48 protein-coding genes are annotated in these 57671 nt (G+C 64.8%); 29 read left to right on the top strand and 19 right to left on the bottom strand.

From position 1 onward, the window contains the following. Positions 1-3: 3 nt before the first annotated feature. Genes RFM68_RS22070 through RFM68_RS22060 form a run of 3 tightly spaced genes read left to right on the top strand, consistent with a single transcriptional unit; the run spans position 4 to position 2926 of the window. On the top strand, positions 4-756 hold the full coding sequence (locus RFM68_RS22070) for a glycosyltransferase family 2 protein (RefSeq protein ID WP_320235120.1): 753 nt from the start codon (positions 4-6) through the stop codon (positions 754-756). Next, positions 756-1433 carry a glycosyltransferase family 2 protein gene (locus RFM68_RS22065; RefSeq protein WP_320235119.1) on the top strand — a complete coding sequence of 226 codons (678 nt, stop codon included), beginning with the start codon at positions 756-758 and terminating at the stop codon, positions 1431-1433. Before RFM68_RS22070 ends, RFM68_RS22065 begins: the two co-directional genes overlap by 1 nt. Continuing rightward, positions 1433-2926: a nucleotidyltransferase family protein gene (locus tag RFM68_RS22060; RefSeq protein WP_320235118.1), complete on the top strand. Its 1494-nt coding sequence runs from the start codon at positions 1433-1435 to the stop codon at positions 2924-2926. The genes RFM68_RS22065 and RFM68_RS22060 overlap by 1 nt, the downstream gene beginning before the upstream one ends. 95 nt (positions 2927-3021) lie before the next feature. Here the strand turns inward: RFM68_RS22060 and RFM68_RS22055 are convergent, their stop codons facing one another. From RFM68_RS22055 to RFM68_RS22020, 8 genes are all read right to left on the bottom strand, one after another. Next, positions 3022-3426 (bottom strand): type II toxin-antitoxin system VapC family toxin, encoded by a 405-nt coding sequence (locus tag RFM68_RS22055; protein WP_320235117.1) that lies wholly within the window; start codon positions 3424-3426, stop codon positions 3022-3024. Beyond that, positions 3423-3656, bottom strand: a complete 234-nt coding sequence (locus RFM68_RS22050) for an AbrB/MazE/SpoVT family DNA-binding domain-containing protein (protein ID WP_320235116.1) — start codon at positions 3654-3656, stop codon at positions 3423-3425. The genes RFM68_RS22055 and RFM68_RS22050 overlap by 4 nt, the downstream gene beginning before the upstream one ends. A 188-nt stretch (positions 3657-3844) precedes the next feature. Then, on the bottom strand, positions 3845-4591 hold the full coding sequence (locus RFM68_RS22045; RefSeq protein WP_320235115.1) for a ferredoxin reductase: 747 nt from the start codon (positions 4589-4591) through the stop codon (positions 3845-3847). A gap of 24 nt (positions 4592-4615) precedes the next feature. After that, positions 4616-5227, bottom strand: coding sequence for a sulfite oxidase-like oxidoreductase (locus RFM68_RS22040; protein ID WP_320235114.1), 612 nt, complete (start codon positions 5225-5227; stop codon positions 4616-4618). Between the two features lie 123 nt (positions 5228-5350). Continuing rightward, complete coding sequence (locus tag RFM68_RS22035; RefSeq protein WP_320235113.1) at positions 5351-6895, bottom strand: DegQ family serine endoprotease; 1545 nt, start codon at positions 6893-6895, stop codon at positions 5351-5353. 188 nt (positions 6896-7083) lie between these two features. Beyond that, the gene (locus RFM68_RS22030) at positions 7084-7830 is read right to left on the bottom strand and encodes an MBL fold metallo-hydrolase (RefSeq protein WP_320235112.1); all 747 of its coding nucleotides are present in this window, start codon (positions 7828-7830) and stop codon (positions 7084-7086) included. A gap of 14 nt (positions 7831-7844) precedes the next feature. After that, positions 7845-9011 carry a diphosphate--fructose-6-phosphate 1-phosphotransferase gene (locus tag RFM68_RS22025; RefSeq protein WP_320235111.1) on the bottom strand — a complete coding sequence of 389 codons (1167 nt, stop codon included), beginning with the start codon at positions 9009-9011 and terminating at the stop codon, positions 7845-7847. Between the two features lie 88 nt (positions 9012-9099). After that, entirely contained in the window at positions 9100-9768 is a 669-nt protein-coding gene (locus tag RFM68_RS22020; protein ID WP_320235136.1) for a L,D-transpeptidase, read from the bottom strand. A gap of 329 nt (positions 9769-10097) precedes the next feature. Between RFM68_RS22020 and RFM68_RS22015 the strand changes: the two genes are divergently transcribed. The 3 genes from RFM68_RS22015 to xylB all read left to right on the top strand — a co-directional run bounded on the left by RFM68_RS22015 (position 10098) and on the right by xylB (position 13692). Next, entirely contained in the window at positions 10098-10721 is a 624-nt protein-coding gene (locus tag RFM68_RS22015) for a LysE family translocator (protein WP_320235110.1), read from the top strand. A gap of 108 nt (positions 10722-10829) precedes the next feature. Continuing rightward, positions 10830-12155, top strand: coding sequence for a tetratricopeptide repeat protein (locus RFM68_RS22010; RefSeq protein ID WP_320235135.1), 1326 nt, complete (start codon positions 10830-10832; stop codon positions 12153-12155). 82 nt (positions 12156-12237) lie between these two features. Continuing rightward, positions 12238-13692 carry a xylulokinase gene (gene xylB / locus RFM68_RS22005; RefSeq protein WP_320235109.1) on the top strand — a complete coding sequence of 485 codons (1455 nt, stop codon included), beginning with the start codon at positions 12238-12240 and terminating at the stop codon, positions 13690-13692. A gap of 32 nt (positions 13693-13724) precedes the next feature. Here the strand turns inward: xylB and RFM68_RS22000 are convergent, their stop codons facing one another. Further along, entirely contained in the window at positions 13725-14087 is a 363-nt protein-coding gene (locus tag RFM68_RS22000) for a nuclear transport factor 2 family protein (protein ID WP_320235108.1), read from the bottom strand. A 112-nt stretch (positions 14088-14199) separates the two neighbouring features. Here RFM68_RS22000 and xylA point away from each other — a divergent pair, with 112 nt between their 5' ends. The 3 genes from xylA to RFM68_RS21985 all read left to right on the top strand — a co-directional run bounded on the left by xylA (position 14200) and on the right by RFM68_RS21985 (position 16761). Next, complete coding sequence (xylA, locus tag RFM68_RS21995; protein ID WP_320235107.1) at positions 14200-15525, top strand: xylose isomerase; 1326 nt, start codon at positions 14200-14202, stop codon at positions 15523-15525. A gap of 186 nt (positions 15526-15711) precedes the next feature. Then, positions 15712-15915, top strand: a complete 204-nt coding sequence (locus RFM68_RS21990; RefSeq protein ID WP_320235106.1) for a hypothetical protein — start codon at positions 15712-15714, stop codon at positions 15913-15915. 60 nt (positions 15916-15975) lie between these two features. After that, on the top strand, positions 15976-16761 hold the full coding sequence (locus RFM68_RS21985; RefSeq protein ID WP_430694906.1) for a TIGR01458 family HAD-type hydrolase: 786 nt from the start codon (positions 15976-15978) through the stop codon (positions 16759-16761). A gap of 60 nt (positions 16762-16821) precedes the next feature. Here RFM68_RS21985 and RFM68_RS21980 read toward each other — a convergent pair whose 3' ends face one another. Further along, positions 16822-17802 carry a GlxA family transcriptional regulator gene (locus RFM68_RS21980; RefSeq protein WP_320235104.1) on the bottom strand — a complete coding sequence of 327 codons (981 nt, stop codon included), beginning with the start codon at positions 17800-17802 and terminating at the stop codon, positions 16822-16824. Positions 17803-17934: 132 nt separating this feature from the next. Between RFM68_RS21980 and bcoG the strand changes: the two genes are divergently transcribed. The 12 genes from bcoG (at position 17935) to RFM68_RS21920 (ending at position 35777) form a co-directional block, all read left to right on the top strand. Next, the gene (gene bcoG, locus RFM68_RS21975; RefSeq protein ID WP_320235103.1) at positions 17935-18852 is read left to right on the top strand and encodes a 3-dehydrocarnitine:acetyl-CoA trimethylamine transferase BcoG; all 918 of its coding nucleotides are present in this window, start codon (positions 17935-17937) and stop codon (positions 18850-18852) included. 15 nt (positions 18853-18867) lie between these two features. Then, positions 18868-19491 carry an HD domain-containing protein gene (locus RFM68_RS21970; protein WP_320235102.1) on the top strand — a complete coding sequence of 208 codons (624 nt, stop codon included), beginning with the start codon at positions 18868-18870 and terminating at the stop codon, positions 19489-19491. A 2-nt stretch (positions 19492-19493) separates the two neighbouring features. Then, entirely contained in the window at positions 19494-20621 is a 1128-nt protein-coding gene (locus RFM68_RS21965; protein ID WP_320235101.1) for a carnitine 3-dehydrogenase, read from the top strand. Positions 20622-20625: 4 nt separating this feature from the next. Then, a complete protein-coding gene (locus RFM68_RS21960) occupies positions 20626-21789 on the top strand; it encodes an acyl-CoA dehydrogenase family protein (protein WP_320235100.1) in 1164 nt (387 codons plus the stop codon). 64 nt (positions 21790-21853) lie between these two features. Then, a complete protein-coding gene (locus RFM68_RS21955) occupies positions 21854-23932 on the top strand; it encodes an acetate--CoA ligase family protein (protein WP_320235099.1) in 2079 nt (692 codons plus the stop codon). Further along, positions 23925-24707: a carnitinyl-CoA dehydratase gene (locus tag RFM68_RS21950; RefSeq protein WP_320235098.1), complete on the top strand. Its 783-nt coding sequence runs from the start codon at positions 23925-23927 to the stop codon at positions 24705-24707. The genes RFM68_RS21955 and RFM68_RS21950 overlap by 8 nt, the downstream gene beginning before the upstream one ends. A 214-nt stretch (positions 24708-24921) precedes the next feature. After that, positions 24922-25863, top strand: a complete 942-nt coding sequence (locus RFM68_RS21945; RefSeq protein ID WP_320235097.1) for an alpha/beta hydrolase — start codon at positions 24922-24924, stop codon at positions 25861-25863. A 572-nt stretch (positions 25864-26435) separates the two neighbouring features. Continuing rightward, positions 26436-28397 (top strand): NHL repeat-containing protein, encoded by a 1962-nt coding sequence (locus tag RFM68_RS21940; protein WP_430694904.1) that lies wholly within the window; start codon positions 26436-26438, stop codon positions 28395-28397. Positions 28398-28408: 11 nt separating this feature from the next. Then, positions 28409-32287 (top strand): DUF7929 domain-containing protein, encoded by a 3879-nt coding sequence (locus RFM68_RS21935; protein ID WP_320235095.1) that lies wholly within the window; start codon positions 28409-28411, stop codon positions 32285-32287. A 187-nt stretch (positions 32288-32474) separates the two neighbouring features. Then, entirely contained in the window at positions 32475-33152 is a 678-nt protein-coding gene (rpe, locus tag RFM68_RS21930) for a ribulose-phosphate 3-epimerase (RefSeq protein ID WP_320235094.1), read from the top strand. 262 nt (positions 33153-33414) lie between these two features. Beyond that, positions 33415-34170: a GntR family transcriptional regulator gene (locus RFM68_RS21925; RefSeq protein ID WP_320235093.1), complete on the top strand. Its 756-nt coding sequence runs from the start codon at positions 33415-33417 to the stop codon at positions 34168-34170. An 83-nt stretch (positions 34171-34253) separates the two neighbouring features. Next, the gene (locus RFM68_RS21920) at positions 34254-35777 is read left to right on the top strand and encodes a malonate--CoA ligase (protein WP_320235092.1); all 1524 of its coding nucleotides are present in this window, start codon (positions 34254-34256) and stop codon (positions 35775-35777) included. 175 nt (positions 35778-35952) lie between these two features. On the opposite strand, the gene nagA is transcribed toward RFM68_RS21920, so the two are convergent. The 4 genes from nagA to RFM68_RS21900 are packed head-to-tail and all read right to left on the bottom strand — an operon-like array spanning position 35953 to position 39795. After that, positions 35953-37113 carry an N-acetylglucosamine-6-phosphate deacetylase gene (gene nagA / locus RFM68_RS21915; RefSeq protein ID WP_320235090.1) on the bottom strand — a complete coding sequence of 387 codons (1161 nt, stop codon included), beginning with the start codon at positions 37111-37113 and terminating at the stop codon, positions 35953-35955. Continuing rightward, a complete protein-coding gene (locus RFM68_RS21910) occupies positions 37110-38141 on the bottom strand; it encodes an SIS domain-containing protein (protein ID WP_320235089.1) in 1032 nt (343 codons plus the stop codon). The genes nagA and RFM68_RS21910 overlap by 4 nt, the downstream gene beginning before the upstream one ends. Beyond that, a complete protein-coding gene (locus RFM68_RS21905) occupies positions 38138-38917 on the bottom strand; it encodes a GntR family transcriptional regulator (RefSeq protein ID WP_320235088.1) in 780 nt (259 codons plus the stop codon). Before RFM68_RS21905 ends, RFM68_RS21910 begins: the two co-directional genes overlap by 4 nt. Beyond that, positions 38914-39795, bottom strand: a complete 882-nt coding sequence (locus RFM68_RS21900) for a glucosamine kinase nucleotide-binding domain-containing protein (RefSeq protein ID WP_320235087.1) — start codon at positions 39793-39795, stop codon at positions 38914-38916. The genes RFM68_RS21905 and RFM68_RS21900 overlap by 4 nt, the downstream gene beginning before the upstream one ends. Positions 39796-39995: 200 nt before the next feature. Between RFM68_RS21900 and RFM68_RS21895 the strand changes: the two genes are divergently transcribed. The 6 genes from RFM68_RS21895 (at position 39996) to RFM68_RS21870 (ending at position 46772) form a co-directional block, all read left to right on the top strand. Continuing rightward, positions 39996-40904 (top strand): N-acetylmuramic acid 6-phosphate etherase, encoded by a 909-nt coding sequence (locus RFM68_RS21895; RefSeq protein WP_320235086.1) that lies wholly within the window; start codon positions 39996-39998, stop codon positions 40902-40904. A 53-nt stretch (positions 40905-40957) separates the two neighbouring features. Beyond that, on the top strand, positions 40958-42217 hold the full coding sequence (locus tag RFM68_RS21890) for an ABC transporter substrate-binding protein (RefSeq protein WP_320235085.1): 1260 nt from the start codon (positions 40958-40960) through the stop codon (positions 42215-42217). 240 nt (positions 42218-42457) lie between these two features. Then, positions 42458-43387 carry a carbohydrate ABC transporter permease gene (locus tag RFM68_RS21885; RefSeq protein ID WP_320235134.1) on the top strand — a complete coding sequence of 310 codons (930 nt, stop codon included), beginning with the start codon at positions 42458-42460 and terminating at the stop codon, positions 43385-43387. Between the two features lie 8 nt (positions 43388-43395). Next, entirely contained in the window at positions 43396-44235 is an 840-nt protein-coding gene (locus tag RFM68_RS21880; protein ID WP_320235084.1) for a carbohydrate ABC transporter permease, read from the top strand. A gap of 250 nt (positions 44236-44485) precedes the next feature. Further along, the gene (locus RFM68_RS21875) at positions 44486-45547 is read left to right on the top strand and encodes a Gfo/Idh/MocA family protein (RefSeq protein ID WP_320235083.1); all 1062 of its coding nucleotides are present in this window, start codon (positions 44486-44488) and stop codon (positions 45545-45547) included. A 226-nt stretch (positions 45548-45773) separates the two neighbouring features. Then, complete coding sequence (locus RFM68_RS21870) at positions 45774-46772, top strand: ABC transporter ATP-binding protein (RefSeq protein ID WP_320235082.1); 999 nt, start codon at positions 45774-45776, stop codon at positions 46770-46772. Positions 46773-46975: 203 nt separating this feature from the next. On the opposite strand, the gene RFM68_RS21865 is transcribed toward RFM68_RS21870, so the two are convergent. From RFM68_RS21865 to RFM68_RS21845, 5 genes are all read right to left on the bottom strand, one after another. Then, the gene (locus RFM68_RS21865) at positions 46976-47821 is read right to left on the bottom strand and encodes a fumarylacetoacetate hydrolase family protein (RefSeq protein WP_320235081.1); all 846 of its coding nucleotides are present in this window, start codon (positions 47819-47821) and stop codon (positions 46976-46978) included. Positions 47822-47997: 176 nt separating this feature from the next. Continuing rightward, on the bottom strand, positions 47998-48729 hold the full coding sequence (locus tag RFM68_RS21860) for an SDR family oxidoreductase (RefSeq protein WP_320235080.1): 732 nt from the start codon (positions 48727-48729) through the stop codon (positions 47998-48000). Between the two features lie 195 nt (positions 48730-48924). Further along, positions 48925-51300 carry an aldehyde dehydrogenase family protein gene (locus RFM68_RS21855; RefSeq protein ID WP_320235079.1) on the bottom strand — a complete coding sequence of 792 codons (2376 nt, stop codon included), beginning with the start codon at positions 51298-51300 and terminating at the stop codon, positions 48925-48927. Between the two features lie 225 nt (positions 51301-51525). Beyond that, entirely contained in the window at positions 51526-52578 is a 1053-nt protein-coding gene (gene deoC / locus RFM68_RS21850; protein ID WP_320235078.1) for a deoxyribose-phosphate aldolase, read from the bottom strand. 148 nt (positions 52579-52726) lie between these two features. Further along, positions 52727-53554: a ferredoxin--NADP reductase gene (locus RFM68_RS21845; protein WP_320235077.1), complete on the bottom strand. Its 828-nt coding sequence runs from the start codon at positions 53552-53554 to the stop codon at positions 52727-52729. A 221-nt stretch (positions 53555-53775) separates the two neighbouring features. Here RFM68_RS21845 and RFM68_RS21840 point away from each other — a divergent pair, with 221 nt between their 5' ends. Then, complete coding sequence (locus tag RFM68_RS21840; protein ID WP_320235076.1) at positions 53776-55848, top strand: hydantoinase/oxoprolinase family protein; 2073 nt, start codon at positions 53776-53778, stop codon at positions 55846-55848. A gap of 1 nt (position 55849) precedes the next feature. Further along, positions 55850-57550, top strand: coding sequence for a hydantoinase B/oxoprolinase family protein (locus RFM68_RS21835; protein WP_320235075.1), 1701 nt, complete (start codon positions 55850-55852; stop codon positions 57548-57550). Positions 57551-57671: the final 121 nt, after the last annotated feature.

Below are 57671 nucleotides of genomic sequence, written 5' to 3'. Positions count from 1 at the left end.
CGGATGCTGCTGAGCGTCATCATGCCCGTGTACAATCGCGAGGCCTTTGTCGGCGCGGCGCTGCGCTCGCTGCTTCGGCAACGCAGTGCCGCGGATCTCGATATCATCGTGATCGACGACGGCTCGACCGACGGTTCGGCCGAAGCCGTACGCGCGATGATGGGCGAAGCACCTTGTATCCGGTTATGTCAGCAGGAGAACATGGGTGTGACCCGGGCGCGCAACAGCGGGCTCGGGCAGCTCAAGCCGGAGACGGAACTGGTGTCCTTTCTCGACTCTGACGACATCTCGCCAGCCGGGCGCTTCGAGGCGGATCTGGACCTCTTCCGGAAGAATCCATCTCTCGATCTCACCTATTCCAGGATGATGCTTGTCGACAGGATCGACGACGAGACCCTGGAGCCAGCCCCCGGCAGCAACAGCATCACCGTCCGCGGCATTCATCTCTCGGCCGCGATCTTCTCGCGGCGTTTGGTCGACCGGGTCGGTGGTTTCGATGAGGACTTCATCCAGGCCGAGGATACGGACTTCCTGCTGCGCAGCTTCGAGGTCGACCCCCGCTACATGCTTGCGGACACGCTGGCGCTTTATTATCGGCGGCATGCCGGCAACATGACAAGGCAGGAGGATGTCCAGTCGCGCGAGTTCATGCGCGCCATCTACAAATCGATGAAGCGCCGCAGGGCCAACCCGTCGCTCAAGCCGATCGAAGGCATTTTCGAACTGAAGAAACTCGCGGACTGGCGGTTCATGTGATGAGCACATACGGGGTCGTCATTCCGGCCTACAATGCCAGCGCCACGATCGCCGAGACACTGCGATCGGTGGCGGCGCAGACGCAGCGGCCCGAACTGGTCGTGGTGGTCGATGACGGCTCGACCGACGACCTTGCCGCCGCGATCGGCGGCATCGACTTGCCGCTAAGGCTTTTGCGCCAGGACAATGCCGGGCCGGGCAGCGCGACCACCCGCGGCATCACCGCGCTGTCGACGCCCTTCATTGCCACGCTCGATGCCGACGATCTTTGGCTGCCCGGAAAGATCGCGGCGCAGCTTGCCCATCTCGACCGGCTTCCCGCAACATCCGGGGTCTTCACCCATATACGCAGTTTCCGCGACGGAGAGCCCGGCGCGATGGCTCCGACCGCAACGCCTGGCTGGTCGCGCTCGACGATGCTGATCCGCCGGGAGGCCGCTGGGAGCATCGGCCCGATGGTCGATCCGCCAGGCGGCCGCGGCGAGATGATCGACTGGATCGCGCGGGGTCGCGAAGCCGGCTTTGTCCTCGACATGATCGGCGAGGTCCTGGCGCTGCGGCGCATCAGGCCAGGAAGCCTGTCCTATGGGCGCGACATGGCACGCGACCGCGGTTACCTGGAAGTGGCACGCCTGGCCATGCTGCGACGGGCGCAAAGCAAAGCCAGCTCAAGCTGATGATGAATATCCGTCGCATCGGCAGGCGTTTTCCCGACTATGGCTGGTCCTGGCCGACCGGGTCGCTCGACCAGTTGCTCAAGGCAGCACTTCTGCCCGACGAAGAGGCGGCACGCCTTTGCGCCGCAGGCTGGCTGGACCAGAACGACATCGATCATGTCTCCTTTCGGGAACACCGGCTGCTTACCGCGATTTCCGACAGGTTCGGACGCAAGCTTACCGGCCACGCCGCCTATCCGCGCCTTGTCGGCCTGCAGAAGATGCTGTGGACCAAGTCGCGCATGGCCATGCGCGAGGCCGAGCCCGCCTTGAAGGCAATGGTCGATACCGGCTGCATGGTGATGCTGATCAAGGGCGCCAGCCGCATCGCGCTCGATGCCGCCGCGCAACGCGGGCGCGTGGCGCATGACATCGATATTCTGGTGCGGCCGCGGGATATGCAGCCGGCTTTCGACGTGTTGCGCGACCGCGACTGGCAGATCGCCACCGGCGTTTCCCCGCAATATCTGCGCACACGGCTGGCGTCGCTGCGCTCGATGAATTTCTTCAAGGGCAATTACGGCGACATCGACCTCCATCAGCTTGCCTATGACGGCTCGCAGCAGAGCGCCGAAGACGATCTGGCGATCTGGCGCCGCGCGACCGCCGCCGAATTCAGCGGCGTCGGCGTGGTGGTGCCCTCGCCGGCCGACCGCATCGCTCTAGCCATCGCGCATGGCGGCCTCGACGCACATACGCATAGCGACTGGCTGGTCGATTGCACCGTGGCCATCCAAGGCGACGGCAAGGCCGCGCCGGACGGCAATGTCGACTGGAGCATATTCCTCGATGTCATCGCCAGGCGCGGTCTCGCCGTCGCCGCGGCGGTGGCGCTTTCCTACCTTGCGCTGGAGATCGGCATCGCTGTGCCGGAAGCCGTCCTGGCCAAGGTGGTGGACATGGCCGACCGGCGCGGCGCGGCGCGCCTGTCGTCTGTTCTGCAAGCCAAGCCGCGCACCGATTTCGGCGCGCTGACCTGGCTGTCGCGGGGATTTGCCAAGCAACTGCGCCTGCAGCGCAAGAAAGGCCGGCTGAAGCAGACGGAGCCGGACATCGTGTGGCGCGGCAAGGCGGTTGCCGCAAAGGCCATTCCCGTTTCATCGCCACCTACGCTTTCGCAGGCAATAGCCGGTCCGCAAGGTGGCACCGGACAGATGATGATGGACGTCATCGTGCGCATCGCCGTGCCACCGGTGCGGCGGCGCATCGAGATGGAGATCAATTCGGGCGACAGGCATGTCGCGCGGCTGCGCTCCATGGTCTTGAGCCGCGCCGGCGGCGAGAGGATGCTGCGCTTTCGCGGCAAGGTAAGGCTCGGCAAAGCAGAGCAGGCCCTGGTGCTGGAGGCGCGGCCGTCTCGGCAGTTCCGCAACTGGGACAATGAGCGGACCGTCGCTACCTATGGCGCGCTGCCTTTCCAGCTCGTTTCGGCCACTTTTTCTCCGGCCGAATGAAATAGCGCTCGATCAAGCCCCGTAGCGCTCGGTGCGGATGATTTCCGCCGGGACGCCGGCGCCGATGACGGCTTCGACGGACAACCCGCAGCCGTTCAGGAGTCTGGAGTGATCAGCTTCAAGGAGGGGAAATAGGTTCGGTATCGACCTGCATCGCGGGTCAGAAGCGGAAGGCGGCCGACCGCGGCATGGGCACCGATGAAGAAGTCAGGCAACACGCCGGTCTTGTGCCCTCCTGACCGGCGGTACTGTGTAAATACCTTTCCGGCAAGGAAAAGAGCTGCCCTTGGCATGGGCGCCATCTCAAGGCCGGCCGCGTCAAGAAATGCGTCAAGATCCTCGATGCGAGCGTAGCGGACGGCAAGCTCGGCGTAGACCGCGTCATTGATTAACAATTGCCCATTGAGACTCGCTGCCTCAAGCTGGCCAACCGACCAATCTGCCCAGTTCGGGTCGTCCGTAACAAGGTCGAGCAGAACGTTGGTGTCGACGAGCGTCACGCTTCGCCACGCGTCAGCGCCATGATCGCGTCGGTGGTGAGCCCCTCGCCGGCATGGCCGCGCAACTTGGCGAAGCGGCTCACCGGCTGCTTTCTGTCAACACGGGCCAGCACTACGCTTCCGTCGGCGGCACGCCGAAAATCGACCCTGCTTCCCGGGACGATGCCCAGTAGATCGCGGACCGGTTTCGGAATGGTCACTTGTCCTTTTGCCGTAACAGTGGTGGCCATCTTCGCTCCTCGGTAATACCAGATACAAACAAGGTATTACCTTACGGATCGAATTTCAACGCTCGAAACCACCCGAGCTGCCACCTATCGTCAGCGACGAAAAGAATTGATCCCTGGCACCCGTTCGCTGGACCGACGTGCTTCGCCTTGAGACTGACCCTACAGACGGGGCCGAGGGCAGCGTCCATTCAAACCCCGTAGCGTTCGGTGCGGATGATTTCCGCCGGGACATCGGCGTCGATCAGCGCCTGGGCAGCCGCCGACGCGAACGCATTCGAGCCGCAGACATAGGCCAGCCTGGGCGCTTTCGGCAGGCGCTCGATGGCCTGCATCATCATCCGAGGGTCGACGCGCCGGGAATAGTCGGACGGCCGCCTGGCGGGTTCGCGGGTCAGAGTGAGCACCAGGCTGAACCCGTCGAGCCGGTCGTCGAGGCCGATAAGCTCGTCGCGGAAGATCACCTCGTCCCAGACCCGGGCCGAAAACACCAACGCAACGGGCACCGCCGCGTTGCGCAGCGTGCGATGGCGCAGCATCGCCATCAGCGGCACGACGCCGGAGCCGCCGCCCACCAGAAGGATCGGGCCACCGTCGCTGTCCTCCCAGATGAAATGGCCGCCCAGCGGCCCGCGCAGCTCGATCTCGTCGCCGACGGCCGCCACGTCGTGGAAGAAGGGCGAGACCTCGCCGTCATCGAGCCGCTCGATCGCCAGCTCGACGGCGGCGCCGGCTTCCGGCGCCGAGGCGATGGAATAGGAACGGCGCGCCTGATAGCCGTCCGGCGCCGTCAGCCTGATATCCACATGCTGCCCCGCCAGATGGGTGAACGGCCGCGACGGCTGGAACCAGAAGCTGGTGACGCGCGGCGTGCGTTTTTCGATGCGGGTGATCGTGGCTGCCTGCCACGGCGATTGCGGCGACGGCTCGGCGCTCATCGATCGCTACTCATGGATTGCCCCTTAAGGATCGCTCGAATAGCGCTGCTCGCGCCAGGGGTCGCCATACATGTGATAGCCGCGCAGCTCCCAGAAGCCCGGCTCGTCGCGCTCGGTGAACTGCAGCCCGTTCACCCATTTGGCCGACTTCCAGAAATAGAGATGCGGCACCAGGAGCCGCGCCGGCCCGCCATGGTCGGCGGTGATCGGCTTGCCTTCATAAAGCAAGGCCACCATCGCCTTGCCGGTGATCAGGTCCTCGGTCGGCACATTGGTGGAATAGCCGTCGAAGGACAGCGCCAGCGTATGGGCCGTCGGCGGATCGATGCCGGCGTCGGCGAGGATGTCGTCGATCATCACGCCTTGCCAGGGCGTGTTGAACTTGGTCCAGGCCGTCACGCAATGGATGTCGCGCATCATCTTGCTTTGCGGCAGGGCGTTGAATTCGGCCCAGTTCCATTTCTTGAGCGGCTTTGGCCCCTGCTTGAGCGTGAAGGACCAATCCTCTGTGCGCACGCGCGGCGTCGGGCCTGCCGAGAGAACCGGGAAACCCTGTTCCAGATATTGGCCGGGTGGGATGCGCGCGTCGGTGTCGGAAGGAGGACGCCGTCCGGAAAAGAAACCACGCGTTACCATCGAGACATCCCTTACGCCGGGTTGGTCGAGCGCACCGAGTGTTCTCGAAGACGCCCCGAGGGGCAACAGAAATCTTGACGACAGAGCCCGCCGGAGACGCCGGCAGGCCCTATCGAAGCTTTTTCAGCCGGCGGCGAAGGGCACGGCGACGAAGATCTGCGCATCACCGCGATCGATCAGCAGGAGCACCGACTTCTTGCCGGACTTGCCGGCCTCGGCGATCGCCTGGTTGGCTTGTCTGGCGGTCTTCACCGGCGTCTGATCGACGCCGACGATGAGATCACCAGGCTGGATGCCGGCGGTCGAAGCCGCCTTGTCCGGATTGACCTGCTCGACCACGGCGCCGCGCTGGTTCTGGGAGAGACTGAGCTGGTTGCGGATGTCGGGCGTGAGGTCGGTCAGGCCGAGACCGAGCGAGGGCACGCGCAGGCCCTTGTCGGCCGACGGGTTGGCGCCGTCATTGCCGTTCGAGGCGGTCTTTTGGTCTTCGCTGTTGCGGCCGACATCGGCGGAAATCTGCATCGCCTTGCCCTTGCGCCAGACATCGAGCGTCTCCTTGACGCCTGGCGACACGTCGGCGACGGCGCGCGACAGGTCCTTCGGATCCTTGATCTGCTGGCCGCCAAAGCCTGTGATCACATCGCCGACCTCAATGCCTGCCTTGGCCGCCGGCGAGCCCTGCGTGACTGACGAAACCAAGGCTCCGGCAGGGTGATCGAGACCGATGGCGCTGGCGACATCCTGCGTGACCGGCTGGATCTGCACGCCAAGATAGCCATATTCGATGTCGCCGCCCTTCATCAGCTTGGCGACGACCTTCTGAGCCTGATCCGACGGGATGGCAAAGCCGACGCCGACGCTGCCGCCATTGGGCGAATAGATGGCCGTGTTGATGCCGATGACATTGCCGTTCACGTCGACCAACGGACCGCCGGAATTGCCGTGGTTGATCGGCGCGTCGATCTGGATGAAGTCGTCGAACGGCCCGCTGTGCAGGTCGCGTCCGCGCGCCGAGACGATGCCGGCGGTGACGGTGGTGCCGATGCCGAACGGGTTGCCGATCGCCAGCACCTGGTCGCCGGTCATCAGCTTGTTGGAATCGCCCCATTTGACGGTCGGCAGCGGCTTGTCGGCCTTGATCTTGAGCACCGCGAGATCGTTCTTGGCGTCGTGACCGACGAGCTTGGCAGGAAGTTCGGTGCCGTCGTCAAGCGTCACCTTGATCGAGCTTGCGCCGTCGATGACGTGGTTGTTGGTGACGATGGTGCCATCCGCGCCGACGATGAAGCCCGAGCCGAGCGCTTCGGCGCGTTGTCCCTGCTGCTGCGGCGGCGTCTTCGGCATAGGCATGCCCTGATCGCCGAAAAACTGCTGGAAAAACTGGTCGAAAGGCGCATTCCCACCGAGAGGCGAACCCTCGTTGCCCGCTTCAGGTTGTGCCTTCATGACCGAAGTGACGGTGACGACAGCGGGCTTGGTGACCGCAATGACCGGCGCAAACGAGCCGTTCGGGGCCGTAATGCCGGCGACGGGTGTCTGGGTCGTCGCGGCCACGGTGCTGAGGCCGGAATTGCTCTGGGCGAAGGAGACGATTACAGGCGAAATGATCAGCGCGGCGCCCAGCAGGGCGGCGACGCGATGTCTGCGAAGAATGCTCGTGGGTGACATGGTCGTTCTGTCCGGGCGAGAGTTGATCCGGCGCTGCGGGTGGTTCTCAAAGGAAACTCCCGTCGGCGTGTCGAGGGCCGGGATTGCCTGTCTCGCCATGCAGGACAGCCGGCCGGATCGACTATCCAGCATCTAGTGCGCGGATTGGCCCGATTTAGGGTTTTCAAGTAACCTTACGAAGATTTAATTCAGCGAGCGCTTACGAACCGCTCCCTTCGGCGCAGATAGGCCGAGGCGATCTCGCGCATGCGCGCGCCGTCGAAACTCGGGCCGTGGCCGCCGTGGCCGATGCGGATCGGCAGGTCGAGCAGGCGCTGCATGGTGCGGCAATAGGCCGTGCGGTCGGAATCCGGCAGGTCGTCGATCAGCATGCCGTCATAGATGGCGTCGCCGGCGAAGAAGAGGCCGTCGGCCTCGTCGAAAAGCGCGATCGAATCCGGCGAGTGGCCGGGCAGATGCAGCACGCGGAATCTCCTGTCGCCGAGATCGACGACATCGCCTTCGTCGAGCGCACGGGTCAGCGGCGCGGAAGGAATGCGGTAGTCAGCCGCCTTCCAGTCCGGCGCCGGCAGTTTCGACACGGCGCCGTCGAGATTGTGGAACATGTAGGCGTAGGTGACGGCATCCTCCATGCCGTCGAACTGCGGTGCGCTCATCTTCGGCCCCATGCGCAGCGGGAATTCATGCAGCGAGCCGACATGGTCGAGATGGATGTGGGTGGCGACGACGATGAGCGGCTTGCCGGCGGGCGTGTCGATCTCGGGCGCCAGCGGACGGATGCCCATGCCGGTATCGACCAGGAGGTCGGCATCGCCGCCCTTCAAATGCCACATGTTGGCGCGCACGAAATCATGCACGAACGGCTCGGTCAGCATCGTCGTGCTGGCATCGACAATGGCCTTGCCGAACCAGTCACCCACCACGAGCGCGGTCATCCGACCGTCGCCCATCAGACGAACGGCTTCCCGACCTTGTATTTTTCCGGCACCAGCCGCTTGAGATAGGCCATGCCGGCTTCTGAAAGCTGGTTGACGTCCGGCTTCATGAAATCGTCCGGCATATGGCGCGTCTTGCCGGCCACCGCCTTCAGCGGCACCTTCTTCAGCACTGTCCTCGACCCGTCATATTGCAGCGCGACCGAGCCGCCGCCTTCCCCGGCGACGCCTACCGCGAAGGCGCCGGCATCGAAGGCTTCCTTGGCATCGACGGCGCTGATCGCGCCGACATAGCCGCGCGGCATATAGCCCAATGCGTCGACCCGCGCACGCTTGCCCGGCAGGCCATCGGCCAAAGCTCGTTCCAGCGCCGCCGGCAGGTCGCTGCCGGACAATTTGACGTTGCCGTGCTGGTCGCGTTCTAGCTTTTCCGGCGGCACCAGGCTTTCGACCAGCGCCTTGCCGTCGGCGGTGCCGACGCCTTCGGAGACGGCGACGATGCAGCGCTTGTGACGATCGAGCGTGGAGCGCACATCGTCGATGAAACGCTCGGCCGAGAAGGCCCGCTCCGGCACATAGACCAGATGCGGGCCGCTGTCGGGATCAAGCTGCCAGGCGGCCGCGGCGGCGGTGAGGAAGCCGGCATGCCGGCCCATGACGATGCCGACATAGATACCGGGCAGCGCGCGGAAATCGAGATCGACCGAGAGGAAGGCACCCGCGACGAATTCGGCGGCCGAGATGAAGCCCGGCGTGTGGTCGTTCTCCTCGAGGTCGTTGTCGATGGTCTTCGGCGCATGCACGAAGGCGATCGAGCCGCCGGCGGCGTCAGTCAGGATCTGCTGCGTGCCCGATGTGTCGTTGCCGCCGATATAGATGAAGGCGTCGGCGCCGGCCTTTTTCAGGCCGTTGAGGATGACCTCGCAATAGGCGGCGTCCGGCTTGTCGCGGGTCGAGCCAAGGGCGGCGCTCGGCGTGCCGGCAATCAGCCGCAGCCGGTCTTCAGGGATGGCGGAGAGATCGACATAGTTGCCATCGCGGATGCCGCGCACGCCATGGATCGAGCCTAGCACCTTGGCGCCGGGATGCCGCTTGCGGATCTCCAAAGTGGCGCCGACGACCGTCTGGTTGATGACGGCGGTCGGGCCGCCGCCCTGCGCGATGACGAAGGTTCCAGCCATAGTCTTGTTCTCCCGGGGCGAAGGTTTTCAAAACACCTTCGCCCGTCTTGCGGCGTCGCGCAACGGGGGAGTGAGATGGAGGAGAAGATCAGACGACGACCACCGGGTTCTTCTTGGAAACGCGGCTGTAGAGGTCGATGATGTCCTGGTTGATCAGGCGCACGCAGCCCGACGACATCGCCTGGCCGATGCTCCACCATTCGGGCGAGCCGTGGATGCGGTAACCGGTGTCCTTGCCGTTCTGGTAGATGTAGAGCGCGCGGGCGCCGAGCGGATTGGTAAGGCCGCCGGGCTGGCCGCTCTGCCATTTCACCAGTTCCGGCTTGCGCTGGATCATTTCCGGCGGCGGAGTCCACGCCGGCCATTCGCGGCCGTACTGGATGTTGGCGCGGCCCGACCAGCGGAAGCCGTCCTTGCCGATGCCGACGCCGTAGCGGATGGCGTCGCCGCCCGGCTGGACCAGATAGAGCATGCGCTCCTGCAGATGGACGACGATGGTGCCGGGTGCTTCGCCGGTCTTGTCGACGACGATCTGGCGGCGGAACTGCGGCTTGACCTTCTGCCAGGGCACCTTCGGCACTTGGAAGCCGCCATCGGTGAGCGAGGCATACATCACGTCGGGACCGGTGATGTTCTTGTCGACGCTGATCGCCGGGCGCATGGGAGGAACCGAACCGGTGACGGTGTTGTCGAGCTGCATTTGCGGCAGGTCGAGCGTGTCTGTGGTGCTGCAGCCGGCCATGCTGAGCAGCGCCATGGCGCCGGCGCCGGAAAGCAGGGCGCGGCGGGAGAGCTGAATTTCGGTATCGATTGCGGCGCCGTTGGAAGGCGGCGTCAGACTTTGCGGCAACTCGCGCATACACCAAACCCTACGCTGCCGGCGGAAGCACGGTCCGGCCGGATCGCAGGCATTTTCGCCATTCATGGTTGAAAAAGCGTGAAAGCGCCGGACTCCGGCTTAACCCTAACGGATCGTCGTACCGGCCGGCGGCCTGCGGCCCGGGCGCTGAAGATTTTTCCAACGGCCCTTTACATTCTCGCCGACCCCAGGATTTATCCTGTTCTTTGCGCTCAAGGAGCAGGGAAATGTCCTTCGAAAACTGGGCTGCCTTTGCCGCCGCCTCTTCCATCCTTCTCGTCATTCCGGGCCCGACGATCCTGCTGGTCGTCTCCTACGCGCTGGGACAGGGCTGGCGCACGGCGCTGCCGATGGCCGTGGGCGTCGCGCTGGGCGACTTCACCGCCATGACGCTGTCGATGCTCGGCATCGGCGCGCTGCTCGCGGCTTCGGCCACGGTGTTCGCCGTGCTCAAGGTGATCGGCGCCGGCTACCTGATCTATCTCGGCATAAAACTGTTCCGCGCCGGCGGCGCGCTGAAAGCCGAGCCGCGAACCGACGCGGTGTCGGCGGCAAGGATGATGGCGCATGCCTGGCTGGTGACGGCCCTCAACCCGAAGAGCATCACTTTCTTCGTCGCCTTCCTGCCGCAGTTCCTCGACCGACACGCCGACTTCTGGACGCAGATGCTGATCTTCGAGACGACCTTCCTGACTTTGGCCTTCGCCAACGCCTTCGGCTATGCGCTGATCGCATCCAGGGCCCGCGCGATCGTGCGCAACCCGAAGGCGATCCGCATCTTCAACGGCACCGGCGGCACATTGCTGGTCGGTGCGGGCATCGCCACGGTGGCGATGCGCTCGGGAAGTTGAGACCAAGTCAGACCAATCGAAGCCTTGCCCTTGAAGGTTGGCGGGCCGACGACCGATGTTCTAGGATCGTGCCGGTTCGACCAGGCGAGTAGCATAGAAGGACGCGACATCGCGGTGAAGGACGCATTCGGCCTCACCTATTGCGGCGCGACCGAGGCCGGATACTCGTCCTACGCCCGTGCCGTGCACGAGCTGCAATGCTTCATCGGCGATCCGGTCGGATCGATCGACCGTGCCATTGCCGACGCCCCGGCCTTCGTCATGGCGCATGTCTTCAAGGGCTATCTGTTCGGGCTTGCCACCGAGCGGGATGCAATGGCGGTCGCAAGGTCGAGCCACCAGGCGGCGCTGCCGCTTGCCGCCACCCCGCGCGAGGCGGCGCATGTGGCGGCGCTCGGCCATCTCGCCGAGGGGCGGTGGCTTGAGGCCGCCCGCATCCTCGAGGATATCGCGATCGACGGTCCGCGCGATGCGTTGGCGTTGCAGGTCGGGCATCAGATCGATTTCTTCACCGGCAACGCGCGCATGCTGCGCGACCGCATCGGCCGTGCGCTGCCGGCCTGGCAGAAGGACATGCCGGGCTACCACGCCATTCTCGGCATGCAGGCCTTCGGGCTGGAGGAAATGGGCGACTATGCCCGTGCCGAATCCTTCGGCAGGCAGGCTGTCGAGATCGAGCCCCGCGACGGCTGGGCGCAACATGCCGTCGCGCATGTCATGGAAATGCAAAGCCGGCAAACAGACGGCATCGCCTGGATGCGCGCCAACCCGGACGCGTGGACGAAGGACAGTTTTCTCCAGATCCACAATTGGTGGCACCTGGCGCTGTTCCATTACGATCTCGGCGAAACCGGCGAGGTGCTCAAGCTCTATGACGGGCCGATCTACGGAGCACGCTCGACATTGGCCCTCAACATGGTCGATGCCTCCGCGATCCTGTGGCGCCTCCACCTCGGCGGCGTCGATGTCGGCGACCGCTGGGCAGCGCTTGCCGCCAACTGGATTCCGAAAGCCTCCGACGGCAATTATGCCTTCAACGACGCCCATGCGATGATGGCCTTTGTCGGCGCCGGACTGGAGGCGCCGGCGAAAACGCTGATCGAGGCGCAGCGCGAGGCGATGGTCGGCGGTGACGACAATGCCGCGTTCACGCGCGACGTCGGCTACCCGCTGGCGCTTGCGATCAGGGCCTTTGGCGAAGGCGATTACGACGAGGCCGCGCGCCTGATCCGGCCGATCCGCTCGATCGCGCATCGCTTCGGCGGCAGCCATGCGCAGCGCGACGTGATCGACCTGACGCTGATCGAGGCCGCGTTGCGCGCCGGCGATACGGCGCTTGCGCGGGTGTTGACGGCCGAGCGTCAGCTGGCCCGTCCCGACAGCCCGTTGTCGGCGCTGTTCTCGCGGCGCGCATCCGATTTGTCAGAGAATTGACCCGAAGCGGATCTTGCCCTAAAAACTGGCCGAGCCAGATTTTTTCGAGATCCGAAAAAATTAATGGTAATGGGAGGAAATCATGTATCTCGGCCTCGACCTGGGCACTTCGGGCGTCAAGGCGCTGCTGATCGACGACGGCCAGAACGTCATCGGCTCCGGCCATGGTTCGCTCGATGTTTCACGGCCGCATCCCGGCTGGTCCGAGCAGGATCCGGCGCATTGGGTAGCGGCTTGCGAGACGGCGATTTCCGAACTCAAGGCTTCACACCCGAAGGAGCTGGCCGCGGTCAAGGGCATCGGCCTTTCCGGCCAGATGCATGGCGCCACCCTGCTCGATGCCTCGGACAAGGTGCTGCGCCCCTGCATCTTGTGGAACGACACGCGCAGCCATGTCGAGGCGGCCGCGCTCGATGCCGAGCCGCGCTTCCGCAAGCTCACCGGCAACATCGTTTTCCCGGGCTTCACAGCGCCGAAGCTCACCTGGGTGAAGGAACACGAAGCCAAGGTTTTTGCCGCCGTCGCCAAGGTGCTCCTTCCCAAGGATTACCTGCGGCTCTGGCTGACCGGCGAGCATATTTCGGAAATGTCGGACTCCGCCGGCACCTCCTGGCTCGATGTCGGCAAGCGAGGCTGGGCGTCCGAATTGCTGGCGGCGACATCGCTCGACGAGAAGCACATGCCGTCGCTGGTCGAAGGTACGGCGAAAGCCGGTGCCTTGCGCAGCGAACTCGCATCGAAATGGGGCATCGCGGCGGGCATTCCGATTGCCGGCGGTGCCGGCGACAATGCGGCCTCCGCCTGCGGCATGGGCACGGTCGGCGCCGGCAACGCCTTCGTGTCGCTCGGCACGTCGGGCGTGCTGTTTGCGGCGAACGCCTCCTACCTGCCCAACCCGGAAAGCGCGGTGCATACGTTCTGCCATGCGTTGCCCGCCACCTGGCACCAGATGGGTGTCATCCTGTCGGCCACCGATTCGCTCAACTGGCTGTCGGAAATCACCGGAAAGAGCGCCCGCGAGTTGACCGGCGAACTCGGCGACACGCTCAAGGCGCCGACGGGTGTCACTTTCCTGCCCTATCTCTCCGGCGAGCGGACGCCGCACAATGATTCCGCCATCCGCGGTTCCTTCACCGGGTTGGCGCATGAATCGAGCCGGGCGGTGCTGACGCAGGCTGTGCTGGAAGGCGTCGCCTTCGCCTTCCGCGACAGTCTCGAAGCGCTGAAAAAGGCCGGCACGACGCTGACGCGGGTGACCGCGATCGGCGGCGGCTCGCGCTCGCGCTACTGGCTGAAGGCTGTCGCCACGGCACTGCAGGTGCCGGTCGATATTCCCACCGACGGCGATTTCGGCGCCGCCTTCGGCGCGGCAAGGCTCGGCCTGATCGCCGCGACCGGCGCGGATCCGCTTGCGGTCTGCACCGCGCCGGCGACCGATGCCACGATTGAGCCGGACGCCGGCCTCGGCGGGGCCTTTGCGGACGCCTATCAGCGCTACCGTGGGCTCTATCCGGCGATCAGGAGCGCCACGGCGTGAGCTTTTTCTCGCCCACACCGCAGCATCATGCCTCACTGCGCCGGGACCTTGTCGAGGAAGCCGGTGACGCTCTTCAGACGGCCGTTTTCGATGACGCCGATATCCGTGCCTTCGATGACGGATTCCGCATCTTCGGGCCCGAGATTCCACGAGAAGCGGATGCGGTCGGCGAAGCCGTCCGGTTGGCTCTTCAGCGAGAATCGGAAGCCGGCAAAGCGCTGCTGCACGCCTTCGATCAGCGCGGCGATGCCGTCATGGCCGTCGCCTTGCATGACCGGGTCGCGATAGCTGACATCGCTGGTGAAGGCCGCTTCGAGAAGCGCCTTGCGGCGGGTCGCATCGCTCTCGTTCCAGGCGGTGATGTAGTTGCGGGCGATCGTGTTGAGGTCGGTCATGGTCTTCATCCTTCGTTGGATTGTTTCGACCTGACCCTTTTGGCCCCGTAAAAGAGCGAAACCAATTACGCCTGAGGTAATCGGGCGAATGCATTCGGAGAGGAAGGAAACCATGAGCAGCGGATTTTTCGGCGATAGCAAGACAATCAAATATGAGGGGCCGGATTCGACCAATCCGCTGGCCTACCGCTTCTACAATCCGGACGAGGTCGTCGCCGGCAAGCGGCTGGAAGACCATCTGCGCTTCGCCGTCGCCTACTGGCATTCCTTCGCCTGGCCGGGCGGCGACCCGTTCGGCGGCCAGACGTTCGACCGCCCCTGGTTCGCCAAGCCGGGCGGCGTCGACACGATGGAACTGGCCAAGCTCAAGGCCGACGTCGCCTTCGAGATGTTCTCGCTGCTCGGCGCGCCCTATTTCTGCTTCCACGACGCCGATGTCCGCCCGGAAGGCAAGGATTTCTCCGAAAGCGCTGCGCGGCTCGACGAGATCGCCGACTATTTCGCCACCAAGATGAGAGAGACCGGCGTCAAGCTGCTGTGGGGCACGGCGAACCTCTTCTCGCACCGCCGCTTCATGTCGGGTGCTGCCACCAATCCCGATCCGGATGTGTTTGCCTATGCGGCAGCTACGGTAAAAAGCTGCATCGACGTCACCAAGAGGCTGAAGGGTGAGAACTATGTGCTGTGGGGCGGGCGCGAGGGCTATGAGACGCTGCTCAACACCGATCTTGGGCGCGAGCAAGAGCAGGCAGGCCGCTTCCTCAACCTCGTCGTCGATTACAAGCACAAAATAGGTTTCAAGGGCACGATCCTGATCGAGCCGAAGCCGCAGGAGCCGACCAAGCACCAGTACGATTACGATGTTGCCACGGTGTACGGCTTCCTCAAGCGCTTCGGGCTGGAGAAAGAGGTAAAACTCAACATCGAGCAGGGTCACGCGATCCTCGCTGGCCATTCCTTCGAGCATGAGCTGGCTTTGGCCAATGCCTTGGGCGTCTTCGGTTCGATCGACATGAACCGCAACGACTACCAGTCGGGCTGGGACACCGACCAGTTCCCCAACAACGTGCCGGAGATGGCGCTTGCCTATTACCAGGTCCTGCAGGCCGGCGGCTTCAAGACCGGCGGCACCAATTTCGACGCCAAGCTCAGGCGCCAGTCGCTCGACCCGGAGGACCTGTTGATCGGCCATATCGGCGGCATGGATGCCTGCGCGCGCGGCCTGAAAGCGGCGGCGAAAATGGTCGAGGACAAGGCGTTGTCCGGCCCGCTGACAGAACGCTACGCCGGCTGGAATACCGCCGAAGGCAAGGCGATGCTCTCGGGCGAGCGCACACTGGAGGAGATCGCCGAGCGTGTGGTGAAGAAGAAGATCGAGCCGCAGCCGCGCTCCGGCCGGCAGGAACTGCTCGAAAACATCGTCAACAGATACGTCTGAGGCGCACTGCGGCGCCCCCAGTCGGGCGCCGCTTAGCCGGAAATCATTTTCCGCTCGGGGTGAAACCGCACGACAAGGTTTTGCCCCGCGCTGCCCATCAATCGCCCCGCTCTTGCCTTCAAACAGCCGTCACGGACTTCCTATATTGTGGAGACGTGGCGGGAAGGAAAGAAGGAGGCGAAACGTATGCAGCACGAACGCGAAATCGACGCCCTGCTCTCTCCCAGTGAGGCTGGATCGATCATCGACCGGTTGATGGCGCTGCCGCATCCGAAGGACGGCGCGCGCAAGACCAATGAATGGGATCGCGCGGTCGCCGCGCGACTGGAAACCGCGCTGGCCAAGAGCATGCGCTCACGCATAGTTCGCGAAGGCCACGACGCCGCCTGACAATTCCCGTGATTTGACGAAAAGAGGCAGCTTCTCCATCCTGCACCGATGATACGCGCGGTGCTGCTTGATCTTGTGGGTGTCATCCATGATGGCGACATCCCGATCACGGGCGCCGTGACCGCGGTCGAGTGTTTGCGCAAGGCCGGGTTGCCGCTTCGTTTCGTCAGCAACACGACACGCTCGCCGCGCAGTGCAATCATCGCGCAGCTTGCCGCGTTGGGCATCGAGGTGACGGACGAAGAATTGCTGACTCCGGCGCGCGCCGCGGTCGAATGGCTGCGCAGGCATGGCCGCCGGCCTCATCTGCTCGTCCATCCAGACCTCGAGGTCGAGTTTTCCGGGCTGGACTCGGGTAGCGGACGCGCTGTCGTCGTCGGCGATGCCGGCGAGGCCTTCAATCATGCCAGCCTCAACCGGGCGTTTCGCGAGCTGGTTGCCGGCGCCGATTTTGTGGCTTTGGCCACCAACCGTACCTTCAAGGATGCCGACGGCCTGCTCAGCCTCGATGCCGGCGCCTTCGTGGCGGGCCTCGAATTCGCCAGCGGCCGAAGTCCTGTCGTGCTTGGCAAGCCCTCGCCGGATTTCTTCCATTCGGCGCTCGCCGATCTGAACTGTCCGGCGGCCGAGGCGGTCATGGTCGGCGACGATGCCGAGAGCGATGTCGCCGGCGCGCTGCGTGCCGGGCTTGGCGCGGCTCTTCTCGTGCGGACCGGCAAGTACCGACCCGGCGACGAAACACGCTTCGATCCGCCACCCACGGCACTGGTGGACGATCTCGCTGCCGCCACCGACTGGATACTTGAAGCGCGCCGCACTGAAACGGATCCGGGCGACGCCCTTTAAAGTTTTTGTTTGATGCATGTCGTGGTCCCAAAACCGCTGCGCACTTTTGGGCGACATGCATCAGCCGCGCCGAAGCCTGACCGGCGCCTCGCCGAACGCTCTTGAAAATGCCCTGGAAAATGCCGCGGCGGACGAGAAGCCGGTACGCCCGGCAATATCGGCCATGGCAATGCGCGTGTCGACCACCAGGCGCCGCGCGGCGCCGAGCCGCAGCCTCAGATAGTAGGCGCCCGGCGTCTCGCCGATCGACTTGCGGAAGATGCTTTCCAGCGTTCTTGCCGTCACGCCGGCGCGCTTGGCCACCGCGTCGATGGTCAGCGGTTCGTCGACATGCGCTTCCATCAACCGGATCGCCTGGGCAAGCCGCGGGTCGTAGCCGTCGAGACGGCCGAGCGAGACCAGCGGCTGCGCGTCGGTCGCCGCGCGTGCCTGGTCGTAGATGAAGACGCTGGCGACATCGAGCGCCACGGCCATGCCGAGTCGGGTGCGAATGAGATGCAGCATCAGGTCGAAGGTCGGCGACGCGCCGCCCGAGGTGAACACCGGCCCGTCGATGACATAGCGGTCCGGCCGCACATCGATACCGGGAAAGGCTGAGGAAAAATCCTCCATGTCCTCCCAATGCGTGGTGGCGCTGCGGCCTTCGAGCAGGCCGGCGCGGGCCACCAGCCAGGTGCCGGCCTCGATGCCGCCGCAGGCGCGGGCCGTCCTCGCCGCCCTGCGCAGGCCGGCAAGCAATGCCGACGTGGCGTAGTTCTGGGTACCGAAGCCGGCAACGACCACCAGCATGTCAGTTGGCTCGGTGGCGTCGAAGCGGCCGCTGACCGCCACCGGCAGGCCGCAAGTGGTGACCGGCGCCTCGCCGGTGACCGAGACCAGCTTGAAATCGAACAAGGTCTCGCCGGAAATGCGGTTCGCCGCGCGCAACGGGTCAACAGCCGAGGCGACACACATGATCGACGAGCCCGAAAACGCGAGGAACGTCACCTTGAGCGTCTCGCGCTCGGACCGAAAGATGGTCGGCTTTTCGCTTTTGATCATGGGACCTTCGTAAAACGCAAAACAGTTTCCGGCAAGTCGGGCATTCTTGATGAATTCCTATGCATGCCGTGCCATTGTCGGCTCCCTCTCTTGGGCGGCATGCATGGCCGATCGAATCTGGGAGGATCAAAGATGCCGCTCGCGATGAACCGTGAGGTCTTTATTACCTGTGCCGTGACCGGCTCCGGCGGCACGCAGGACCGCAGCCCGCATGTGCCGCGCTCGCCCAAGCAGATCGCCGATTCGGCGATCGACGCCGCCAAGGCGGGCGCCGCCATCGTCCACTGCCATGTGCGCGACCCAGAGACCGGCAAGCCTAGGCGCGACGTGCATCTCTACCGCGAAGTGACCGAGCGCATCCGCGCGGCAGATGTTGACGTTGTGCTGAACCTTACCGCCGGCATGGGCGGCGACATGGTGTTCGGCTCGCCGGAAGCGCCGCTGCCGCTCAACGAGAAGGGCACCGACATGGGCGGCGCCACCAACCGCATGGAACATGTGCGCCAGTGCCTGCCGGAGATCTGCACGCTGGATTGCGGCACGATGAACTTCGCCGAGGCCGACTATGTGATGACCAACACGCCCGGTATGCTGCGCGCCATGGGCGGCATGATGACGGCGCTGGGCGTCAAGCCCGAGATCGAGGCCTTCGACACCGGGCATCTGTGGTTCGCCAAGCAATTGGTCGAGGAGAAGGTGCTGAACGCGGACGCGCTGGTGCAGCTCTGCATGGGCGTGCCGTGGGGCGCGCCGGACGACCTCAACACCTTCATGGCGATGGTCAATAACGTGCCATCGACTTGGAACTGGTCGGCCTTCGCCATCGGCCGCAACCAGATGGCCTATGCCGCGGCGGCGGTGCTGGCCGGCGGCAATGTCCGTGTCGGGCTGGAAGACAATCTCTGGCTCGACAAGGGCGTTTTGGCCACCAACGCGCAACTGGTCGAACGCGCGGCCGGCATCGTCACCAATCTCGGCGCCAGGATCCTGGGACCGGAGGAAGTGCGCAAGAAGCTCAACCTCACCAAGCGGGCGCCGATCGCGGCATAGTTTGGAGAGCAGCACATGGCTACCGTCAAATTCACCGCTATGAAGGATGGCGACAGGCAAGACTACGAATTCCTGACCGCCCATGAGATCGACTATGCCGCCAAGACAGGCGAGCGGCTGCTCGACGCCCTCGTGCAGCTCGACGAGGGCCTGTCCGGCTACAAGATCACCCGGCTCGGCCATTCGCTGCAGGCGGCGACGCGCGCCTGGCGCGACGGCGCCGACACCGACTGGATCGCTTGCGCGCTGCTGCACGACATCGGCGACATCTATGCGCCCTACAACCACGACGAATATGCAGCGACGATCCTGAAGCCGTTCGTGCGCGAGCAATGCACCTGGGTGGTGGAGAAGCACGGCGACTTCCAGCGCCTCTATTACGCGCATCATCTGGGCGGCAACCGGCATGCGCGCGAGCGCTTCGCCGGCCATGCCTATTTCGACGATTGCGACCAGTTCTGCGAGCGCTGGGACCAGTCGAGCTTCGACCCCGATTACGAGATGCTGCCGATCGAATTCTTCCGGCCGTTCGTGCTCGAAGTCTTCGCCCGCAAGGCCTACGACCCGGCGGTGATCCGCGCCGGCGAGCGCGTGGCCCTCACCGATCCAGAAACAGCCAAGGTAAGAACCGGAGCCTGACCATGAGCATCATCAACAAGGCGGCCGCCATCGGCGGCGGCGTCATCGGCGCCGGCTGGGTGGCGCGGCTGCTCTTGAACGGCATCGACGTCTCGATCTTCGATCCCGATCCGGAGGCTTCGCGCAAGGTCGGCGAAGTGATGAAGGGCGCACGCCGCGCCTATAAGCAGATGCTGCCCGGCGGCCTGCCCAAGGAAGGCAAGCTCACCTTCGCCAAGACCATCGCCGAGGCGGTGGCCGACGCCGACTTCATCCAGGAAAGCGTGCCGGAGCGGCTCGACCTCAAGCACCGCGTGCTGGTCGAAATCGACGCGCATGCGCCGGCCAATGCGATTGTCGGCTCGTCGACCTCCGGCATCAAGCCGACCGACATGCAGGTGGCTATGAAGAAGCATCCGGAGCGGCTCGTCGTCGGCCATCCGTTCAACCCGGTCTATCTGTTGCCGCTGGTCGAGATCGTCGGCGGCGAGCAGACTTTCCCCGAGGCGATCGAGGTCGCCAAGGAACTCTACGCCTCGATCGGCATGAAGCCGGTGGTGGTGCGCAAGGAGATCGAGGCCTTCGTCGGCGACCGCCTGCTCGAAGCCGCCTGGCGCGAGGCGCTGTGGCTGGTCAAGGACGGCATCTGCACCGTCGAGGAACTCGACGACATCATGCGCTATTCCTTCGGCCTGCGCTGGGCGCAGATGGGCATGTTCCAGGTCTATCGGGTCGCCGGCGGCGAAGCCGGCATGCGCCACTTCATGGCGCAGTTCGGACCCTGCCTGAAATGGCCGTGGACCAAGCTGATGGACGTGCCGGAGTTCAACGACGAACTGGTCGACCTGATCGCCACGCAGTCGGACGAGCAGGCGCACGGCCTGTCGATCCGCGAGCTGGAGCGCATCCGCGACGACAATCTGGTCGCGATCATGGAAGCGCTGTCGAGGCAGAACAAGGGCAAGGGTTGGGGCGCCGGCGCGCTGCACAGGGACTACACCAAACAGCTTGCCAAGCTGGCGGCAAAGCCGGCTGATAAGGCTGACAACAAGGCCAAAACCGCCAAGCCGGCGAAGAAGGACGCCAAGCCGGCAAAGGCCGAAAAACCCGCCAAGACTGATAAGGCGAAAAAGAGCAAGAAGAAGGGCTGAGGTTATGGATTTCGGTCTTTCGGAAGAGCAAAAACTCATCGTCGAGACGACGCGCGCCTTCGTCGAGAACGAGCTTTACCCGCATGAGCGCGAGGTGGAGCGCACCGGCGTGCTGCGCCGCGAGCTGATCGACGAATTAAAGGCCAAGGCGATCGAGGCCGGGCTGTACGCGGCCAACATGCCGGCCGATGTCGGCGGCGCGGGGCTCGATACGGTGACCTGGCTGCTCTACGAGAAGGAGCTTGGCCGCGCCAACTATGCGCTGCACTGGACCTGCGTGGCGCGTCCCTCCAACATCCTGCTTGCCGGCACGCCGGAGCAGCGCGAAAAGTATCTTTTCCCCTGCATCCGAGGGGAGAAGTGGGACTGCCTGGCGATGACCGAGCCGGGTGCGGGCTCCGACCTGCGCGGTATGAAGGCGACCGCCGTGCAGGACGGTTCGGACTGGGTGCTCAACGGCACCAAGCATTTCATCAGCCATGCAGACATCGCCGACTTCGCCATCGTCTTCATGGCATCGGGCGAGGAAGATTCCCCGCGCGGCAAGCGCAAGAAGATCACCGCCTTCTTCGTCGACAAGGGCACCAAGGGTTTTTCGGTGCGCGACGGCTACCGCAACGTCTCGCATCGCGGCTACACCAACTCGATCTTGGAATTCGATGACTGCCGGTTGCCTGCAAGCCAGGTGCTCGGCGAAGTGCACAAGGGCTTCGACGTCGCCAATTCGTGGCTCGGCGCCACGCGCCTGCAGGTCGGCGCCACCTGCCTCGGCCGCGCCGAGCGCGCGCTGTCACACGCCATCGAATATGCCGCGCAGCGCCAGCAGTTCGGCCAGCAGATCGGCAAGTTCCAGGGCGTCTCCTTCAAGCTCGCCGATATGGCGACGGAACTGAAGGCCGCCGATTTGATGGTGTTCGAAGCCGGCTGGAAGTACGATCAGGGCACGGTCACCGATCAGGACATGGCGATGGCCAAGCTGAAGGCCACCGAGATGCTGGCATTCGTCGCCGACGAAGCCATCCAGATCCATGGCGGCATGGGGCTGATGGACGACCTGCCGCTTGAGCGCATCTGGCGCGACGCGCGCGTCGAGCGCATCTGGGAAGGCACGTCGGAGATTCAGCGACATATTATTTCGCGGGCGTTGCTGCGTCCGTTCGGAGCTTAGAGCATGATGCTCCAAAGCCGGGATCCGGCTTTGGACAAGATCGCGCTCAAACGAAAAGATGGCCATGCATAAACTCGAACGTCTCCTGCGCCCGAAATCGATCGCCGTGTTCGGCGGGGCGCAGGCCGCCGCCGTCGTGGCGCAGTCGATCAAGATGGGCTTTGCCGGCGAAATCTGGCCGGTGCACCCGACCAAGGACGAGGTTGCCGGCCGCAAGGCCTATCGCTCCGTGGCCGACCTGCCGGGCGCGCCGGACGCCACCTTTGTCGGCGTGAACCGGCATCTCACCATCGAGGTGATCAAGGCGCTGGCCGAGCGCGGCGCCGGTGGCGCCGTCTGCTTTGCCGCGGGCTTTCTGGAGACCGAGGCTTATGACGAGGATGGCGAGCGGTTGCAGGCGGAGCTCGTCGCCGCCGCCGGCCGGATGCCGATCATCGGTCCGAATTGCTACGGCCTGATCAACTATGCCGACGGCGCGCTGCTTTGGCCCGACCAGCATGGCGGCATCAGGCTCGCCGAAGGCGGCAAGGGCGTCGCCATCATCACCCAGTCGTCCAACATCGCCATCAACATGACGATGCAGAAGCGCGGTCTGCCGATCGCCTTCCTGATGACGGCCGGCAACCAGGCGCAGACCGGCCTGTCCGAGATGGCGCTCGGCCTGATCGAGGACGAGCGTGTCACCTCGCTCGGCCTGCATATCGAGGCGTTCGACTCGGTAGCCGGCTTCGAGAAGCTGGCGGCGCGGGCGCGCGAACTGAAGAAACCGATCATCGCCATGAAGGTCGGGCGGTCCGAACAGGCGCGGCAGGCGACGGTGTCGCACACCGCCTCGCTGGCCGGCTCTGACGCCGCCTCCGGCGCGTTCCTGAAACGTCTGGGCATTGCGCGCGTCGATTCCATCCCGGCCTTCATCGAGGCGCTGAAGCTCCTGCACATCACCGGCCCATTGCCCGGCTACAGGCTGTCGTCGATGAGCTGCTCGGGCGGCGAGGCTTCCGTGATGGCCGACAGCGCCGAAGGGCGCTGGGTCACTTTTCCGGTTCTGACGGAAAGGCATCGGGCGCATGTCAAATCGACGCTCGGGCCGCTGGTCGCGGTCGCCAATCCGCTCGACTACCACACCTTCATCTGGAACAACGAGCCGGCGATGACGGCCACCTTCACCTCTATGGTGTCGGGCGGCTTTGACCTTAACATGCTGGTGCTCGACTTCCCGCGCCCCGACCGCTGCTCCGACGTCGACTGGTGGGCGACGCTGCGCGCCTTCGAAGCGGCGCTGAAGACCAATAATGCGCAGGGCGCGATCGTGTCCTCGCTGCCGGAAAACCTGCCGGAGGAATACACCGCCGGCCTGATGGCGCGCGGCATGGTGCCGTTGTTCGGCATTTCTGAAGCGATGGACGCCGCGCAAGCAGCCGCCTTCATCGGCTGGGCCTGGCGCGAGCCGCAGGCGCAGCCGGTCGACACCACGGCGGCAGGCGCGTCCGAGGCCAAACGCGTGACGCCCGACGAAGCCGAGGCCAAGGAAAGGCTGATCACGGCCGGCCTGCCGGTGCCGAAGGGCGAGCGAGGCTCCACCGCGGTGGAGGCGGTGATCTCGTCGATGGCGCTTGGCTTCCCGGTGGCGCTGAAGGCGCTGGGCGTGACGCACAAATCGGAAGTCGGCGCCGTCAGGCTGAACCTCAAGGACGCCGAATCCGTCAGCACGGCCGCGCATGATCTCCTGCCGCTCGGCACCGGCCTCTATGCCGAATGCATGGTGCGCGACGGCGTCGCAGAGCTGATCGTCGGCTTCACCCGCGACCCGATGTTCGGCGCGGTAATGACGCTCGGCACCGGCGGCGTGCTGGTCGAGCTTTTGCGCGACAGCGTCACCCTGATGCTGCCGGCGACGCGCGACGACATCGAGGCGGCTCTGCGCGGCCTGAAGCTCTATCCGCTGCTCGAAGGCTATCGCGGCCGGCCGAAGGCCGATGTGAAGGCTGCCATCGACGCCATCGCCGGCATTGCCGGTTTCGTCCAGAAGAATGCCGGCGAGATCGAGGAGCTCGACATCAACCCGCTGATCGTATGCGCCGAAGGCAAGGGCGCCTGGATCGCGGATGCCCTGCTGGTGCTTGGAGAAAAGAAGAATGGCTGACGTCATCACCACCCGCCGCGAAGGCGCGATCCTCGAAGTCACGCTCGACCGGCCGAAGGCCAATGCCATCGACCTCAAGACCTCGCAGCTGATGGGTAAGACCTTCAAGGCGTTCCGTGACGATCCTGACTTACGCGTCGCCATCGTCAAGACGGCCGGCGACAAGTTCTTCAGCGCCGGCTGGGACCTGAAGGCCGCCGCCGCCGGCGATGCGGTAGACGGCGACTATGGCGTCGGCGGCTTTGCCGGGTTGCAGGAATTGCGCGACCTGAACAAGCCGGTGATCGCCTGCGTCAACGGCATGGCGGTGGGCGGCGGCTTCGAGCTGGCACTGTCCTGCGACCTGATCTACGCCTCGGACCATTCCTCCTTCGCGCTGCCCGAGATCCGCGCCGGCACGCTCGCCGATGCGGCGACGATCAAGCTGCCGAAGCGCATTCCCTACCACATCGCCATGGACCTTCTGTTCACCGGCCGCTGGATGGATGTCGCCGAGGCGCATCGCTGGGGCCTGGTCAACGAGGTGCTGCCTAAGGAAAAGCTCGAAGAGCGCGTCTGGGAGATCGCCAGGCTTCTAGCCAGCGGCCCGCCGCTGGTCTTCGCGTCGATCAAGGAGACGGCGCGCGTGGCCGAGGCCCTGACCTTCCAGGACGCCATGAACAAGGTGACGCGCCGGCAGTTGCCGACGGTCGATGTACTCTATGGTTCGGAAGACAATATGGAAGGGTTCCGCGCGTTCGCGGAGAAGCGCGACCCGGTGTGGAAGGGGAAGTGAGCCTGCAGATGACAGCGCCAGGCACCCCCCTCTGCCCGGCCGGGCATCTCCTCCTCAAGGGGGGAGATCGGATGTCGCCGTCGCTTTCGCCAATCTCGGACGTTGCCGAAAGGGCGGCTTCGCCGGAACTGCTAATCTCCCCCCTTGAGGAGGAGATGGCCGGCAGGACAGAGGGGGGTGCCTGGGCGCTATCGTCAAAAGTTGGTCGTCTTTCATGACCGACTACAGAACCCTGATCGACGCCGAAACCTGGGCCTTCATCGAGAAGACCAACTCCTATTATCCGCCGGACACGATCGACTACACGGTTCCCCAGCAGCGCACGATCTACGACCGGATGTGCCGGGAGTTCTTTGCCGGCTATCCGCAAGGCGTGACCGCGGAGACGACAGCCATCGCCACGCCGGCGAACAGCATCCCGATCCGCATCTACCGCAACGCCGCCCCGGACAATGCCGCGATGGTGCTCTATATCCACGGCGGCGGTTTCATCCTTGGCGGGCTGGACAGCCATGACGATGTCTGCGCCGAGCTTTGTGCCCGCACCGGTTACGAGGTGGTCTCGGTCGACTACCGGCTGGCGCCGGAACATCTGCATCCGACGGCCTTCGACGACGCCATGGACGCCTTCGAATGGGCCACCAGAACCTATGACTGCCCTGTCGTGCTTTGCGGCGACAGCGCCGGCGGCAATCTCTGCGCGGCTGTCGCGCATGCGACGCGCGGCCATGCGAAGAAGCCGACGGGCCAGATGCTGATCTACCCCGGCCTTGGCGGTGACCATTCGCGCGGCTCTTACGTGACACATGCCGAGGCGCCGATGCTGACCGTGCGCGATCTCGACTTCTACAAACATATTCGCACCGGCGGCGTCGACCGGACCGGCGACATCACGCTGTATCCGCTCGCCGATGGCGATTTCGCAAACCTGCCGCCGACGGTGTTGATCACTGCGGAATGCGATCCGCTGTCGTCCGACGGCGAAGCCTATCGCGACCGTGTCGTCGCGGCCGGCGGATATGCCGCCTGGTTCGAGGAGCCGGGGCTGGTGCACGGCTATCTCAGGGGCCGGCACATGGTCGGCCGGGCACGAACAAGCTTCGCCCGGATCGTCGAGGCGGTATCGGCGCTCGGTCGAGGCGACTGGATCTGGTAACGCCCCTAAAGCGCGTCGCGATGAAACGGATTCAGGCAACGCGCTTTAAGTCTTTGTTTTGATGCATGTCGTTGTCCCAAAACCGCTGCGCACTTTTGGGCGACATGTATTAAAGCGCGTCGCGATGAAACGGATTCAGGCGACGCGCTTTAAGTCTTTGTTTTGATGCATATCGTTGTCCCAAAACCGCTGCGCACTTTTGGGCGACATGCATTAGCAGCCGGGGTGCTCTCCGCGCCGCAATCCTCACATGAACCTTTCCACGCCTGACGGCGACTGACGGTCAGGCGCCGCAATGGTGCGGCCGGAAAGGGAAAGCCACCATGACCAGAAGCCCAGAGACTCCGCGGTCTCCGGGAACAACGGGAGTCCGGCGCGATCACCGCCTTCGGGAAGCGGTCGACGCGCTGGGCTTTCGGCTGATTCCGTTGACCCTCCATAGGAGCAGGCGTATCGTCGTGCAGAGGAAAGCAGACAATTCGATCGGGGAAGAACGTGCCGCAACGCCGCGCCTTGCCCTGGTTGGCGCGGTAGGAATGGGCGTTTCTCCTAGCGGCTTCGGGGGGAGTTCAATGTCTGGCGTTCGCGGCCCGTTCGTGCGTTCTCACGCCGGCCATTTGCGCCGCGCAGTCACCACAAGCAGTGGAATTCTTGCCTTGGCGCTGTCCGCCGGGCTCTGGCTTGGCAGCGCCGCCAAGGCGCAGGAAACCCAGATCATCTATCCGGGCTCGATGGCGGTCACCGGCTTCCCCGGCACCGTGATCCCTGATTTCGAGCAGGGCCTGCCGCCCGGCGTCGATCCAGTCGACGAGACCTTCATCGACACTTCCCGCGCGTCCCTGCGCATCTTCGACGTCTCGCATCTCGGGGGCCCGGCCTCCGGCCAGCTCGTGTTCACGCCGCCGCCCCTCGAGGTGACGGCCGGGCAGATCGGCGAGGTGTTCGGCCTGACCTATGACGACGGTGTGCGCGATGGCATGCCGTCCGGCATTCCCAACCTTTATGCCGCCGCGACCTCGCTGCATGGCGTCGAGGTCGTGACGCCGGACGCCGACAGTGACGGGCGTCCGGAGCGGCAGCGCCGCGGCACCGCCGGCGCCTCTTTCATGGACGGCCAGTTCGGCACCGAAAATGGCGGCGGTCCAGGCACCATCTGGAAGATAGACGGCATCACCGGCGCCGTCTCGAAATTCGCCGACATCGACACCAATAGCGGGTCGGGCATCGGCAACCTCGCCTTCGACCCGATCCACCGCCAATTCTTCGCCTCGGACCTCGACACGGGCCTGATCCATCGCATCGATGCCAATGGCCACCTGATCGACACGTTCGACCATGGCGTTGCCGGGCGGCCGGCGCATGGGCTCGCCCCCGTCGCCGACGACGGCGCCGTCATGGACATCCAGGGCGCGGCCTTCGACACGGAAGATCCCGAGACCTGGGGCTACACGCAGGACGAACGCCGGGTCTGGGCTGTCTCCTATCACGGCGGCCGGCTCTATTATTCGGTCGGCGAAAAGTCCGAGATATGGTCGGTCGGCATTGCGCGCGACGGCACCTTTGCCGGCGATCCGCGCTGGGAACTGACGGTCAAGGCCGACAAGGACTATGCCGTCACCGACATCGCCTTCGACAACAAGGGCTTCATGTATCTCGCCCAGCGCGGCCCGGTCGAGAACCGCTATGACTACAGCCGCTTCGCCGATTCCGGCAAAGGCGAGCTGATCCGCTACTGGCGCGAGGATCCGGACGATCCGGCGACGGAATCGGTCTGGGTCGAGGTGCCGCAGGAATATGCCGTCGGCTTCCCGCAAGGCAACCGCCAGTCGGCCGGCGGCGTCGACCTGCAGTATAGCTATGACGCCGAGGGCAATCTCGACACGAGCGTGTGCACCGACACCGTCGTCAACACCGGCGACAAGTTGCGCGACAATCCCGAGCTTGCCGAGCGCCTTGCCGCAGGCGGGCCGCTCGCGGTGCATGGCGTGCAGCTGACGCCGAGCACGCTTGTCAAGCCGGCAAATGTTCCGCCTTTCGGCTCGTGGTTCGTCGACTTCGACGGCTATTTCGAGGACCCGGAGGTCGAAGGCCATGTCGGCGACGTCAGGGTCTGGCGCCCCTGCGAGGGCCGCGCCGGCTATTATGAGGAAATCCCGGGCGGCTACCTGCCTCCGTTCTATCCGCCCGACTTCCCGCCACCCGGCAATCTGCCGCCCTGCGTGGATGTCGAGGACGTGCATTACTACTGCACGCCGCGCGGGCTTCAGGCCGATCTCTATCTCCATGACCATGCCGGCTTCGGCGGCGATTCGATCAAGGCGCAGTCCAGGACGCCCGGCGTCGGGGTGACAACCCCCATGTCGCATGTCCCGGGCAAACCCTACACGATCGACATCACCGGCCATTTTCCTGGCGACACCGTCAATGTCGGGCTCTGCTTCTACCGCAAGTCCGACCAGGACAAGGGCGGCTACTACCCTTGCTGCAAGATGACGCTGCCGCTCAGAACGCCAGCCGTCAGCTGCGAACGTTGAGGGAGGGACAGATGGATAATCTCGCCCTTTCCCGCCTCGCCTCGCGCGACACCAAAACCCTCATGGAGACGATCGTGAAACCCCTGTCATACGCCAGGCGCGGCGCGCGCTGGCTGATGGCGGCCGGTGTCGCGGTCGCCATGATGCCGGCGCTGCCAGCGCTTGCCGAAGACACCGCGCCTGCCAAGATCGAACAGGCCGCCAATCCCAAACCCGGCATCAATCCCGGGAACCCGCGCGGCATCAACTCGGAACTCGCGCGCATCGTGCCCTTCTTCACCAAGAAAGGCGGCCAGAGAAGCTGCGATACCGTCGAGTATGTCCTGAGCTTCGGCATCCATGGCGACCCGCAGGACTTCGACCGGCCGAGCGTGGCTGCCCTGCTGAAAGCGACAAGGCTCGATTTCAAGGACCAGCTGCCGCACGGCTTGCAGATCGTCAGCGTCGATGTCGCCGGCGACGGCACCAGCGCCTCCGGCGGACCGCTGCCCGCTGCTTCGATCAGCACGTCGGCCGGCCCGAACGATACGGCAACCGTTTCCAATTTTCGCATCAGCGCTTCCAACCTCGATGGCGTCGGCGCCGCGAACGAACGCGTCATCACCTTCCGGATCACGGCCAAGCTGGACCATGCAACCTTCCCCGTGCCGACGACGGTCGACAACCAGGGTGAGATCGAGGTGGCCTTCAGGGGCGGTCCGGCGACCGCGATCCGATCGCAGGATCCGGACAAGCCGGACGACGGCGACTTCCTGACCGGCGTGAAGACCTCGATCAAGATCGACCTGAGCAAGTGCAATCCGCCGCCGCCGCCTCCCGGCAAGGAATGCTTCAAGATCGAGCGCGGCACGGTCGACTGCGTGCCCGGCGGCGGCGCCTTCATCTACCACATGCCGGTCGGTCCCGAGATGGGCGGCAAGTGGGTGCAGGTGTCGACAACGACGCCCGGCATCACCATCGTTCCCGACACGCAGAAGGCGCCTGTCGGCGGCGGCGTGCTGAACTGGAAGATCATCGGCGCCTCGCCAGGCGAGGCCATCCATCTCGTCATCACCGGCATCGAGACCTATGCCGGCCCGAAGGAAGGCTGGGGATTGTGCTGCACCCAGACGATCGACATCGTCATCCCGCGTGACCTCAAATGCCCGCCGAGGGATAAGGAACCGGACCTCAAGGTCGAGAAGCATGCCGACGTGCCGCGTTGCACGATGGCCGGCGGCTGCGACTTCACCATCGCCGTCACCAATGTCGGCGACGCGCCCTATAACGGCAAGATCGTGCTCGACGAGGTCACGCTGCCGGCCGGCTCCGTGCTGACCTCAGGGCCGAATGCGCCCTGGGTCTGCGCACCCGGAACGACACCGATGACGTGCACCTATCCGGTGACGACGCTCAACCCCGGCGCCTCGGTCAACCTCAAGCTCGGCTTCAAGCCGGCCGGCGGCTGGCAGGGCAGCGTGCTGCGCAACTGCGCCACCTACAACTATGGCGCAAGCGGCAAGCCTCTGTTCGGCAGCCAGCTCAATGACCGCGGCTGCGCCTCGATCCCGATCTGCCGCCGTGGCGATCGCGATCCGCAGTGCCAGCCTCCGGTCGAGAAGAAGGTCGACCTGATCCTGAAGAAGCGCGCCCGCATCCCGGTCTGCACGCCGGACGGCGTCTGCTTCTTCGTGATCGACATCATCAACAACGGCACCGACACCTATAACGGGCCGCTGACGGTGATCGACAACTATCCGAGTGGCGCGCCGACCTCATCGACCTTCGGGCCGAGCCCGCCATGGACCTGCGGACCGAACGGCCCCGGCCAGTTCCGTTGCGACAATGCCGGCATCTCGCTGCCTTCGGGCGCATCGACGCCGATCGTCGTCAAGGCGGTGATGCCGGCGAACTACCGGCCGGACACCGTGGAGAACTGCGCCGAGGTGAAAGGCATTCCCGGCGAGGTCGACCTTGCCAACAACAAGGCTTGCGCGACCGAGAGCATCCGCCATCCAAATGGCGGCCAGCCCGGCATGCGCATCACCAAGACATGCGACGGCTCGCTGGCCAGTGCCGCCGCGGTTTCCTGCCGCATCACCGTCACCAATGCCGGCACTGCCGCCCCCACCGGTCCGGTGCGGGTGAGCGACGCCGCCGTGCTGGTGTCGGGCGGTGCGCCCGTCCAGATCCAGACCGTCACCCCCGACGGCGCGGAGTGGGCTTGCGGGCCGGTGCCCGCCAACTCGCTGTCCTGCCAGATCCCGGGCGCCGTGATGACACCTGGAACCAGCCGGCACTTCGACGTGACGGTGAGCGGCAATGGCGAGTTCGAGAACTGCGCGCGCGGCTCCTATGGGCCGGCGCCGGGCGACGACATCGTCTATCCCATCGGCCAGGCCTGCGCCAAGGGCGGCGGCGGCTCGACCATCCGTGTCGAGAAGACCGGCGATGCCGAGTGCCAGCCCGGCCAACCCTGCTCGTTCGAGATCACCATCACGAACGATGGCTCGAGCCCCTTCTCCGGTCCGGTTCGCATCGGCGATGCGATCGGTGTCGAGGGTCTCGGCCGGCTGGAAGGCGTTGAGATCACTTCGATCGACCCACCCTTCGGCTGCTCGCCGGAACCGACGATACTGCCCGCATCCTGCATCGCCAATTTGACGCTGGGGGCTGGCGAAAGCCATAGCCACCACGTCACGGTGATCCTTCCCGAGGATGGGCGTCTGGCCAATCTGCAGGGTTCGGTCAGCGGGCAGAACTGCGTCGGCGTGCTCTCCCCCAACACGCCGGTTCAGGGCGGCGACGAGCTGCTGTCGCGCGACCTGACCACCATCCAGGGAAATCGCGGCAAGGCCTATGCGTGCCACCCCTTCACCATCAGGCATGAGGTGAAGAGCCAGTGCTCGGATGGGCTGGTGCCCAACTCGGCCGGCCGTTGCGCCTGCCCGGACGGCACCACCTTCCGCAACGGGCAATGCTCTGGTGGTGGGGGCACCAAGCTCTTGCCGCTGCCGGTGCCGCCGCGCTGCGTCCTGCTGCAGGGCCAGATCCGGACAGCTGACGGACGCTGCGTCTGTCCGCGCGGCACGGAGCTGGAAAACGGCAAGTGCATGCGGGGCAATCAGCCGCAGGAGCCGCAGTGCACGCTGCATCCCGGCCAGTACCGCGACCAGGACGGCAATTGCGTGTGCCGGCGTGGCGAGCTGGTGAACGGTGTGTGCCAGGTCATCCCGCCGAAATGCACGGTACGCGGCGCCGTGCCGACTTCGGACGGAAACGGCTGCACCTGCCCGGACAACACGCATCTCGACCGGGTGGCCAAGGCCTGCGTGCCTGACAGGCAGCCGCCCGCCCAGTGCCGTATCCGGGGGCAGTCCCGCAATGCCGACGGCGATTGCGTCTGTCCACGAGGTATGGAGGTGCGTGACGGTGCCTGCCGTCCGGTCGTGTCGAGGCAATGCCCGATCCGCGGCCAGGTGCGCGACGCCACCGGCAACTGCGCCTGCCCGGACGGGCTGGAGGTGCGGGGCAAAGCCTGCCAGCGGCCGAAGCCGAGCCAGGAGCAGTGCAATATCCGCGGCCAGGTCCACAACAAGCGGGGCGACTGCGTCTGCCCGCGTGGAACCGAGGTTCGCGACGGCGCCTGCCGCAAGCCGCAACAGGAATGTGCGCCGGGCTCGCGCTACATCGACGGACAGTGCCAGCCGGTGCTGATCAAGCGCTGCCCGGCAGGCACGACCGGACGGTTCCCGGACTGCATGCCCATCCGCAGGCAGCCGGGCATCGAGATCAACCCCGGCATACTGCTCAACCCTAACCTGCTGCGTCTATTGCCGCAGCGCCAGCCGCGGCGCGTGCTGCAGGATCAGAATCCGGCAGGCGCCAACATCCAGAACTTCAAGCCGTAAATTCCGACGGCTGGACAGGAAACCCGCCGGAGCAATCCGGCGGGTTTTTCCTGCCCGCAGCTTCCCCTTTCCGGCATCGTCATCTTGCTTGGCCGCATTTCTGCGGCGCCAGGTGATTCCACTTGGCTGCAAAATGCTCTAGGCAGTCCTGACATTTGCGTTCGGACAAACGAGACGAGGCCGCAGCATGAGCAAGAAAACCCTGATCGCGCCATCGGTCCTGGCGTCGGATTTCTCGAAGCTGGGCGATGAGGTCGAGGCTGTTGCGGCGGCCGGCGCGGACTGGATCCATCTCGACGTGATGGACGGCCATTTCGTGCCCAACATCACCTTCGGCCCGCCGGTGATCAAGGCGATCCGCAACCGCACCAAGGCCTTCTTCGACTGCCATCTGATGATTGCGCCTGCCGACCCTTACCTGGCGGCCTTCGCCGAGGCCGGCTGCGACGGCATGACGGTGCACGCCGAAGCCGGGCCGCATCTCGACCGCTCGCTGCAGACCATCAGGAACCTCGGCAAGAAGGCCGGCGTCTCGCTGAACCCCGCGACGCCGGAAACGGCGATCGAATATGTGCTGGACCGGCTCGACCTGATCCTGATCATGACGGTCAATCCGGGCTTCGGCGGCCAAGCGTTCATCCCGGCGATCGTCGACAAGGTCAAACGGGTGAAGGCGCTGATCGGCAGCCGGCCGATCCGCATCGAGATCGATGGCGGCATCTCGGCCGAAACGGCGCCGCTGGTGACGGCGGCCGGCGCCAATGTGCTGGTGGCGGGCGCCGCCGTCTTCAAGGGCGGCAGTGTCGAAGCCTACAGGGCAAATATCGAAGCAATTCGCACGGCTGCCGACAGGGCAGCCAGTTAAACGTATAACCGACTCACCTCTCGCGGGAGTTGCATAACCGCGGCGGCGATTGAACGACTGTTCAATATATCAAGCGATGCAGAAGACCGGCTTTTTTGTCGCGATTCTACTTCCCCCAGTAAATAGACCAACTGCCTTGTCTTAAAGTCGAATATCGTCATCTTCCGCTTTGAGGCGCCATTGCCCGCCTGTATGATACGTGTACGGGAGATTGCTTCGCCGAGGGGCCCTGACAAATCAGGGGCAAGCAACAGGAGTTCGATTGACAAACGCAAACGCCGCGTCGGGCGAAGGCAAGGGTGCCAAAAGCACGCTGGCCAGTTCGGTCTACCAACAGCTCCGCGACGATCTTTTGCGCGGCGCGCTGGAGGCCGAGAGCAAGCTGCGCGTCGAATGGGTCGTTTCGCGCTATGGCGCAGGCGCTTCGCCGGTGCGCGAGGCACTCAACCGACTTGCCGCCGAAGGCCTGCTCGGGCGGCACGACCAGCGCGGCTTCTTCCTCATGCCGGCGAGCGCGACGGAGCTGGAGGAACTGACCCGCACGCGTTGCTGGTTGGAAGAACGCGCATTGCGCGAATCCATCGCCCATCGCACGGCCGATTGGGAAGAGCAATTGGTGCTTGCCTTACACCGGCTGGCGCGCGCCGAGCGGCGCCAGCCCGATGAGCCAACCACCAACAATCCGGAATGGGAGAAGCTGCACCGCGCCTTTCATCGCGCGCTGATTGCCGCTTGCCGGTCGCACTGGCTGATTGGCTTTTGCGACCAGCTTTCCGACCAGGCCTCCCGCTACAGGCTGATCTCGCAGCGCGGTCCAGGCTCCGAACGCGACGACCTCGGCGAGCACCGGACAATTGCCGAACGGACGCTGGATGGCGACGCCGACGGCGCGGTCGAAGCCCTGCTCAGCCACTACCGGCTGACGGCGGAGATGTGCACGGCGCGCCTCAACGAGGGCTACGACCCTAGAGCCGGCTCAGCCAAATCCGCGCGCAGTCGCAAACAGCGGCCCATGTAGCTGCCCGTCGCAGGCAAATCTGATATTCGCTCCGGTCAGGCCGATGTATTAAATGTCCTCGGCCATGAGGCCGGGGAAAAAGCATGACCAACCATCTCTTCAGCGCTTTCCGTTCCCGTATGCCGGCGGCCGGCCGGTTGCTGATGGAGACGGATGACGGCCGCTCGATCACCTATGGCGACATGCTGGCGAAGTCCGCGCAACTGGCGCATGGGTTGGCGCAGGCGGGCGTCGAGCCCGGCGACCGCGTCGCCGTCCAGGTCGAGAAGAGCCCGGAGGCGGCGCTGCTCTATCTCGCCTGTCTGCGCACCGGCGCGGTCTTCCTGCCGCTCAACACTGCCTACACGCTGCCGGAGCTCGACTATTTCTTCCGGGACGCCGAACCGAGGCTGATCGTGTGCGATCCGGACCGTCTATCCGGTGTCGAACCGCTTGCTGCGTCGATCGGCGCCACGGTGCTCACGCTTGGCCGCGACGGACAGGGAACGCTTGCCAGCCAGGCTTCGCGGCAGGTGGCGGATTTCATCGATGTCGAGCGCGGGCCGGACGATCTTGCCGCGATCCTCTACACCTCAGGCACGACCGGCCGTTCCAAGGGCGCGATGCTCAGCCACGAGAACCTCGCCTCGAATGCCCGCGTGCTGGTCGAGCAGTGGCGCTTCAGCGCCGACGATGTGCTGATACACGCGCTGCCGATCTTCCACACGCACGGCCTGTTTGTCGCCACCAACGTCATCCTGATGGCCGGCGCGACAATGCTGTTCGAGCAGAAATTCGACCCGGCGCGCATCCTGTCGCTGATACCGCGCGCGACGGCTTTGATGGGCGTACCGACCTTCTATGTGCGGCTGCTTCAGCAGGACGGCCTGACAAAAGAGGCTGCCAAGGGTATGCGAATCTTCATCTCCGGTTCGGCGCCGTTGCTGGCCGAGACGCACAAGGCTTGGCGCGAGCGCACCGGCCACGCCATCCTCGAGCGCTACGGCATGACCGAGACGAACATGAACACGTCCAACCCTTATGACGGCGAGCGGCGCGCCGGCACGGTCGGGTTCCCACTGCCCGGCGTTTCGCTGCGCATAACCGATCCCGAGGATGGCAGGCGGCTTGGTCAGGGCGAGATCGGCACGATCGAGGTCAAGGGCCCCAACGTCTTTGCCGGCTATTGGCGGATGCCGGAGAAGACCAGGGCCGAATTCCGCGACGACGGCTTCTTCATCACCGGTGACCTCGGGCTGATCGATGCCGACGGCTATGTCCATATCGTCGGACGCGGCAAGGACCTGATCATCTCGGGCGGCTTCAATGTCTATCCGAAGGAGATCGAAAGCGAGATCGACGCGCTCGACGGCGTCAGCGAAAGCGCTGTGATCGGCATCGCCCATCCGGATTTCGGCGAAGGCGTCACCGCGGTCGTCGTGCGCAAACCGGGATCGGCGCTAGATGCGGCCGATATTGCGGACGCTATCGCTGGTCGGCTGGCGAAATACAAGCATCCGAAACAGGTGATCTTCGTCGACGAACTGCCGCGCAACACGATGGGCAAGGTGCAGAAGAACGTTTTGCGCGAGGCGTATAAGGATATCTACGCGGTGAAAGCCGGCTAATAAGACTGCGTCGTCATTCTAGGGCGGAGCAAGGAGCGAAGCGACGCGCGAAGACCCTAGAATCCATGCCGTTACGCTAAGGCGTTGGAACGGCTACAGAATTCTGCACCGTTGCACTCTGAGGAGGTCACGGAATGGATACTCGGGTCAAGCCCGAGTATGACGAAGGATGGGCTTACGCTCCAAAAACCTTCTTGCCGCCAATCCAGACCCTCCTGACGACGAGGTCTTCCGACAGGCCGACAATGTCGGCGGCGGTGCCGTTGGCGAAACGGCCGAGGCGATGCGCCTGGCCGATTGCCTCGGCGGGATAGAGCGAGGCCATGCGTAGGGCCTCGTCGAGATCCAGGCCGACGACGCGATGGACGTAGCGGATGGCGGAAATCATGTCGAGATCGGCGCCGGCGAGCGTGCCGTCGGCAAGCCTGAGACTGCCGTCCTTGCGGTAGATGGTGCGACCGTTCAGCGTGAACGACGTCATGTCGGTGCCGATCGTCGCCATGGCATCGGTGACGAGCAGGATCTTGCCTGGTCCTTGCTTGCCACGCAGCGCAAGGATCATCGTTGCCGGATGGACATGGATGCCGTCGGCGATGATGCCGGCGTACAAGCCGCCAGTGTCGATCGCCGCCCCCGCCAGACCCGGCTCACGGTTGCCGATCTGGCTCATGGCGTTGAACAGATGTGTGACGACCGTTGCCCCTGCACTGGCGAAGGCGCTGGCCGTCGAATAGTCGGTGTCGCTATGGCCGAGGCTGACGACGACGCCGGCCTTGGCCAGCGCCGCGACACGGGCAGGCTCGACCGATTCCGGCGCGACGGTGGTGAGCAGCACGGGTAGATCCTGATGCGCCGCGATCAAGGCCGCCTGGTCGGCATCGGTCATCGGCCGGATCAGCGCCGGATCATGCGCGCCCTTGCGAGCTACGGAGAGATGCGGCCCTTCGAGATGCAGGCCGAGGAAACCCGGCACCTTTTCCCGGGCCGCCTCGGCGCCGGCGGCAATTGCGGCGGCGGTGATCGACGGCGTGTCGGTGATCAGCGTCACCAGCAGCGCCGTGGTGCCGAAGGGCGCATGCGCGCCGCAGATGGTTTGGATCGAGGCGACATCGGGATGGTCGTTGAGCATGACGCCGCCGCCGCCATTGACCTGGATGTCGACGAAACCGGGCACCAGCAGGCCGCCGCCGGCCTCGACCGCCGAAACGCCGGACGGAATGGCGCCTGCGGGCAGGATGGCCTCGACCACCTCGCCATCGACGACGAGGGCGGCGTCGTCATGCCAGTCGGCGCCGTCGAAGATGCGGGCGCCGGTGAGCGCGAAACGGTCGCTCATACGGTCTCCGTCACCTTGCGCAGGTTGCGCGGCGTATCGGGGTCGAGCCCACGATGGCGCGCGAAGGCCTCGACGAAACCGTAGAAGGACACGATCAGCGGCAGCGGATCGGTCAGCGGATGGCCGGTGGCGACATGCGGCAGAAGCCTCGCGGCCTTCGCCTTATCGGATGTGATGAAAGCGGCGGCGCCCTTGGCCGTCAGGCCGTCGGCCGCCTCGGCGACGGAGGGTTCGGACGCATCGCGCGCGGCGAGCGCCAGAACCGGGAAACCCGGCCCGACCAGCGCCAACGGTCCATGCATGACCTCGGCGGCGCTATAGGCCTCGGCATGCATGGCGCAGGTTTCCTTGAATTTCAGCGCCGCCTCGCTGGCGATCGCGAAGGATGGGCCGCGGCCGAGGATGAACAGCGATTGCGGGTTCTCCAAAGCGCCGGCGAGCGCCATCCAGTCGCAGGCGATCGCCTTCTCGAAATGGCCGGGCAGGCCGGCGAGCGCCCGAAGCAATGGCTGGTCATCGGTGGCGTGCGCCATCAGCGCCAGGCCGGCAACGGCGGAATTAACGAAGGTCTTGGTGGCCGCGACGCTGCGTTCCGGCCCAGCCAGAATGTCGATGGCGTAGTCGGAGGCGCGCGCCAGCGGCGAGTCGGCCGTGTTGGTGATGGCAACGGTGAGCGCGCCGCCGGCCCTTGCGGTTTCGGCCATGGCGACGATGTCGGGGCTCTTGCCCGACTGCGACACCGCCAGGCAGGCGGAGCCGCGCAGCCTGAGCTTGGCGCCATAGATCGAAGCGATCGACGGCCCCACCGAGGCAACGGCAAGGCCTGCCGTCAGCTCGACGGCGTATTTCATGAAGGTCGCGGCGTGGTCGGACGAGCCGCGCGCCACGGTGACGACGAATTGCGGGTCGCGCTCGCGCAGGCCGCGGCCGGCCTCGGCCAGCGCCGAAGCCGAGCCGTCGAGAAGGCGGGCGGCGGCTTCAGGGATCTCATCGATCTCGCGCCGCATATGGGTGGTGGCCGGGGTCATGGCCGGATCTCCTCTCCCGGCCCGGTCAGCCGGAGTTCCGCGACGAAATCATAGGCGTCGCCTCTGTAGACCGAGCGGGTGAACTCGATCACCTTGCCGCTCGCCAGATAGGAAATACGCTCGATCTGCAGACCGGCAACCCCGGAGGACACTTCCAGCAGGAGCGCATCGGCGTCGCCCAGATTGGTGGCGGAGATGCGCTGCACGGCGCGCACCGGGCGATTACCGGTCGTTCCCAGCGCCGCATATAGCGAGGAGCCTATCGCCTCGGGATCCGGCAACACGCTCGCCGAAATCGCGGCGCGCTCGATCGCCAGCGGCGTGTCGTTGGCGATGCGCAGGCGCGCGACGCGCGCCACCAGCTCGGTCGAGGATAGGCCAAGCACCATCATCTCGTCCGGCGACGGCGCGTAAAGCCCGCGGTCGAGCCAGACCGAGCGGACGCTCATGCCGCGGCGCGCCATGTCCTCGGTGAAGGAGGTGAGCCTCGACAGCGATTGCTCGACGCGCTCCATGCGCGGCGCGACGAAGGTGCCCGAGCCATGGCGCTGGACGAGAACGCCGCCTTTGACCAGGTCCTGCACGGCCTTGCGCACGGTGACGCGCGATATGTCGGCCTTGCTGGCGATGTCGCGCTCGGAAGGCAGCGCGTCGCCGGGGCCGATCAGGCCGCGATTGACCGCCTCCTCGATGCTGCGCCTGAGCTGCAGGTAAAGCGGCGCGCCGCTCTGCGAGGATTCCCTCAGCATGGCGAATATCTGGTCGGCGGCGTTCATGGGGCGGCCTTCGGACCGCTTGCGAAGACGCGCACGGCCATCTGCACGGCGCCGCCGAGCGCATCGTCGAGCGGGGCTTTCAGCAGCGCCTGATAGCGCGCCGACAGGCGCGGCGCATAAAGCGGCGCCAGCCCGCCGAGCAGGCAAAGCGGCGCATCGTCGGCAAGATCGAGCGCGCCGAGCGAAGCCTCGACATCGGCAACCGCCTTGCCGAGGATCCAGTTGGCGACGAGGTCGCCCTTTTCGGCGTGGTCGAAGACCTTTGGCGCGAAGCCACCGAAATCGCCCGGCTTGGCGTTGGTGGTGAATTCGACCACGTCTTCGGGATTGTTGCGGAAGACGGCGAGCATGGCGTCCGTCAAGGGCGAGCCGGGGCGGATGCCGTCATAGGCAAGCAGCGTCTGCTCCAGCAGGTCGCGGCCGATGCGGGCGCCGCTGCCCTGGTCGCCGACCTGGAAACCCCAACCGCCGATGGCGCGCGACTTGCCCGCTTTGCGCGCCATATAGGCGGTGCCGGTCCCCAGAATGGCCATGGCGCCGTCATTGGGACCGACCGCGCCCTCGAGCGCTATCTCGGCGTCGGTTTCGACGCGGCTCCTGCTGAACGGCAGGATCGCCTCGAGCTGCTGCCGGTAGGTGCCGACATTGGCGCCGGCGAGGCCGAGAATGGCCGGCGTCCGCGGGATCAGCTCCGGATTCGCGCCGGCGGCGAGAAAAGCCTGCCGGGCCGCCTCGACGATGTTGGCGCGGGCACCGGTGAGGTCGGTGCGGATGTTGGCGGCGCCGCTCCTGGCACGACCGACGACAGCGCCGTCGACGGTCGCAAGAGCCGCCCTGCAGCTGGTGCCGCCGCCATCGATGCCAAGCACGAATTTCACACGATTTCTCCTCGTGTCCAGATAATACCAATAAAATACCAATAGCCAAGAGTTAATTTCGGTTCAAAAAAGATTAAGCAGTATTTTATTGAAAAACCGAGGGAATTTGCCGACAATCGAATTCCCCCATCCGAAAAGCGTTAATGCGTGTGGACAAGTGGTATTTTTTTGGTATTGTTTCTTCAGTTGGAGGAAAATGGATGGCCGAGACGCGCACGGAAGCGCTCCACCAGAATGCCGAGGGGCTGGATGTCCAGGCCCCGGAAGCCATTCTGGCGTTCCTGGCCAATGCCCAGATCGAGGCCGCCAAGGCCGTGCACGGGGCCATCCCGGCGATTGCCGCCGCCGCCGAACTCATCGCCGGGCAACTGAAGAATGGCGGCAAGCTCGCCTATGCGGCGGCCGGCAGCTCCGGCCTGATGGCGGTGGCCGACGCGCTGGAACTGCCCGGCACTTTCGGCATTGCGCGCGACCGCATCGCCATCCTGATCGCCGGCGGCGACGAAGCGTTCCGCACGCTGGCCGGCGGGCCGGAGGACGACACCGAGGAAGCGGCGGCGGCCGTTGCCGCGGCCGATATCGGCAAGGGCGACTGCCTGATCGCCATCTCCGCCAGCGGCTCGACCCCTTATGCGGTCCAGGCGCTGCAGGACGCGCGGCGCTGGGGCGCAGCAACGATCGCGATCGCCAACAACCGGGGTGCCGCACTCTTCAGCCAAGCCGACGTCGCCGTCCTGCTTGAAACGCCGCCGGAACTGATCGCCGGTTCGACGCGCATGGGCGCGGGTACCGCGCAGAAGATCGCGCTCAACATGCTTTCGACGCTTGCCGCCGTCCATCTCGGCCATGTCCATGACGGCTACATGGTCAACCTCACCGCCGACAACATCAAGCTGCGCGAACGCGCCGTGCGCATGGTCGCCGCCCTCAGCGGCCGAAGCCGCGACGACGCCGCCCACCTGCTCGAGGAGAGCGGCGGCGTTGTCAAAACCGCCATTCTGCTCGCCGCCGGCGCCGCCAACGCCGATGTGGCCGAGAAGATACTGGAAAGGACCGGCCAGAAGCTCAGGCCAGCCCTTTCCGCGATCGAGGGGAACAAGGGGCGCTGAGCCTCTGTTCTCATCAAAACCGAACCTGAAAAAGGTCAACAGGGAGACTGAAGATGAAGACCAAACTACTGACGGCCCTTCTCATCGGCACAAGCATCCTCGGCACCACCGGGATGGCGCTGGCCGACGACGTAACGCTCAACATCGAAAGCTGGCGCGGCGACGACCTGGCCATCTGGAAGGACAAGCTGATCCCGGCCTTCGAAGCCAAGAACCCCGGCATCAAGGTGGTGTTCGCGCCTTCGGCTCCGACCGAGTATGACGCCGCCCTCGGCGCCAAGCTCGCCGCCGGTTCGGCCGGCGACCTGATCACCTGCCGCCCCTTCGACAAGTCGCTCGAGCTGTTCAAGAAGGGCAACCTCGCCGACATCTCCTCGCTTCCCGGCATGGAGAACTTCTCACCCGTCGCCAAGGCCGCCTGGCAGACCGACGACGGCAAGTCGAGCTTCTGCGTGCCGATGGCCTCGGTCATCCACGGCTTCATCTACAACAAGGACGCCTTCGACAAGCTCGGCCTCAAGGTGCCGACGACCCGCGACGAGTTCTTCGCCGTGCTCGACAAGATCAAGGCCGACGGCACCTACATCCCGATGGCGATGGGCACCAAGGATCTGTGGGAAGCCGCGACCATGGGCTACCAGAACATCGGCCCCAACTACTGGAAGGGCGAGGACGGCCGCAAGGCGCTGATCAAGGGCGATCAGAAGCTGACCGACAAGGATTGGGTCGCGCCGTATGAGGAACTGGCCAAGTGGAAGCCGTATCTCGGCGACGGTTTCGAGGCGCAGACCTATCCGGACAGCCAGAACCTGTTCACGCTCGGCCGCGCCGCCATCTACCCGGCCGGCTCGTGGGAAATCGGCCTGTTCAACACCCAGGCCCAGTTCAAGATGGGCGCCTTCCCGCCGCCGGTCGAGAAGGCCGGCGACACCTGCTACATCTCCGACCATACCGACATCGGCATGGGCCTCAATGCAGCGTCGAAGCATTCGGAAGAGGCCAAGAAGTTCTTGTCCTGGGTCGCCTCGCCGGATTTCGCCACCATCTACGCCAACGCGCTGCCGGGCTTCTTCAGCCTGAACTCCTCGCCGGTGAAGATGGAAGACCCGCTGGCGCAGGAATTCGTCTCCTGGCGCGGCAAGTGCAAGTCGACGATCCGCTCGACCTACCAGATCCTGTCGCGCGGCACGCCGAACCTCGAGAACGAGACCTGGGTCGAATCGGCCAACGTGATCAACGGCACCGACACGCCGGAGGCAGCGGCCAAGAAGCTGCAGACCGGCCTCGACAGCTGGTACAAGCCGGCGAAGTAAGAACGCTGATTGCGACGTCGGCCGGGCGCGCGCCCGGCCGGCGTTCAAGCAGTTCCAGATAGCGATTGTCGGCGCTGCCTCCCGGTCTTACCCTCGTCTTGCGGGGAAGACGGAGCCGATCTGTCGCTGGTCTTGTCTTCCCGTGACGGGGACAATCGGGCCATGCATCGAGGCATCATCTAGCATCATCCGACCTAGAACCGAGAGACGGCGGGGACCGAACTCATGGCTACCGAACTCATGGCTGCAAAAACGCGAGCGAAAAGACCGATCCGCTGGCATGTCGGCGTATTCCTGGCACCGGCGGTGCTGGTCTACACCGCATTCATGATCCTGCCGCTGTTCGGCACCCTCCAGCTCTCCCTGTTCCGCAACATCGAACAGTCCCAGGTGTTTGTCGGCTTTAGCAATTTCCGCACGCTGTTCGGCGATCCGAACTGGTCGGTGAATTTCTGGAATGCACTTAGGAACAATGTCTGGTTCTTCATCATCCACATGCTGGTGCAGAACCCGATCGGCATCCTTTTGGCGGCGCTTCTTTCCAGCCCCAGGCTGCGCTTCACCGCTTTCTACCGTACCGCGATCTTCGTGCCGACGATCCTGTCCTTCGTCATCGTCGGCTTTGCCTGGAAGCTGATCCTGTCGCCGATCTGGGGCGTGGCGCCGCATCTGATGGATTTCGTGGGATTGAAGAGCTTTTTCACGCCGTGGCTCGGCAAGGAGCAATATGCGCTCACCGCGCTCAGCCTGGTCTCGGTCTGGCAGTTCGTCGGCATTCCGATGATGCTGATCTATGCAGCGCTGCTGTCGATCCCCGACGAGGTGATCGAGGCCGCCGAATGCGACGGCGTCACCGGCATGGCGCAGTTCTGGAAGATCAAGCTGCCGCTGATCCTGCCCTCGATCGGCATCATCTCGATCCTCACCTTCGTCGGCAATTTCAACGCCTTCGACCTGATTTACACCGCGCAAGGGGCGCTGGCCGGACCGAACTATTCGACCGATATCCTCGGCACCTTCCTCTACCGCGCCTTCTTCGGCTTCCAGCTGCAGGTCGGCGATCCCAACATGGGTGCCGCGATCGCCACGATCATGTTCCTGATCATCCTCGCCGGCGTCTGCGTCTACCTGTTCCTCGTCCAGACGCGCCTACGTCGCTACCAGTTCTGAGGCACGCCATGAGCCTAGCCACCCGCTCTCTGCCCCGCACCATCGGCGCCCATGCGATCCTTCTGACCTACACCGCGATCGCGCTGTTCCCGGTCATCCTGGTGGTGATGAATTCGTTCAAGTCGCGCGCGGGCATCTTCGGCGCGCCGCTGACGCCGCCGACACCCAAGACCTTCGACCTGATCGGCTACACCACGGTGATCGGACAAGGCGATTTCATCCACTATTTCCAGAACAGCCTCGTCGTCACGGTCGCCTCGCTGTTCTTCGTGCTGCTGTTCGGCGCCATGGCAGCCTTCGCGCTGTCGGAATACCGCTTCCGCGGCAACTCGCTGATGGGGCTTTATCTGGCGCTCGGCATCATGATCCCGATCCGGCTCGGCACCGTCGCCATCCTGCAGCTGATGGTGGCGACCGGACTGGTCAACACGCTGACGGCGCTGATCCTCGTCTACACGGCGCAAGGCCTGCCGCTGGCGATCTTCATCCTGTCGGAATTCATGAAGCAGGTGTCCGACGACCTGAAGAATGCCGGCCGCATCGACGGGCTGTCGGAATACACGATCTTCTTTAGGCTGGTGCTGCCGCTGGTGCGCCCGTCGATGGCGACGGTTGCCGTCTTCACCATGATCCCGATCTGGAACGATCTGTGGTTCCCGCTGATCCTGGCGCCTTCGGAAGAGACCAAGACGGTGACGCTCGGCGCGCAGCTCTTCCTCGGCCAGTTCGTCACCAACTGGAACGCGATCCTGGCGGCGCTCTCGCTGGCGATCCTGCCGGTGCTGATCCTCTATGTCATCTTCTCGCGGCAGCTGATCCGCGGCATCACGTCGGGAGCGGTCAAGTGAGCGATGACCGCCAATTGTCCGTAGGGTTGCGCGTCACCCCACCCGGCGCTGCGCGCCGACCTCCCCATCGAGGGGAGGTAGAAGGTTGCCGCTTCATTTCCAACAGCCGGAGTTCTGAGTTTAACGCGGTTCCTGTGGCGGTGAGCATCTTCACGCCGACGCCCTACCTCCCCTTGATGGGGAGGTCGGCGCGGAGCGCCGGGTGGGGTGACACCCTCTCAAGAGAAAATGGAATGTCTGGAGTAGCTCAGTGAGCTCTAAAGTACCCCTTCGCGTCGTTGTCGCCGGTCTCGGCAATATGGGCCGCAGCCACGCGCTGGCCTATCACACCAATCCAGGTTTTCAGATCGCGGCGCTGGTCAACCGCTCCGACGTGCCGCTGCCCGAGGAGCTGTCCGGTTACGCCATCCAGCGCTCCTTCGATGACGCGCTGCGTGACGAAAAACCCGACGTCGCCTGCGTCGCCACCTATTCCGACAGCCACGCCGACTATGCGGTGAAGGCCTTCGAAGCCGGCTGCCATGTCTTCGTCGAGAAGCCGCTGGCAACGACGGTGGCCGACGCGCAACGCGTCGTCGATGCCGCCAAGGCCAACGGCAAGAAACTGGTGATCGGCTATATCCTGCGCCACCATCCGTCCTGGGTGCGTCTGATCGCCGAGGCGCGCAAGCTCGGCGGTCCCTACGTGTTTCGCATGAACCTCAACCAGCAGTCCTCCGGCCACACCTGGGAGACGCATAAGCAGCTGATGCGGACGACCTCGCCGATCGTCGACTGCGGCGTGCACTATCTCGACGTGATGCTGCAGATCACCGACGCCAGGCCCGTCGAGGTGCGCGGCATGGGCGTGCGGCTGACCGACGAAATCGCGCCCACGATGTACAATTACGGCCACCTGGAGGTGCTGTTCGACGACGGCTCGGTCGGCTGGTACGAAGCCGGCTGGGGGCCGATGATCTCGGAGACGGCCTTCTTCGTGAAGGATGTGATGTCGCCCAAGGGCTGCGTGTCGATCGTCATGAAGGAAGGGGTGAAGTCCGACGACATCGACACCCACACCAAGACCTCGACCATCCGGCTGCACAGTGCCGCGACCGGGCCGGACGGCAAGTTCGCCAAGGAAGACCAGTTGCTGTCGATGGAGGGCGAGCCGGGCCATCAGGAACTCTGCGACCTCGAACAGGCCTTCCTGCTCAAGGCCATCCGCGAAAATATCGACCTCACCCGCCACATGGACGATGCCGTGAAATCGCTTGCCGTCTGCCTCGCCGCCGACGAGAGCGTGCGCGGCGGGAAGGCGGTGCATCTGTGACAAGGGAGTTGTCGTCAGGGGTCGCGCTCTACGGCGCCCCCCTCTGGCCTGCCGGCCATCTCCCCCTCAAGGGGGGAGATCGGATGTCGGGACTGCTTTCGCTAATGATCGGCGCCGCAAAGTGGCGCGAGACATTGAAGCTGCCAATCTCCCCCCTTGAAGGGGAGATGTCCGGCAGGACAGAGGGGGGTGTCTTGGCGCCCACCCGTCAATTTGGAGGACTGCCGTGGGCTCGCTGAAGATCGAGAATGTGAAGAAGGCCTTCGGGCAGGTCGAGGTGCTGAAGGGCATCGACCTCGAAGTGACGGATGGCGAATTCGTCGTCTTCGTCGGCCCGTCCGGCTGCGGAAAATCGACGCTGCTGCGCGTCATCGCCGGCCTGGAGGACTCGACCTCCGGCCGGGTGCTGATCGACGGCGCGGATGTCTCGATCACGCCGCCGGCTAAACGCGGCATCGCCATGGTGTTCCAGACCTATGCGCTCTACCCGCATCTGACGGTGAAGAACAACATGGCGCTGGGCCTGAAACAGGCCGGCACGCCGACCGCCGAGATCGAGCGCCGCATCAAGGTAGCTTCCGCCATGCTGTCGCTCGAGCCTTATCTCCAGCGCCGGCCGGCGGAATTGTCGGGCGGACAGCGCCAGCGCGTCGCCATCGGCCGCGCCGTGGTGCGCGAGCCAAAGCTGTTCCTGTTCGACGAACCGCTATCCAACCTCGATGCGGCATTGCGCGTGAACACCCGGCTGGAGATCGCACAGCTGCACCGGCGGCTGAAAGCGACGATGATCTACGTCACCCACGACCAGGTCGAGGCGATGACGCTGGCCGACAAGATCGTCGTGCTCAATGCCGGCCGCATCGAGCAGATCGGCAGCCCGATGGAGCTCTACAATTCACCGGCGAACGAATTCGTCGCCGGCTTCATCGGCTCGCCGAAGATGAATTTCGTCGACGGCGCCCGGCTGGGCGAGACGGCGAAGACCATCGGCGTGCGGCCGGAGCATATGACGGTCGACACGAAATCCGGCGCCTGGAAAGGTACCGTCGTGCATGCCGAGCATCTCGGCGCCGACACCAACCTTTATCTCGATTGCGAGAAGGCCGGACTGATCACCGTGCGCATCTTCGGCGTCTACAATGCCGAGCCGGGCTCGACGCTCTATGCAACGCCGGATGCGGCCAAGACTTATAGGTTTGGAGCGGATGGGAAGGTGTTGAAGTAGCGCCATCTTCTCCTTCTCCCCCCTGTGGGAGAAGGTGGATCTGCGCGTAGCGCCGAGACGGATGAGGGGTGCTCCAGCGGAGTGCAACCTCAAAAATCGAAGGCCCGGGGCGCTTAGTCTTGCTGCGCCGAGATCCTTCAACACCCCTCATCCGGCCGCTTCGCGGCCACCTTCTCCCCCAAGGGGAGAAGGCGAGGTCGGCGCTACTCATCCGCCTTGAACGTCTGCTTCTGCTGACCAAGTCCCTCGATGCCGAGCTCGACGACATCGCCGGCCTTCAGGAACACCGGCGGCTTCATGCCAAGACCGACGCCGGGCGGCGTGCCGGTGGAGATGATGTCGCCGGGATGCAGCGACATGAACTGGCTGAGATAGGACACCAGATATTTGACGCCATAGACCATGGTCTTGGTCGAGCCGTCCTGCATGGTCTTGCCGTTGACCGTCAGCCACATCTTGATGTTCTGCGGGTCGGCGACCTCGTCCTTGGTCACCAGCCAGGGGCCGATCGGGCCGAAGGTGTCGCAGGACTTGCCCTTGGTCCACTGGCCCTGGCGCTCGGCCTGGAAGGCGCGCTCGGACACGTCGTGCGCGACGCAGTAGCCGGCAACGTAATCCAGCGCGTCGTCCTCGCTGACATATTTTGCCGTCTTGCCGATGACGACGCCGAGCTCGACCTCCCAGTCTGTCTTGACCGAGCCGCGCGGGATGAGCACGTCGTCATCCGGCCCGACGATCGCCGAGCTTGCCTTCATGAAGATGATCGGTTCCGGCGGCACGGTGGCGCCGGTCTCGGCGGCGTGGTCGGAATAGTTGAGGCCGATGCAGATGAATTTGCCCGTGCCGGCGACGCAAGCGCCCATGCGCGGCTTGCCGGGGACCGCCGGCAGCGATTTTGGGTCGAGTTTCGAGAGCATGTCCAGCGAGGCCGGGTGAAGCGTCGTGCCGGCGATATCGGCGACATGAGCGGAAAGGTCGCGGATCGTCCCATCCGCATCGAGCAGGCCGGGCTTTTCGCTGCCAGCTTCGCCATAGCGCAACAACTTCATCTTACTTCTCCACCTTGCGGCCAACGGCCGTTTTCACAAATTCCCGTCAAAGCCGGCGGACCGTAGTCGTCGGCCCTGTCCACGGCAAGCAAGCCCCACCTTTATGCCGACCATTGGGCGGGATTTTCAGACGCTTCGATCCAAACGACTGCCGACAATCCTTTCTCGTCCCGCCGTCAGATCGACCAGCCGCCGTCGATGTTGTAGGCCTGCCCCGACGTGTAGGTCGCGCCAGCGAGGTAGACCGCGAGATCGGCGATTTCTTCCGGCGTGCCGAGCCTGCCCATGGGCTGACGGGCGATGAAAGCCGCGCGCGCCGCCTCATAGTCGCCCTGCGCCTGCATGCGGTCCTGCAGCGACGGGCTTTCGACGGTGCCCGGGCAGATGGCGTTGCAGCGAATGCCTCTGGCGACGTAATCGGCGGCAACCGCCTTGGTGAGGCCGACGACGGCCGCCTTGGTCAGGCCATAGGCGAAGCGGTTCGGCACGCCCTTCTGCGAGCTCGCCAGCGAGGCCATGTTGATGATCGAGCCGTCGCCGCGCTCCAGCATGCCGGGCAGCACGGCACGGATGGTGCGGATCATGGCGCGAACATTGAGGTTGAGCGCGAAGTCGAGGTCCTCGTCCTTCATTTCGAGGATCGAGCCCGAATGGACGAAACCGGCACAGTTGAACAGCACGTCGACGGGACCGATCTCGGCGAAGGCAGCAGTGACGGCTGCGTCGTCCAGCACATCGAGCTTGCGGGTTTTTATGCCTGGCGTCGTGGCGAGTTCGGCCAGCGCCGCCTCGTTGATGTCGGTGGCGTGGACGATGGCGCCGGCATTTGCGAAAGCCAGCGCGCTCGCGCGTCCGATGCCCTGGGCTGCCGCGGTGACCACAACCACCTTGCCTGCCAGATTCGCCATTCTTCCCTCCAGATATCGCGAGCTTTCTTACCGGCGGCGAGACGGGATGCAATGTGCCAGGCGAGCCTGCCGCCTGACTTGTTGCCCGCCAATTGTTTTTTCTGGTTAAAGAACACATAGCGATGCGTCAAGCCGGAAGAGCTGCGGCAAACGCGCCCGAACCTCCAAGCGGCAGAGCCCGTCAGATCGACGCGCTCAGTCGCCGTAAGGCACCCAGACGTTCTTGACCTCGATGGCGCAGCGCAGGAAGGCCTCGCCGGCGGCCTCGCTCGACGGCCAGTCGAGAGTGCGGCCGTTGCCGGTCCAGACGCGCTTGAGATTGCCGATGGAGTCGGCCTCCGCCCTGGCACAGGTGTCGGCATCGCCGAACACCCAGAGCCCGTCGACGTCGTCGTGCTTGGCCAGCACGCCGCACAGCTCGGCGCTGCGGCCGGTGACGATGTTGACGGCACCGGCCGGGACGTCGGAATATTCGATCACCTGGTAGAGGTCGGTGGCTAAAAGCGGGTGGCGCTCGGACGGGACTGCGACCACGGTGTTGCCCATCGCGAGCGCCGGCGCGACCAGCGAAATGAAGTTGAGCAGCGGTTGGTTGTCCGGCGCGACGATGCCGACGACGCCCACGGGCTCATGCAACGCCAAAGTGACGGCGCGAGACGGCGGCTGATGTACGCGGCCTTCGAACTTGTCGGCGAGGCCGGCATAGAGGAAGAGCCGCTCGATCGACTGCTCGACTTCTTCGCGCGCGGCCTTGGCGGCGACGCCGGTCAGCTGGACGAGGCGAGACGCAAACTCATCGGCGCGGCCGGACAGGTTCTCGGCGAAATAATAGAGCACCTGGCTGCGGTTATAGGCGGTCGCATCCGGCCAGGCCTTGCACGCGCGGGCGGCAGAAACCGCATCCCGTATGTCCTTGCGGTTGCCGAGCCCCACTTCGCCGGCCAATTTGCCCTTGGCGTTAGCGACGGCGAGCGAGTAATTGCCATCCGGCCGCACCTGCTTGCCGCCGATGAACAGCTTTGCCGTGCGGTCGATGACGGAGCCGTCGGCCTGCTCGACCGGCTGGGCCGAGCCGGCCGCGGCCGGCTTGATCACCTGGCCGACCGGCAGCTTCGCGGCGAGATATTCGAACATGCCTTCGCAGCCGCCCTCGCGACCAAAGCCGCTTTCACGATAGCCGCCGAAGCCGCAGGCGGCGTCGAACATGTTGGTGCCGTTGACCCACACCACGCCGGCCTTCAGTTGCGGCGCGACGTGCAAAGCCAGATTGATGTTCTCGCTCCACACCGAAGCGGCAAGGCCGTAGCGCGTGTTGTTGGCAAGCTCGATCGCTTCCTCGGTGTTGCGGAAGCTCATCGTCGCCAGCACCGGACCGAAGACCTCTTCCTGCGCCAGAATGTTAGCCGGCGAAACAGCTGTCGCCAGCGTCGGCAGATGATAGTAGCCTGTCGTCGGCAAAGCGGCATCCGGCTGCCAGCAGACTGCGCCTTGCCTGGCGCCTTCGGCGATCAAACCCTTGACGCGGTCGAGCTGGCTGCGATCGACCAGCGGGCCGATATCGGTGTTCTTGTCGAGCGGGCTGCCGACGCGCAGCCGGCTCATCCTGACCTTGATCTTGGCGATCAAGGCTTCAGCGATGCCTTCCTGGACCAGGAGGCGCGAGCCGGCACAGCAAACCTGGCCCTGGTTGAACCAGATGCCGTCGACCAGACCCTCGACCGCGCTGTCGAGATCGGCATCCTCGAAGACGACGAAGGCCGATTTGCCGCCAAGCTCCAGCGAAAGCTTCTTGCCAGACCCGGCGGTCGCCTTGCGGATGATCTTGCCGACCTCGGAAGATCCGGTGAAGGCGATCTTCTGGACGCCCGGATGATTGACGATCGCCGCGCCCGCCTCGGGGCCGCCCTGGACGATGTTGACGACGCCTTTCGGCACGCCGGCGCGCTCGCAGATCTCGGCGAACAGGATGGCGGTGAGCGGCGTGAATTCGGCCGGTTTGAGCACTACCGTGCAGCCGGCGGCCAAAGCCGGCGCGATCTTCCAGGCCAGCATCAGCAGCGGAAAATTCCACGGGATGACCTGGCCGACGACGCCGACCGGCTTGTGATCGGGAAAATCCTTCTCAAGCGTCTGCGCCCAGCCGGCATGGTGGATGAAATGGCGGATCGCCAGCGGCACATCGATGTCGCGGCTCTCGCGGATCGGCTTGCCGTTGTCGATCGATTCCAGCACCGCGAACAGGCGCTGATGACGCTGCATGGCACGGCCGATGGCATAGAGCACTTTTGCTCTGGCGTAGCCTGAGGACGCCGACCATTTCGGCAGTGCCTTGGCGGCCGCCGCGACCGCGGCGTCGATATCGGCGGCGCCGGCATCCGAGACCTTGGCGAGCAGCTTGCCGGAGGACGGCTCGCTGGTGTCGAAGGTCTTGCCGCCGGCGGCCGCCTTCCAGCCGCCGTCGATGAACAGCGCCTTTGCGAAATCGCGCCCGGCAAGCCAGGCGTCGGCTTCGTTGCGGGCTTCCGGCGCCGGGCCGTACTCCATGGCGTGATAGCGTTCGAGGATGTTCATGAACTTGTTCCTTGGAGGCTGATCCCAAGCCTAGCACCCCTCATCCGACCGAGCTTCGCTCGGCCACCTTCTCCCACAAGGGGAGAAGGGAAAAGGTACGCAGGTCGCTCACGATCATATTTGCTTGGAAGGTCGGGGCAGAGCTTCTCCTTCTCCCCTTGTGGGAGAAGGTGTCGCCGAAGGCGACGGATGAGGGGTGTTCCAGTCATCACGCCTTGATCGGTTTCACGCCATCGCGTGGCGGTGGTTGGCCGAGTAATGACCAGTCAGATGGTGCTCGAGTTGCCTCTCGATATCAGTCAGCAGGCTGGACGCGCCGAAGCGGAACAGGTCCGGCTCGAGCCAGGGGCGGCCGAGCTCCTCCTTCATCAGCACCAGCCAGTCGAGCGAGACCTTGGCGGTGGAAATGCCGCCGGCCGGCTTGAACCCGATGAGATAGCCGGTCTCCTCGAAATAGGCGCGGATGGCCCGCACCATGGCCAGCCCGACGGGAAGCGTGGCGTTGACACTTTCCTTGCCTGTCGAGGTCTTGATGAAATCGGCGCCCGCCATCATTGCCACCATCGAGGCGAGCATGACGTTGCGCAGCGTGGCGAGGTCGCCGGTGCCGAGGATGACCTTGAGATGGGCCTCGCCGCAGGCGGCGCGCATGGCGACGATCTCGTTGAACAACTCGCGCCATTTGGCGCCGTAGACCAGGCCGCGCGGAATGACGACGTCGATCTCGTCGGCGCCGTCCTTTACCGACGCCTCGATCTCCTGCAGGCGGGTTGAGAGCGGCGCGAGACCGTGCGGGAAGGCGGTGGAGACCGCCGCAACGTGGACGCCGGTGCCGCGCACGGCGTCGACCGCGGTGGCGACGAAGGGATGATAAACACAGACCGCCGCCGGGCGGATGGTTTCGCCTGATATGCCGAGCCCCTCGACGATATCCCGGCGCAGCGGATTGATCGCCTTGGCGCAGAGCCTGCGCACGCGTTCGTCGGTATCGTTGGAATTCAGCGTTGTCAGGTCCATGCAGGCAATGGCCCGCAGCAGCCAGGCCGCCTGGTTGTCGGCCTTGATCGAGCGCCGCTTGGTCAGCGTCGCGACGCGGCGCTCCAGCGCCGAGCGGTTGACGCTGCGCACCGATTCCAGAAAGCCGAGATCGAGCTTCATGCCGGGATTGCGGGCAATGCCGTGCTCCGGCGGCACAGGCGTGTTGGCGGCGGCGCGCGCCGGCAACGGCATGACCTTGGATGCGCCGGCGCTTGCGCCGGCCTCGCGGATGGTGCTCATCTCCTGCCCTTTCATTCAGCTTGCGCCGAAGATAGCCCGCGAAGTCTCACTTCACGAGTCTTTCAAAGGGTCATAACGGAAAAAGGCAGCGAAAGCAGCTGATTTTTGACCGTATGGTCAAACAGCGATGTCGAGCGCTTGGCTATGCTCAGCCGACGAAGGCGCGCTCGACGACGAAGCTTGCCGGATGGCTCAAGGAGCCTTCCTGAAAGCCGAGGCTTTCGGCGAGTTCCTTGACGTCCTTCAGCATATGCATCGAGCCGCAGATCATGATGCGGTCGGTCTCGGGGTTGAGCTTGTCGATGCCGAGGTCGGAATAGAACTTGCCGGAGCCGATCAACGCGGTGATGCGGCCCATGCGCGCCGACTCTTCGCGGGTCGTCGAATTGTAGAGCGTGACGCGACCGCCGGTCAGCTCGCCGATCAGCGGGTCGCTCTCCAGCGCCGCCACCAGCTCCTGGCCATAGGTAAGCTCGGCAATGTCGCGGCAGGTGTGGGTGAGGATGACCTCGTCGAACTTCTCGTAGGTATCGGGATCGCGCAACAGGCTGGCGAAGGGCGCGATGCCGGTGCCGGTCGAAATCATGACCACGCGCTTGGCAGGCGTCAGCGCGTCGAGCACCAGCGTGCCGGTCGACTTCTGGCGCATGATGACGGTGTCGCCGACCTCGATCTTCTGCAGCTCGGAGGTCAGCGGGCCATCCGGCACCTTGATCGAGAAGAATTCGAGCTCGTCGTCCCAGGCGGGGCTGGCAACCGAATAGGCGCGGAAGAAGGGCTTCTCGGCATTGGGCAGGCCGATCATGACGAACTCGCCGGAGCGGAAGCGCAGCGACTGCGGGCGGGTGATGCGGAAGGAGAACAGCCGGTCGGTGTAATGCTTCACCGACACCACGGTCTCGGCATAGACATTGGCCGGGATCGGGAACTGCAGCGGCTTTGCGCTGTCGACGTTCAACGCGGATGTCGTGTTCATTCAAACCCAACTTTCCGGCCCAGACGGAACACGCTGGCGCCAAACTTTCTCCTGCGCGCCCGAACGGTCAGGTTCCGGCGTGCCCTCTGCACACTGCCAAGCGGTAAGCTCTTGTGTCCGGAATTTATTAGTATACAAATGATCTTCAGGTCAAGATGGCAGCGTAAAATGCCTTTCCAAACCGAGGCATATCCGTAGTCCTGGCATTTCGGGTTTCGGCAATGAATGAGAAATTTTCGGCGTCGGCGGGAAGCGTCGTTGCCGGCATCGATGTCGGCGGAACTTTCACCGATCTGCTGCTGATCGATGGCAAGGCGAGCGGCAGGGTGCATATCGCCAAGACGCCGACGACAGTTGAAAACCAGGCCTTTGGCGTGGTCGCCGCGCTCGGTTCCACCGGCTTTCCGATCGACGGCATCGATCTCATCGTGCATGGCACGACGACAACCACCAACGCCGTGCTGGAGCGGCGGCTGGCGCGAACCGGCATGATCACCACGCGCGGCTTTCGCGACGTGATCGAGCTCGGGCGGCGTACGAGGCCGCAGGCCTATGGCATGACAGGCACCTTCGTCCCGGTCATTCCGCGCGACCTGAGGCTCGAAGTGTCGGAGCGCGTCGAAGCGTCAGGCGCGGTCCGCGTCCCGCTCGACGAAGCCGAGATGCGCGACGTGGTGAAGAAGCTGCTCGACGCCGGCTGCGAGTCGCTCGTCATCCACTTCCTGCATTCCTACGCCAACCCGGCGCATGAACGGCGCGCCTCGGAGATCGCGGCCGAATTCTGGCCAAACGGCCACATCACCACCGGACATGCCCTGCTTTCGGAGGCCCGCGAGTTCGAGCGCGGCGTGACGGCGGCGGTCAACGCCTCGGTGCAGCCGATCCTCGAGCGCTATGTCGAGCGGCTGCGCAAGGAACTCGGTGCGAAGGGCTATGCGCGTGATTTCCTGATCATGAACGGCAATGGCGGCATGATCTCGGCGCGCTTCGTCACGCTGGAATCGGCAAAGACCGTCATGTCCGGACCGGCGTCCGGCGTGATCGCCGCCGCGTACACCGGAAAGCGCGCCGGCTTCGGCAACCTCGTCACCTATGACATGGGCGGCACCTCGACCGACGTGGCGCTGATCCGCAACGCCGAGCCCGCGGTCTCGAACGAGATCGAGATCGAATATGCGATGCCGATCCATGTGCCGATGGTGGCGGTGCACACGGTCGGCGCCGGCGGCGGCTCGATCGCGCGCGTCGATGCGGCCGGGCTGATCCAGATCGGCCCGGAAAGTGCCGGCGCCAATCCCGGTCCGATCTGCTATGGCCGCGGCGGCACCGAGCCGACGATCACCGACGCCAACCTGGTGCTCGGACGGCTGGCACCGAAGAAGCTGCTCGCGGTCGACAATCCGGTCACCGTGGAGCGCGTCACCGGCATTTTCGAGGACAGGATCGGTAAGCGCACCGGCCTTTCCGGTGTCGAAGCGGCGGGCGCCGTGCTGAGGCTCGGCAACATGAAGATGGCGGGCGCCATCCGCATGGTGTCGGTGTCGCGCGGCCACGATCCGCGCGATTTCGCGCTGTTCGCCTTTGGCGGCGCCGGGCCGCTGCATGCGACGGCGCTTGCCCGCGAACTCGGCCTGCCCCGGGTGCTGGTGCCGGCGCGCCCCGGCATCACCAACGCACTCGGCTGTGTCGTCGCCGATATGCGGCATGACTTCGTCAACACGATCAACCAGCCGGTTGCGAAGCTCGACGAGGCTATGCTTCGCGAGGTGTTGGAACGGCACCGTAACGAAGGCGAGGCGCTGATCGCCAAGGAAGCGGTGAAGCCGGATGCGATCCGGGTCACGCACTCCGCCGACATGCAGTTCGTCGGCCAGACGCACATCATCAACGTGCCGCTGCCGTCGTCCTCGGTTTCACGGGAAACGCTGCAGCTTCTGTTCGAGAAAGCCTACTTCGCGCGCTTCAAGGTCGAGCTGCCGGAAATCCGCGCCAACCTCGTCAACCTCAACACCTCGGTGACGGGCGTGCGGCCGCAAATCGACCTGTCGCGGCTGATCGATCCGGCAGGGCGCGTGGCAACGCTTGACGAAGCCCGCCGTGAGATCCGGCCGGTGTGGTACAACGGGCGCTGGCACGACACGCCGGTCTATGCCCGCGAAAAACTGCCGCTCGATGCCGTCATCGAGGGGCCGGCGATCCTGGAACAGATGGATGCCACCACAGTGCTGGAACCCGGCGACCATGCACGCTCGGACGCCGACGGCAACATCATCATCGACATCGGCGAGGCCTAAGATGGCAAAGCTCGACACGATCACGCTTTCGGTGTTGCAGGCAGCCCTGCAGCAAGTCTGCGACGAGATGGATCTGACGTTTTCGCGTGCGGCCTTTTCGCCGGTCATCGCCGAGGCCAACGACCGCTCGGACGGCATCTATTCGGCGGTCGACGGCTCGTTGATCGCGCAAGGCAGTCAGGGCCTGCCGGTGTTCGTCGGCGTGATGCAGTACTCGACCAAGACCGTCATCGAGATGATCGCGGATGGCCGCTGCCTGGCGCCGGAACAAGGCGACATCTACATCGTCAACGACCCCTATCTCGGCGGCACGCATCTGATGGATGTGCGCTTCGTCATGCCGGTCTATCGGGATGGAAAAATCTTTTGCTGGCTTTCCAACACTGGGCACTGGCCGGATATCGGCGGCTCGGTGCCGGGCGGGTTCTCCGCGTCGGCCACCGCAGTCGAGCAGGAAGGGCTCAGGCTGCCGCCGGTAAAACTGTTCAAGAAGGGCGTGCTCGATCCGGAGATCTACGCCATCATCTGCTCGAACATCCGCGTTGCCGACCAGCGCATCGGCGATATCCGCGCGCAGGCCGCTGCGCTCTTGATCGGCCAGGACAGGCTCAACGAAATCCTGGATCGTTACGGTAACGAAACCGTCGTCGAGGCAATCGCGGAGCTGCGCCGCCGCGCCGCCGAGCAGATGCGCGCCTCGATCGCCGTCATACCGGACGGCGTCTATCGTTCGCAGGCCTTCGTCGATTCCGACGGCGTGGTGAACGAGCCGCTGACCATCAATCTGGCCGTCGAGAAGCAAGGCGACGCGCTGACCTTCGATTTCGCCGGGTCGTCAAAGCCCTGCGCCGGGCCGATGAACAGCGTGCTGGCGACGACGCTATCGTCCGTCTACCTCGCCATGCGCCATATTTTTCCGGAGGTGCCGATCAGCGCCGGCGCCTTCGAGCCGCTGAACGTCAGGCGGCCGGAAGGCACGTTCCTCGACGCCAAGTACCCGAGGCCGGTTTCGGGCTGCGCGGCGGAGGTCTCGCAGCGCATCGCCGAGGCGGTATTCGCGGCGATGGTGCAAGCGCTGCCGGAAAAGGTGACGGCGGCGCCCGCCGGCTCCAGCGGCAATTTCGCGCTCGGCGGCAACGATCCGGCGCGCGGCCGCGACTATGTCATGTACCAGATTTCCGGCGGCGGTTATGGCGGCAATGCCGGCCATGACGGCTTGAGCAATGGCTGCTCGACCATCGGCATTTCGAAGTCGCCCCCGGTCGAGATCATGGAACAGGCTTTTCCGGTGCTCTACCGGCACTATGCGCTGCGCGAAGGCTCGGGCGGCGCGGGAAAACATCGCGGCGGCTTCGGGCTTGCCTATGAGGTGGAGATATTGCGCGGCGAGGCGCGCGCGTCCTTCGTCATGGACCACGGCCGCTTCGGGCCGCAGGGCGCGCTTGGCGGCAAGGACGGCGCGCCGAACAGCGTGACCGTGTTCCGGAACGGCGAAGCGCATGTACCGCCACATCTTTCGAAAGAGCAGGACATCGCGCTCAAGGCCGGCGACCGCGTGCGCGTCGGCACGCCTGGCGGCGGCGGCTATGGCGATCCCGGCGAGCGCGACCCGAAGCAAATTGCCGAGGATGTCAGGCTCGGTTACTATACATCCGAACAAGCCAACGAGATGTTCCGCGCTGTTGTTTCCACCGGCTTATAGCACCAAGTCTTATACTCCGCTAAGTCGTCGTTTATTTTCTGACGACTCAACTCCGATGCAACCGAATAATAATATTTTAAGGCTCCGAATATAGACATGCCCCGCGGCGTGGTTTGGGGGC

The sequence above is a fragment of the Mesorhizobium montanum genome (assembly GCF_033977145.1).
Taxonomy (GTDB): domain Bacteria; phylum Pseudomonadota; class Alphaproteobacteria; order Rhizobiales; family Rhizobiaceae; genus Mesorhizobium; species Mesorhizobium montanum.
The sequence above is the reverse complement of the archived record's forward strand: the minus strand, read 5'-3'. Positions and strand labels throughout refer to the sequence as shown.

What these genes read in the sequence shown, in the direction of transcription:
- RFM68_RS22070 (WP_320235120.1), top strand. Translation starts at nt 4, where the DNA reads ATGCTGCTGAGCGTCATCATGCCCGTGTACAATCGCGAGGCCTTTGTC.
- RFM68_RS22065 (WP_320235119.1), top strand. Translation starts at nt 756, where the DNA reads ATGAGCACATACGGGGTCGTCATTCCGGCCTACAATGCCAGCGCCACG.
- RFM68_RS22060 (WP_320235118.1), top strand. Translation starts at nt 1,433, where the DNA reads ATGATGAATATCCGTCGCATCGGCAGGCGTTTTCCCGACTATGGCTGG.
- RFM68_RS22050 (WP_320235116.1), bottom strand. Translation starts at nt 3,656, where the DNA reads ATGGCCACCACTGTTACGGCAAAAGGACAAGTGACCATTCCGAAACCG.
- RFM68_RS22045 (WP_320235115.1), bottom strand. Translation starts at nt 4,591, where the DNA reads ATGAGCGCCGAGCCGTCGCCGCAATCGCCGTGGCAGGCAGCCACGATC.
- RFM68_RS22040 (WP_320235114.1), bottom strand. Translation starts at nt 5,227, where the DNA reads ATGGTAACGCGTGGTTTCTTTTCCGGACGGCGTCCTCCTTCCGACACC.
- RFM68_RS22035 (WP_320235113.1), bottom strand. Translation starts at nt 6,895, where the DNA reads ATGTCACCCACGAGCATTCTTCGCAGACATCGCGTCGCCGCCCTGCTG.
- RFM68_RS22030 (WP_320235112.1), bottom strand. Translation starts at nt 7,830, where the DNA reads ATGACCGCGCTCGTGGTGGGTGACTGGTTCGGCAAGGCCATTGTCGAT.
- RFM68_RS22025 (WP_320235111.1), bottom strand. Translation starts at nt 9,011, where the DNA reads ATGGCTGGAACCTTCGTCATCGCGCAGGGCGGCGGCCCGACCGCCGTC.
- RFM68_RS22020 (WP_320235136.1), bottom strand. Translation starts at nt 9,768, where the DNA reads ATGGCGCTGCTCAGCATGGCCGGCTGCAGCACCACAGACACGCTCGAC.
- RFM68_RS22015 (WP_320235110.1), top strand. Translation starts at nt 10,098, where the DNA reads ATGTCCTTCGAAAACTGGGCTGCCTTTGCCGCCGCCTCTTCCATCCTT.
- xylB (WP_320235109.1), top strand. Translation starts at nt 12,238, where the DNA reads ATGTATCTCGGCCTCGACCTGGGCACTTCGGGCGTCAAGGCGCTGCTG.
- RFM68_RS22000 (WP_320235108.1), bottom strand. Translation starts at nt 14,087, where the DNA reads ATGACCGACCTCAACACGATCGCCCGCAACTACATCACCGCCTGGAAC.
- xylA (WP_320235107.1), top strand. Translation starts at nt 14,200, where the DNA reads ATGAGCAGCGGATTTTTCGGCGATAGCAAGACAATCAAATATGAGGGG.
- RFM68_RS21990 (WP_320235106.1), top strand. Translation starts at nt 15,712, where the DNA reads ATGCAGCACGAACGCGAAATCGACGCCCTGCTCTCTCCCAGTGAGGCT.
- RFM68_RS21980 (WP_320235104.1), bottom strand. Translation starts at nt 17,802, where the DNA reads ATGATCAAAAGCGAAAAGCCGACCATCTTTCGGTCCGAGCGCGAGACG.
- bcoG (WP_320235103.1), top strand. Translation starts at nt 17,935, where the DNA reads ATGCCGCTCGCGATGAACCGTGAGGTCTTTATTACCTGTGCCGTGACC.
- RFM68_RS21970 (WP_320235102.1), top strand. Translation starts at nt 18,868, where the DNA reads ATGGCTACCGTCAAATTCACCGCTATGAAGGATGGCGACAGGCAAGAC.
- RFM68_RS21965 (WP_320235101.1), top strand. Translation starts at nt 19,494, where the DNA reads ATGAGCATCATCAACAAGGCGGCCGCCATCGGCGGCGGCGTCATCGGC.
- RFM68_RS21960 (WP_320235100.1), top strand. Translation starts at nt 20,626, where the DNA reads ATGGATTTCGGTCTTTCGGAAGAGCAAAAACTCATCGTCGAGACGACG.
- RFM68_RS21955 (WP_320235099.1), top strand. Translation starts at nt 21,854, where the DNA reads ATGCATAAACTCGAACGTCTCCTGCGCCCGAAATCGATCGCCGTGTTC.
- RFM68_RS21950 (WP_320235098.1), top strand. Translation starts at nt 23,925, where the DNA reads ATGGCTGACGTCATCACCACCCGCCGCGAAGGCGCGATCCTCGAAGTC.
- RFM68_RS21945 (WP_320235097.1), top strand. Translation starts at nt 24,922, where the DNA reads ATGACCGACTACAGAACCCTGATCGACGCCGAAACCTGGGCCTTCATC.
- RFM68_RS21940 (WP_430694904.1), top strand. Translation starts at nt 26,436, where the DNA reads ATGTCTGGCGTTCGCGGCCCGTTCGTGCGTTCTCACGCCGGCCATTTG.
- RFM68_RS21935 (WP_320235095.1), top strand. Translation starts at nt 28,409, where the DNA reads ATGGATAATCTCGCCCTTTCCCGCCTCGCCTCGCGCGACACCAAAACC.
- rpe (WP_320235094.1), top strand. Translation starts at nt 32,475, where the DNA reads ATGAGCAAGAAAACCCTGATCGCGCCATCGGTCCTGGCGTCGGATTTC.
- RFM68_RS21920 (WP_320235092.1), top strand. Translation starts at nt 34,254, where the DNA reads ATGACCAACCATCTCTTCAGCGCTTTCCGTTCCCGTATGCCGGCGGCC.
- nagA (WP_320235090.1), bottom strand. Translation starts at nt 37,113, where the DNA reads ATGAGCGACCGTTTCGCGCTCACCGGCGCCCGCATCTTCGACGGCGCC.
- RFM68_RS21910 (WP_320235089.1), bottom strand. Translation starts at nt 38,141, where the DNA reads ATGACCCCGGCCACCACCCATATGCGGCGCGAGATCGATGAGATCCCT.
- RFM68_RS21905 (WP_320235088.1), bottom strand. Translation starts at nt 38,917, where the DNA reads ATGAACGCCGCCGACCAGATATTCGCCATGCTGAGGGAATCCTCGCAG.
- RFM68_RS21895 (WP_320235086.1), top strand. Translation starts at nt 39,996, where the DNA reads ATGGCCGAGACGCGCACGGAAGCGCTCCACCAGAATGCCGAGGGGCTG.
- RFM68_RS21890 (WP_320235085.1), top strand. Translation starts at nt 40,958, where the DNA reads ATGAAGACCAAACTACTGACGGCCCTTCTCATCGGCACAAGCATCCTC.
- RFM68_RS21885 (WP_320235134.1), top strand. Translation starts at nt 42,458, where the DNA reads ATGGCTGCAAAAACGCGAGCGAAAAGACCGATCCGCTGGCATGTCGGC.
- RFM68_RS21880 (WP_320235084.1), top strand. Translation starts at nt 43,396, where the DNA reads ATGAGCCTAGCCACCCGCTCTCTGCCCCGCACCATCGGCGCCCATGCG.
- RFM68_RS21865 (WP_320235081.1), bottom strand. Translation starts at nt 47,821, where the DNA reads ATGAAGTTGTTGCGCTATGGCGAAGCTGGCAGCGAAAAGCCCGGCCTG.
- RFM68_RS21860 (WP_320235080.1), bottom strand. Translation starts at nt 48,729, where the DNA reads ATGGCGAATCTGGCAGGCAAGGTGGTTGTGGTCACCGCGGCAGCCCAG.
- RFM68_RS21855 (WP_320235079.1), bottom strand. Translation starts at nt 51,300, where the DNA reads ATGAACATCCTCGAACGCTATCACGCCATGGAGTACGGCCCGGCGCCG.
- deoC (WP_320235078.1), bottom strand. Translation starts at nt 52,578, where the DNA reads ATGAGCACCATCCGCGAGGCCGGCGCAAGCGCCGGCGCATCCAAGGTC.
- RFM68_RS21845 (WP_320235077.1), bottom strand. Translation starts at nt 53,554, where the DNA reads ATGAACACGACATCCGCGTTGAACGTCGACAGCGCAAAGCCGCTGCAG.
- RFM68_RS21840 (WP_320235076.1), top strand. Translation starts at nt 53,776, where the DNA reads ATGAATGAGAAATTTTCGGCGTCGGCGGGAAGCGTCGTTGCCGGCATC.
- RFM68_RS21835 (WP_320235075.1), top strand. Translation starts at nt 55,850, where the DNA reads ATGGCAAAGCTCGACACGATCACGCTTTCGGTGTTGCAGGCAGCCCTG.